This is a genomic window from Bradyrhizobium sp. Ec3.3 (assembly GCF_000472925.1).
In the GTDB taxonomy this organism is placed as follows: Bacteria; Pseudomonadota; Alphaproteobacteria; order Rhizobiales; family Xanthobacteraceae; genus Bradyrhizobium.
The window spans coordinates 56,134-109,028 of record NZ_AXAS01000006.1; the positions used below are offsets into that span (position 1 = coordinate 56,134).

The following is a 52,895-nucleotide window of genomic DNA, read 5'->3' on the forward strand; positions in this document are numbered from 1 at the left end:
CGGTCATTCCGGAAGGCGAGACGGAGCCTGCCGGGTTCATCACGTTTTCCTACGAGCTCGCCTCGCTGATGCTGACCAATGACGACATGTCGCTGTTCTCGGTCGCATTGCGCGATCCGCGCGCGACCGGCGGCGAGCTGATCGCCAACGATCAGGGCGTCGTCAGCGCGCGGACCATCTCGCAGGATGGTCCACAGCCCTCCTCGACGCGCACGGTCAGCTTCGGCGGCCGCGACTGGCAGCTCAGCTACTTCGCCAAGACCAACTCGGCGCGGCGCGCCGAGCAGACCGCTGTCATCGTCGCGGCGATCGGCTTCGCCATCACGGCGATGGTGTGCGGCCTGTTCGGCTATGTCGCCTACAACAACTTGAGGCTCAGCCGCGAAATCCAGGTGCGGATCGGATTCGAGCGCCGGCTGACGGCGGTCATCGACGAGCTGAATCATCGCGTGAAGAACATTCTGGCAGTGATCCAGTCGATCGTGACGCGAACGCTGCGCCACGGCTCCGACATCGACGTCGCACGTGAATTGTTGATCGGGCGTATCCACGCGATGTCCAACGTCGTTTCGCTGCTCAGCGAAAGCCAGTGGCAGGGCGTGAAGCTGAAGGGCCTGTTCGAGGCGCGCGCCATTCCGCATGCTGACCGCATCGCCATCAGCGGGCCCGACATCGCGGTCAGCGCGCGCGCCGCGCAGAGCCTGTCGCTGCTGTTCTTCGAGCTCGCCTCGCATTCCGACGAGGGCCTGTCGCTGGTCGGCAAGCATCCGCACATCACCGCGAACTGGACGGTGACGGGCGAGGAGCCCGACACGGTCTTCCATTTCCGCTGGGAGGAGTTCAACACCAGCGAGGCGACGCGGCGCGCCGATTCCGATTTCGGCCTCATCCTGCTCGACCGCGTCGCGCCCGAAGCGCTCGGCGGCACCGCCAAGCGCTACTTCACCGATGCATCCTACGTCTACGAGCTGACCGCACCGATGGAGACCGTCGTCGACATGACCGAGCGCGACCGCACGGAAAAATTCTCGGCGCCGGTAAGGCCCGCGCGCTGAAGCCGACGCGATCTTCGCTTACCTTCTCCCACAAGGGGAGAAGGGAGAGCACACGCGCATTAAATCACGCATGCGAAGGCGGCCATTGAAATGGCCGCCTTCCCCTCGTTCATCATTCCGACCGAAGCTGTCCGTCAGCCGCCGCTGCCGCCGATCACGGCGCGCACGGTCTCGTCGGGGCCGAAATCTTCGGCGCCGTCGACATACAGCAGTGCTGCGAGCTTCGAGCGCGCGCGGTTGACGCGGCTCTTGATCGTGCCCACCGCGCAGCCGCAGATCGACGCCGCGTCCTCATAGGAGAAGCCGGACGCACCGACGAGGATCAGCGCTTCACGCTGGTCCTGCGGTAGCTTGTCGAGCGCCGCGCGAAACTCTTCGAACTCGAGATGCGCATTCTGCGACGGCTGGGTCTTCAGCGTCTTGGCATAGTTGCCTTCAGCATCCTCCACCTCCCGCCGCCGCTTGCGATAGTCGGAGCGGAACAGGTTGCGCAGGATGGTGAACAGCCAGGCCGGCAGGTTCGAGCCGGGCTGGAACGAGTCGATGTTGGCGAGTGCGCGCAACAACGTCTCCTGGACCAGATCGTCGGCACGGTCGGCATTGCCGCTCAGTGAGATGGCGAACGCGCGCAGGCTCGGGACTGCCGCCAGGATGTCGTCGCGCAGGGATTCCGTGAGAGGCATTAGTCCCTCCCATTGTTGTCGTTGGTTCCCCCATTGGTTTGATCTTGGGGTGTCCCTCCCGGCGCATCAAGCTTCTTGATAAGCTCGGCGAACCGCTCGGGGACCCCCTGCCGCACGACGTCGTCGTACATGGCGCGCAATTGATGGCCGATCCGGGATTGGATCTCCGGTGTCAGCCCTCCCTTGCCGGGGGTCGTGTTTCTGCTGGCTTGAGATTTGAGATCTTTCATGACCTGTTCCACGTTTCCCCGAGTTAAGTCACTGTCAAATCGAGAAATTTTCTCAACCGGGAGCCGTTCCCTAGTTAGGCCTAATGCGAAGTTGCACAAAAAGTTCCAGCCGTTCCGGAACTTTTCTGTGGTTGAAGCGTAGTCACGCCAGCAGGGGAACCAGGGCCGCCCCTGGCCGATATCTGGCCCGAAGACGAATGGAGTGGGGATGTCCCGTTCACAGCTTGTTGCTGAACACTTGCCGTTGTTGCGCCGGTACGCGCGTGCCCTGACGGGCAGCCAGCCGTCCGGCGACGCCTATGTCGCAGCCATGTTGGAAGCCATGCTCGGGGATCCGGCGGTGCTCGACGAGAGCCACGGAGCGCGCGCCGGCCTGTTTCGGCTGTTCACCCAGATCTGGAATTCGGTCTCGCTCAACGATGATGCCGAGGTGACGACGCTGCCGATGCCGCCGGAGCGGCGGCTGTCGAACATCACGCCGCTGCCGCGCCAGGCTTTCCTGCTGCTGTCGCTCGAGGGATTTTCGGAGGAGGAAGTCGCCTTCATCCTCGGCACCGACGTCGGCGAGACGCGCAGGCTCGCGGACGCTGCAGGCCGCGAGATGGCGGCCGAGATTGCGACCGATGTGCTGATCATCGAGGACGAGACCTTCATCGCCATGGACCTCGAGAGCCTCGTGAAGAATCTCGGTCACAACGTTGTCGGCGTCGCCCGCACCCATGCGGATGCGGTCGCGCTCGCCAAGAACAAGCGGCCCGGCCTGATCCTCGCCGACATCCAGCTTGCCGACGGCTCCTCGGGCCTCGATGCGGTCAACGAACTCTTGCGCAGCTTCGAGGTGCCGGTGGTGTTCATCACCGCTTACCCGGAGCGCTTCCTCACCGGCGAGCGGCCGGAGCCGGCGTTCCTGATCTCAAAGCCGTTCCAGCCCGCGATGGTCTCGGCGGTGGCGAGCCAGGCGCTGTTCTTCCAGCGCAACTCGCGCAACCGCACGCCCAAAGCGCCGGCGGCCTGACGAAGGCGCCCGCGGCGTAAGACATAGAAAGTAATGACGAACCGATCCGGCGCGCCGACAAGGGGTGCGCCGGATTTTTGTTGTTCGGCCGGCGCGCTTGACGGCCCGCGGAATTCGTCCTCCATAGGTGATGGAAACGGTCGCGAGGCGGCCGCGTCTGTCCGGAGAATTAGCCCATGCTCGATCAGTCGCTGCTCGATCGTCTCGCCATCCGCGACCTTCTCGAGAACTGGGTGGTCTGGCGCGACGCCGGCGACTGGGAGCGCTTTGCGACCGTCTGGCACGCGGAGGGGTGGATGTCGGCGACCTGGTTTCAGGGGCCGGCTGCGGACTTCATCCGGGTGAGCCGCGAAGGCTTTGCCAAGGGCGTGCGCATCCTGCACTTCCTCGGTGGCACCAGCATCGATCTCGCCGGCGAGCGCGCCATCGCGCAGACCAAGATGACGATCTCGCAGCGGGCGCCGGTCCACGATGTCGTCTGCGACGTGGTCTGCACCGGGCGCTTCTACGACTTCCTGGAGAAGCGGCAGGGCAAATGGGGCATCGTTCGCCGCCAGCCGATCTATGAAAAGGACCGGCTCGATCCGGTCGATCCCGCCGCGGTCCTCCGGCTCGACGCGGCGCGTTTGGCTGCGCTTCCCGAAGGCTACTGCCACCTCGGCTACATGCAGGAGTTGATCGGCTACAAGGTCAAGCGCGACATGCCCGGCCTGACCGGCGCCGAGGTCGAGAAGCTTTATTCGGAAGGGCGCGAGTGGCTGGCAGGTGTAGCGCGGCCCGGCGCAGCTTGATCAGCGAGCCGGTAATTCGCCTGTTCCGCGTATGCGGCAACTTGCCGCGCATCGTTGGTTGTGTCGCGCGCGATTTGAATGGTCCGCTTTAACGCGCGTTAACGTCTTGACGTGTATGTAAATACAAGCGCAACTACAGGGAGTGCGCTTGTCTACCCGCAATGGCCGGCGGATTCACCAGCGCCACCCGAAGAGAACCTGCTTCTCCCTGACCTTGGCAGGAATAGCGGGGCGGCCGTCTTGGCTTCCCAGCGCTAGCCGGATGATTGCATGCGAGTGTGTGCGTTCTCAGGCTTGGCCGCCCTGCTTCACAGCCACGGTCCTCACTGCCACGTCGCTTGGAAATGACCGTCCATTCGACGTCGGCGACGTTGCCCGGCAAGTCACCTGATCAAGTCACCTGATCAAGTCACCTGATCAAGTCACCTGATCGAGCCACGCGATCAAATCGCCCGATCGAGACGAGCTGACTATCCAGGTTTGCCGCAGAAAAAAGTAAGGCGCGACTGGCATCACCCCGGCTGCGGTGCATTTCCGCAGCACTCCGCCGAAGTCCGCGAACTGGCGCCAAGCTCTTGTTGAAATTAACGAATTTCCACGCTACTAACTCCGTCGTACACCACGGCGCGAGGCCCGTCTACGCCCTCAACCGGCGCCAAAGGTGGGGAAAAAGGTGGGGAAGGAAATGGCCCGCAGACAGTTCAACAAGCTCTCCGTGAAGCAAGCGGAATCCCTCTCCACGCCTGGGAAACACGGCGACGGCGGCGGCCTGTACCTAGTCATCGGTGACGGCGGCGCCCGATCGTGGCTGTTCATGTACAAGGAGCGGGGCACCGGGAAGCGTCGGGAGCTTGGCCTAGGCTCCGCCGCCAAGAAGGGCGGCGTGACGCTGGCAGACGCCCGCAAGAAGGCTGAGGGGTATCGCAACGCTATCAGCGAGGGGCGGGACCCGGCGACGGAGAAGAAAGCCGAAGCGTTCGCGGGAACCACCTTCGGCGAGTTCGCGGACGCCTACTTGGAATCGATCAAGGCGGGCTTCAAAGGCAAGAGCACGCTCGCCGATTGGAAGCGGGACTTGGAGGAGCGGTGCAAGCCCATCCGGTCTATGGCGCTCTCGGACATCGCGGCCAACGACGTGTTGGCGATCCTCTCCCCGATGTGGCTGAAGATCAATCGTACGGCGCGAGAGACGCGGAGCCGGATTGAGCGCGTCTTGTCGGCCGCGAAAGCGAAGGGTCTCCGCTCCGGCGACAACCCGGCGCTGTGGCGGGGCAACCTGAAGGACCTTCTGCCGAAGGGCCCGCGCTCGAAGCGGCACCACAAGGCGGCCCCCTACGCGGACGTGCCGGGCATCGTCAAGAAGCTCCACGCCAACCACGACGGAGCAGACACGCACGTGAACCGGGCGGCCGAATTCATCATTCTAACGGCCGTGCGGACCGGCGAAGCCCGCTTCATGCGCGCCCGCGAAATTAATTTCGAGAAGGAGCTTTGGACCATCCCAGCGGAGCGTATGAAGACGGAAGACCACCCGGAGGGCAAGGAGCACGAAGTGCCGCTGTGCGCTCGTGCCATTGCGATCTTGCACGCGGTGATGCCGAAGGGCTTGGCGCCGGACGCGTACGTGTTCGCCGGGCAATGGTCGAAGGACCACAAGAAGCCCTTGGGTATGAATGCCGTGCTCCACGCGCTCAAGGATGTCTACCCGGCGATGACCACGCACGGGTGCCGGTCCAGCTTCCGCGATTGGGCGGGAGACGAAACGCACTTCCCGCGCGAAATCGCGGAGATGGCTCTAGCGCACAAGGTGGGCGACGAAGTGGAGCAAGCCTACCGGCGCGGTACCGCGCTGAAGAAGCGGCGCGAGCTAATGGAAGCATGGGGCCGCTACGTCGAAGGGGAATCGAACGTCGTGGCGCTCCGGGCGTGACCGAATGCCACACGCCGGTCCGGGCGAAATCTTCGTGTTTTAAGCATTCCGATTAACACCTGTTAGGCGCGCGAGTGTATAACATTTGTACAATCTGACGTAGTAATAGGAATGCAAAATGCGTACTTCGATTCTGATTTCAATTGCTCTTCTTTTCACCGGCTCAGCGGCTCACGCGGGCGAGATGGTCACTACATCCCGCACCGATTCTTCGGGGAGCACCACGACCACCACAACTTCATCCGCTGGCGTTTACAGCATGACCACCGGGCGCAACGCTTTTGGCGAGACGGTGACGACTTCGAAGTGGGTGCCGACGGAACGGCGGAGCTATCAGCAACGCGCGTTGGGTGACGGTTCGATGAGCTACCAACAGCGCGCCTTAGGCGGCCGCTAATCCGGTGTCAGGCCGACGCTCTGCCCGGGTGGAAAGACCATAGTCACCTCGCGCGGGTTGGCGATGCGCGAATGGTACTCCTTAGCGTCCACTTCGCGCGTCACGCTCGAAAACGAATCTCCAAAGCTGGCGTGTACCTGCCCCTCTTCGAGCCACGTCTTACCACCGTCCGCGCTGATCCGCTTTCCAGCGCTAAGAACGCGATGCTGGCCGCGTGGACGGTACACCATCATTTCAATCGTCCACTGAGTCATGGTTCTCTCCCACAAGTGCGTCTTCGGTCATCAGTTTTTCTCGGAGTGAGAGTTTTCCAACCTCCCGCCAGAGCATAACCTCAATACACCGACCGCAAATTCTCTCGCCGTGGCCGAGTGGGGGCGAGAGAATTTGTAGCAGTCCCGGTGAGAACTCCTCTTCGCAGTGGTCACACCGGGGGACTTTCGCCAGCGGTGACATTCCGGACCTCACGGCAGCAACACGACTTGATCGGAGCGGCGAAGCCGCGCCTTTTCTATAGCAATTTTGCACGCCGCCGGGAATGTCACGGCGGCGCCCGTTACGAACTCATAGTCCCGCACAGTTATGCGGGTTGACACGATCCGGAATCGCCAGTAGCGGCGGCCGGAGGGCTTCTTGCCGTGCTCGCGCTCCCATCGCTTGGTGTCTATGGAAACAGGGCTCACTTGCCGTGCTTCAGCGCGTCAGCTTCCCACTCCAATGCGGTGCGCCGCAAATCTGTCCAAGAGGCATGGCCGTACTTAGATTGTCGCGCCCGGCCGGTGGGGCTCACCACCGTGTCAATGCTCACTTCGTCCAGCGCGTCGCGAGCGATCTTGCCGCCGTCGCGCGTCACGTCCCAAAGGTACGGCGCGTCCTTCGGCTGGTATTCGTCGGGCTCGCCCTTGATGCGTTGGTTGGGGCCGCTATAGCGCTTCGAGTCCGCATAGAAGCGCAAGGCGCGCTCCAAGTCGGCGAGGCGACGGAGCATCACGCGCGCTTCAATTGAGGTAAAGTCGGCTTTGGTGATGTCTGGATTGTCGAGACATGCGACCGCCGTACGGTGGTCATCAGCAGAAATTCGGCCTTCCGCTTTCCAGCCGTCAATGATCTCTCGCAAGGTCATAGGGTGTTCTCCGGTTTATATGTCAGCAACACAGCCACGCGCTTGGGCTTAGCAGCCACCAAGCCGTCAGCTCTCTTCTTCAGATACTCGTGCCACGACATTCCGGCTAGGTAGGCAGCGAAGCGACGCTCCGCTTCGCTGTTGTCGCGGCCGACCTCGGGCATGAGCAAGTTGCCATACCAAGTCCGTTGTGCGTCGGTGATGGTCATGTCCCCAACTCTAGCGCTTCGTGGTCCCCGTCGGCAACCCACGCCAACTCTTCGTCGCTCATCTCGCGGCCCGTTTGGTCAAGGACGGCGACGAAGATCAACTTGGGCTTGCCCCGGAGCATCGCGGCCTTGAAGATAACTTGGTGCGGGCGCGGCGTCCGTTGGCTGGGGTGCCCTTCGACGCGCACGCGCTCATAGCTAAGCCAACCGTTAGACATCCGAGAGCGCTTCCACGTCTCGCGCCATACGTTGCCGCCTTCCGTCCTGAATCCCATGACAAGCTCGCCGTGCCGCCGGATGGTGGACGCGGCCATGTTGAGCCGCTGCGCCAAGCCGACTTGCGACAGGTTGCCCACGAATTCGTCCTGATCTACGAGCCTCTTATGTACGTGTTTAATGGGCATGGCTAAGGTGCACGAGTTTGAGTTGCCAAATTTCTTGCCAAGCGTTCGGCAAGCTTGGCGAAAGGCCGGTGTAGCGGGCGCCGTCGTCAAACGAAACCCACCATGCCCAACCGTTGGGCGTTCGTGTAACGCTGAGTGTCATATTACGCAGCCTCCTTGCACTTCGCACGGTAGGCGTTGATCGCGCGGCCGGTGATCTTGCGCGAGCGCCCCGACTTATAGGTTTCGATCTCACCCGCCGCGATCAGTTCGAAGTAGAACGACTCTGAAACGGATAGGATGGCAATGGCTTCCTTGACTCCGAAGCTCCGCTCTTCGAACGGCACCCCGGACAAATCAATGTTGGCATCTAGCATTGGCAATACTCACTTCTGGCAATCAATCCACATAGCGACGGACACCCGCGTTAGAACGTAGATCAGCGCGGGGATGGAGACGCCTAGGAGGCAAGCCGCTGCAATGAAGGGCCAGCTAGGCGCATGGATCGCGAAGGCGTAGGCGTTCATTGCCGCTGACACGATCAGCGTGCCCTTCACCGCTGGGTCCGCGAACCGGGACACGTGGCGGCGAAGTTCGGCGGTGGTGACACACAGTTGCGCCAACTCGAGTCCGATGAATCCAAGATCGATGCCGACGGCCATCGCCCATGCGTGCCACGTCGTGCCCTGCGAAAGCATCTGCACGCCCGCCGCGAGGTGGGAGAGCGAAAGGCCGGTGAGCACTAACGCGACCCCGGCGACGGCATATGCCGCGAAGCGCTGGCGGGCGATCTTGCGGCGCCAACCGGCAGAGCGGGCGACGGGAGCGGGCGGAGGGGGCGCTGCGATCTTACGGAGCCGGGTGACGTTCGATACGGTCACGGTCAGTCCCCCTGCTCAATCATTTCGATCAGTTCGCGGATGACATCCATAGGGGCGTCGCAAATCCGGAACTTCTCTTGTTCTGACACGGGCATATCAAGAACGAATTTCTTGCCGAATTCGGCGTAGCAACAAGCCGGATGCCAAAACACATCCGGCTCCTTGCGTGCGCTTGGAATGTGCGAATACCGGAAAGCTTTGTTGTAGCTGATTGATGTACGCTGATCAGCGATCCCGCCGCAGATACCACAGAGGCAGAGGTGACGAACGTCATGAGCCTTCATGCGCTCGCGGCCGTCGGGCAAACGGTGTTTACCGGCCGATGTTTTGTCCGTCATGGCCGGAGCCCCTTTAAGCGATGCTTCTTGCTGGCCCGGACTGCGCGGCGCTCCTCTCGATTCCCATACGGAGCGCCAAGGGCCGGGCTCTTTCCCATGCGCCGCTTCTTCGGCTCCGGGCGCGAGCGCGCGACGATTTCGTGAGCGGGGCCGGTACCAAGCATGGCAGCGATTGCGGCAAGCGCGCCGATAGAAGATAGTCCAATACGCATAGTCCCCTCCTAGATGTTTTGCGCCCAACGCATCGCGTCCACGACCATGCGCTGAAGGGTGATGTCCGATTGGTCCACGCAGCTACCGGCGCGCACCTGCTTTTGGTATTGCTTGAAGCCCGTCACGACGCGAGCGGCGCGAAGCTCCATAGTCTGTTGTTCTTCGCGCTCCGCTTGGGCGAATGCTTCGCGGACTTTGAGTCGGCGCTCACGCGCTTCACGCGCCAACACGTCGGGATCGCGCAAGCGGTCCGTGCCAATCGCATAGCCGACAAGCCCGTGTAAACTTTGCGGGTCGCCGGGTTTGATCGAAAGACCAACTTCGTTTCCGGAGGCATCCTTAAGCCTGTACCTGCCATGACCCGAACGGACCACGCTTCCCCAGCGCTTCGATGCGCGCCCGGCTTCGCCCACGAATATGTCCTTGTCACCCCGGCTGCCCGGAATCCCCAATAGTTCAATCCGCATTGGTGCTTCTTTCCTCGCTGTGGACACTGCCAATGTAGAGGTGTCCCCGCAAAAGACGTGACCGCATAAACGGGCTGCGACGATGCCCCGTGAGGTGCCGCCGAAGAGTCGCCTTCGTCACGGCGATGTAATCCCAGTCGCCGTTGAAGCCGGTTGGCACTGCAACGCATGCGGCCGTTGCTTTCTTCAGCAAAAGGCGGGCGTCTTCCACGGTGTCGCCTTCTTCTATCGGCGAGCCGCAAATTGTGTCGTGGTGCTCCGTGATCACGACACAGTCTCCATCGGTTCGGAGCAATCGAGGGCGGCAACAACGCGCTCATATTCGAGTCGCCAATACCAATCGGCGAGTTCGCAGAGCACTGCGTCACCAAGCTCCTCCCAAAAGGCCCACCAAAAATGGATCACGACACAATCTCCATCGGTTCGTCGCAGTCGCCGCACGTGAGATTCGCGGTGGGTTTGGCCCACGCGTTGCAGTCGCATCCAGAGCAGGTGAACTTGGTCTTGGAGGCGTTCTTTTTCTCGCGCTTCTTGCGCTCCGCTTCGCCTTCGTTCCACGCTTCGACGTAGAGGCTAGCGCCGGTCTTGCCTAAGAATTCGTCGCAGGCGACATCGAACGGGCCGCCCTCAACGATGTAGTGCGAGCACTGCCGCCCCGTCTCCTTGCCGCCCGGTTTGCCGGTGGTGGAGGGGTGGAGTCCAAGCTCCTTCATCTTCGCGGCCCACTCCTTGTTGTGGTAGCCGCCTTTTGGCTTGTTCGTGCCGAAGTGCGCTTGCCACACGTGGGCCTGTTCGTGCACTAACGTGGAAAGCGTGTCTTTGTCGCCGCGCTCCGCGAAATGCGAGGGGTTGAGCGCCACTTCGTCGGCACTGTGCTTACCGTCGCGCGAGGCGAAGCGGCCCGGCGCGAAGTAGCCCAAGGAGCCCTTGTGCCGCTGAAGCGTGAGAAGGCAGAAGGGGAGCTTGCCGCTGAACAATAACTTATTGAAGAAGTGATAGGCCGCTTGCAAATCGCGGTACGTGCTCGCGGTCGGGTCCGGCCGCTGCGGATTGACTCCGGACTTGGCAGTGCGGGCCGGCTTCGCTTTTGCTTCGTACGATACAACGGGCACCGCTCAGCCCTCCACCGCTTGTTCGGCTTCCGATACGGCGTCTTCGATGGTGGTCACGGCTTCGTCCAAGGAGTTGATAGCGGCGTCCAGATTGGACACCGCGTCTTCGGCCCTAGTGCCCTTGTCGCCGCTCTGGAACGACTCCGGCATGTTATCGAGATAGTCCTGTTCTTCGTCCTTGAGCGTGTGCAATTCGGACTGCGCTTCCTCCAAGGCGTTCTTCGCCTCTTCGATCTTGGATATGGCGCCCTTGATCGCCTTACGCCGCGAGTCGTTCATCGTGGTCTTCCTCAATGTCTTTGAAGGCTTGGCCTTCGTTGCGAGCCGCGAGCTTCGCGGCGATCCGCTGGACGCATTCCCGCTCGAAGCGGGCCATCTCCAACATGACTTCTTCAGGGACGTTCACGGGATGAGACGCGCCAAGCGGAGCTTCGCTTCGGGGCAGACTTTCGCCAGCACCAAGAGGCGGGCGTGTTGCACGTTCTTCGCGCGGGGCTTGGAAACCGTGGTCCACACTAGGCCGTTGAGAGCTTGGATGACGAACATTGCTGTACTCCCTGTCTTTGTGAAAAGGAGTATGGCGTTTCTGAAAAGAGGAGTCAATTATTAAAATATGGCTCCCGTTTCCAAAAATGAGGATCGTTAACGGCCGGTTAACGGGCTGCAATAGCGGCGGAGCTTGGACTCGAACTCGCCCACGGCGGCCTTGCGGAGCTTGTGCCGGAGCACTCGGTTTCGTTCGGCGCTTCCCGTGTCGGCCGCTTCGATGATCCGGCGCACGGCGAGCGCGCACGCGGCCATCAGCACGCCCGCTTGGGCTTGCGCATCCAAGCCCGACGATTCCATGGTGCCGTCCACAAGGACCAAGAGGGTGGCGCGCGGGTCCATGTCGGTTGCGGTTGCGGTAGCCTTCAACGCTTCGGCCGTCGTGTTCGCGCCGCTGAGGTCTGCTTCCTCCGCGCGGAGTTCGTTCGCTGTTCGAAATTCCATGTTGTCAGTCCTTTTCGATTGGGGCATTGGGCTTGCGCCCTTTGCGGTGGGGTCGCTTCTGCGGGAGTTGATAGACCTGGTATCCGTCCAGACCGTCGCGGGCGCGGAGGGCAGCGACGCGGAGAGCGCCCAATGTCGTCTTGCATCCCGGGTACTTCTCGCGCACCCGCTCCAAGCATTCGTTGTAGGGAAGGCCGACGGAAAGCAGCGTCTTGCGGTCGCGCTTGAGGCTCGCGGCTTCGCGGAGCGAGACTACCTTGCCGGTGTCACGCTCCACGTAGTGGGTGATCACCATCAACGCTTCCACGATCGCGGAACGAATGGGCGTCCCACGCGGGCGGCGCTGCAAGGGCGCTTTGGATTCTTCGGCCGGAGCCGGAGCGGCGCCGGGGCGCACAGTGCGGAGGAGCGAAACGAGTTCGAAGAGCTTGACGCGGGAATCCTTCCACTCAGTCAGCGGCGGCACGTTGCGGATGCTGGCGAGGCGGTTGTAAGCTTCGATAAGCTCCGCGACGTTCATCTGTGAGAGGGGTTTCGGCGGCATGTCGTGATGGCTTTCAAAATATCTTTGCGTGAAAAGGGGCTTCTAAAAATGCCTGTGAAGACGCACTCCACCGCTAGAGCGGACTCCAGTATTCCGGCCTTCAGGCTCTCGCCTATGTCGCCCGGTGCGAGGTACAGGGTACGGTCCGCGCCCTCACCGACTTGGAGGAAGAAGAACGCGTTGGCTCCAAGCCCCCAACGCTTCTTCAGGTACGCCATTTGGGCTTCGCGGCCCTTGAGGGCGAACCGGACAGGCGTTGTGGGCCGGGCAGGGCGCTTGGTCGATTTCAATTCGAGTTGGAAGGCGCCGTGGGGTGCGAAGTAGCCGTCCACGTCGGGGAATCCGGCGCCTAGCATGTTCTCCACGCGCTCCATGTGCACGTGGTCAGGAAGCTCTAGGCGGGCCTTGGAGAGCCAATTCCATAAGGACGATTCACGGGCCATCACGCCTCTCCGAAGACTGCGGCCACGTCGCACTTGGGCGGAAGGCGCGGGGTGATGATGTTGTTGGTGAGCGTGTAGCCGATGCCGTGCTCACGGTGGATGAAGTACCAATAGGAGAACACGGCGGACCGGGTGAGACTCAAGGCCTGCACGGCTTCTCCGATGCGGACGCCTTCGGGGTGCTGTAGGAACCACCGGAGGACCGCAGCCCGCTTCTTGGAGCGGCACGGCTTCAAGAGCTTGTCCGCTGCGGGCTTGCCGCCGTCGCGTCGATAATCGCGGTTTGTGGCGTCGTCCGGCTCTTGCAATACCTGGACGCTAAAACGCGCCCCAGTGAGCCGGACGGCCGCCCTAAATGGCTTGGTCATGAAAATGTCCGTCTGCGATATGCAAAACGGGTACGACGTTTTTAAAAACAGGTCAAGCGGAATCAGAAATAGAATCTTAGCTCTATTTCCGCCTTTTAGCCTCGCGATCGGAGGGCACCTTCGCGCCTTCGGCCCGGAGCCGATTCCGGTACCAATTGACCGTGGGCAACGACATGGTGGTGTAGGGATGCGCCTTCTTAGCCGCCGCGAGCGCTTCGGCGTTCGTCTTGCCGCGCTTCAGCGCAGCAATCACGATTTCCGCGACGGACTTCATCGATCCGTCAGCCTGCGAAGCTTGTACGCGGTTGCTGCCTTAGACTGCGACTTGCGCAGCGTTTCGACAATGACGCACTGGATCGCAGCCCGCCGCTGGACAGGATTGCTCCAGTTAAGCGCCTCAATCTCACGTGCCGCTTCAAGAGCGATCCTATCGTATTCTGCCCCTTCGATGCCCATGTTAGGCCGCCACGTTGCTGTTGACGCTGAAGCGCTCATAGGACGCGGAGAGGCGATCCCACTTCAACAGATTCACAGTGCCGCCCGTGCGCTTGCCCGCGATCATAACGGCGGCAGCGATGGCCACCGGATCGCCGACGGCGAGCAAGGAATCGGCTTCGGTGTAGTCGGAGAGAACGCGCGCAATCTGGCGTGTGGCTTGGTCCATGCGGTCCTTGAAGATGTTGCCCGGCCCCAGCAAATAGACCAACCGGCCGTGCGCAGCGGCGGGCGTCAAGTCGTACTTCGGCACGAACTTCTTGGAGTTGCGATCGAAGACGGCGGGTTGCTGCACAACAAAAACGCGGCTCATAATTCAATGCTCTTTAAAAAATCGCGCAATCCCGTTCCTGCGATTGCTTCTGCAATGTCGATACGTTCTAAAATCTTCGAGCGAATGTACTTGTCAGGCCCGGGCGCCTCGAAGTCCTGCACTTCGATGTTGTGGCCGCCGATCTTCGTTGCCCGTTCCTCCGCTTGCGCCCGCAGCCGGGCTTTGAACGTGTGCGAATAGTTGATGATCTTGTGGGCCACGGACATATCAAGCCCGCGTCCACCGGATTGAATGTGCCCGATGATGGCCTTAACCCCCTTTTCCTTGCGAAATGCTGTGAGGTTTAGTGGCTTCACATCATCGGGCACGCGGCCATGATAGCCAACGACCTTGTGGCCGTCCTGTAACAATTGCGCCTCAACCAAATCGATGTCCTTCTGATACTGACACCAAATGATCACCTTGCCGGGGCACAGGTAGACTTCGCGCGAGAGCGCTTCCAAGCGCGGATTGCGGCCGGGGATGATGTGCGTCTGCTTCTGCTCATCGATCACGAAGCCGGAACAAATCTGTTGCAGTTTGGTCAAGCGTTGCATGCGCTCGCCTAGCGACACTTCCTCATCGCCGATGCGCACCATGTAGGACTTGTGCACTTCGTCGTAGACGGCGCGTTGCTCTTCCGACAGTTCGATGGGGAGCACGGTAGGCACAAGCGCGGGCATGCCCTTAACGTCGTCGCGCGTGACGACGGAGGAGTAAGCGGCGATCTTCTCGCGTAGCTCTTCTTGATTCCGGAAGCACTTCAGCTTGGGGTACTGGCGCCCGCTGCGCGTGCGCTCAAGCTCGTATTCGGCGTACCGCGAATCGAAGTCGCTAAACTTGGTGTAGCCAAGAGCGCCTTCCTTCAGCAACTCGAATTGGGACCACGCCGCGAGCGGTGACCCGGTTAGTAGAGTGCCGGTCAGGTCCCGCTTGTACAGGGCCCGACGCGAGAGGGCGCGGGCCATCTTCGTCCGGATGGAGCCGGGCGAGCCGAAGTCGTCGGATTCGTCGTAGACCACCAAGCACCAACGCCACTTCAGGAAGCGCTGCACGGCCCGGCGCACGTCGTCGCGGGTCATGCTCTCCGTGTTCACAGACATCCAAAACAGCTTCTTGCTTCGGCGGATGGTCTTGAGCTTGTCCCACCACATTTCTTGATCAAATGCCCACGCTTCCGCGGCGGCCTTGCTCAGTCTGTTGCCGCCCTTGGCCCCAGCAACGCGCGAGCGCCACACGATGGTTTCGCACTCCACGCCCGGCCAACAATGCTTCGGTAGCTCGCGCTCCAACCAATTCGCGTGCACGCCGTTGGGCGCGAACACCAACACGCCGTCAATCTTGCCCATGTCGCCGCCGTTGACGAAGAGTTGGCACGCGGTGTCAATCGTCATCTTGGTCTTACCAGTTCTCATGGTCCAGAGGAGCGCTCTAGCTTCTTTGCCCACGTGCCGTTCGAACTCTTCGATTTGGTGTTGATACGGCGGCTCGCGGAAAGGCGCCGCGATGAAGTCCGCCGCGTAGGGGTAGTCGATCACGGGCGCACCCCATCGATGTGCGGGCGGGCAAAATCCCACCAAACGTAATCAATCGGGGTGCCCACGGCGTTGGCATGCGCAACGCAATTGCCGGTCCCGCCGGGTGAGCCGTCCCATAAAGCGCAAACGCGATCAGCCATGTTGACCATCCACACGTTGCGCCGTTGCATCTTCGCCGGGGCGTAGGCGCCGGAGCTAATCACGCGCACTTCGGCCGCCCGCTTCAGGAGCCAATGGTAGTGGGTGCGCGAATCATCAAGCCACATGCGATCCTGCCCATCGAACGGCACGGCTGCGGTGAAGGGGATTCCAAGGTCATACGACGCTTCCGCGAAGGCTTGATCCCAGCCTAGAGCCATGCCGGAGATGGTGCGCGTTGCGAGCGATAGGCCAAGGTAGTTGCGCGCGATCGTGAAGAGCCTCCTCTGCACGTCTTCGCCGTAGCCACCTAGCTTGTTCGGGCGGTGCCCCGTGGCCGCGATCACAAAGGGCGTTTCATTGGCCTTGCGCAGAATCCAATCACAGTGGCAGGGTTTCGGCTCACAGAAGCAAACAAGGTGCTTGCCCCGCAGCGGCCGCACGTCCAGCTTGGGCAGGACTTCGACGCGGAAGCGATCGATGACTTGGGCACGCGTGCCGTGCTCCCCGATGCGGAATGGATTGCCCCACTTCGAGCCACGGCCGCAGTAAATTGCGCCTTCCGGAGCGGTGTTCGCGCGCATATTGTGGACTCGAGGCTTCATGTGCGCGCCGTCCTTCGATTCATGGAGGATGTGGCCCACGACAGATTCCACCGCTCATTGCAGAGCGAATCCCCGTTGCCGTGGTCGCCGATGGTGTGAAGCTCGGTGGGCGGGATGATTCCCATGCGCTCCGACAAGATGGCCTTGTGAAGCCACACGTGCACCTGCTTCCGGCCGGGCAAGCGTGTGTTGCGCCGCGCGTAGAACTTGCGCCCGTGCTTGTCCTTCACGAAGTGCCAGCGCCACTGCAACGCCCATTGGTAATCTTCCGGGTTCACCGTGCAGAAGAGTTCGGCGCGGTCGTCCAGCCAAATGCGGCATGGCTCTACCGCGATTTGTGCGAAGGTCCCGTGCATGGCTACTTCCGGAACCGCGTGTAGAGTTCGCCTTCCGCAGTGATCGGGCAGCCGTCGTATTCGGGCGGAAGATCGGCCATCACGGCTTCAAAGGCCTTCACGTCGCCCATGCCGTCGTCGCACTCGGAAAGAATTTGGTCGTGAATCGAAATCAACAAATCGTAGATGTGGCCGTAGCCCTCCCGCAGCGCGATCTTGGCGTATGCCATGATGTCCCGCGCGATTGCCTGCGTGATGTTTTCCGTGAGCTTCCCGCCGTAGGTCGCTTGCCGCACCCACTTGTTGGTCTTCTGATCGCGACCCATGAAGCGGATTTGCGGCCGGACTTCGCCCCACGAAGTCTTCGTCGGCTTCAGTTCCGGATCGCAGTAATTGAGCGTGCGGCCCGACGGCAGAAGGCACTTAAGGAAGCGGCCTTCAACGAACCACGTCACGACGCCGCATTTGACGCGGCGGCCCGGGTGCTGAATCGCCTCAACGGCCGCAGCCTCTTGCGCCTTCCACATCTCCGGCACTTCGGAGTAGCGGGAGCGGTAGGTGTCCACGGTGTACTTGCATAGCGCCAATTCGTGGAGCACGGCTTCGGGGTCTTCGCGTTCGTCGCGAAGCGCCCGGCGATTCCTTGCGGCTTCCCGTTCGGCGAGCTTGTGCTTGCGCGCGTCGTCGAAGTCGTCCGGCTTCGGGAAGAGCTTCTTGCGCACAATGCCTTCGTACTTCTCAAGGCGCTTCTTGCCCATCATCGCGAGCACTTCGGCCCGGGTGAGCACGATGTTGTAGGTGCGCAGCGTGATCAGGAATTTGAGGTAGCCCATCCCATAGCCAAGACCCAACACCGCGACCTTTCCGAAGTCGCGTTGCGTGGCGCCCATGGAGTTGATGACGCGCGCAATCTGCGCATCGGGGAAGCGCTTCTTGGCGTCTTCGTCCTTACAAATTTCGTATCCGTAGATACCGGACGCCATGTCGCAGTAGATGTCTTTGCCTTCGCGGAAGACATTCAATGCGGTGTTGGCGCCCGACTCCCACAGCACGCACCGCGCTTCAATGGCGGCATAGTCGGCGGAGACAAGGTTGCGGCCCTTCGGGGCGATGATCGCGCCGCGCAAACAAGACGCGATCAGATTCATGATGTCGCCGTGAACGGCTTCGCACCACTCAAGGTCCCCGGACTTGATGTCTTCCACGGCGAGGTCAAGCGCGGTCTTCTTTGGCAGGTGCTTGGCGAAACGGCCCTTGGGGAGGTTCTGGACTTGGATTCCCTTGCCTGCGTAACGGCCGGTTCGCTCCGCGCCGCAGAACGTCATAAGATCGCGGGCGCGGTCGTCATCGTCCACGCACTCCAACATGCGCTTGAACTTGTTGGTGGAGGTGCGGTTCACTTCTTTAATGATGGTGAGCACGCGGCGGGCGCGCGGACTCAAATCCTTCCGCCGGTCCAGCCACCATTCCAGCGTCTTCGCGGTAGTATCGGCAAGCTCAAGCTGTTCATGCTGCGCAAGCCACTTCTTCAACGCCTCGCGCTGCGATCCGGCCTTGATGCCGGTGATGCCCTCTAGCTCCCCGTTGATCTTGCGCTTGGCTTTGTCGGCCATCCGGAGCGCGGAGCGCGCAAGGTCCGTATCAATGAGAACGCCGCGCCGATTCATTTCCTGCGTGATGCGCCAAAGCTTCTGTTCGTCCGGGATAAGGTCCGGGAGCGCATCGGATACGGCCATTTCCGCGCGCACGTCCTGTTTGCAGTACTCCCACCCCGTGGTGATGCCTTCGATGTCTTCGGCGAACTCCACGTAGTCTTCGCCCAACGCGTCGCGCTCCTTGGCGGAGAGCCGGACGGGCTTGCAGTACTTCTTTACGAAGTTCTCGCCGCGCGGGTCCTTCTTCTGGGAAAGCCCTAGCGCTTCGATCGCGCCTTCCAACGATCGCGGGAGCGCGAGCGCGGCGCACTTCGCGGCGGAGCACATCCATTGGTCGTCCGGCACCTCCGGCCAACCGTATTGCGGCCCCATCACGTTTTGCCAGAAGTTCTGTTCAAAGCCTGCGTTGTGGGCTTCAACCAATCCGCCTTCGGCGATCCACTGAAACAGGTCTTCCGGCGGCGGTGACTCTTCGATGCCAAGCCGCGGGTACGCGCGATGCCACAGCTTGATCTCGTCACTGCCGGGCACATGGTAGGCCAAGCAATGCGGACGCGTCGTCGAGTGGCGCGAGTAGAGCCACGACCCGACTCGCTTCAGGTCCGCAGCGGACAAGCCTTCAAAATCGATTGTGGCGCGCGGCCGAACAATCGTCGGGGTGATCTTCCGGAGGATGACGCGGGGGCTAACGTGGAGCATCGCACTAGCTCCAGGTGAACTTCACGCGTCCGTTCGATCCGGCGCCACCAATCACACTGGCAGTCACCGTTTGGGCCACGCCGCCCGCGCCAACAACCCACGAAATCAAGGAGCCGATGGCCGGAGAGCCCGCCGCTCCGTACGTATAGACATCCTTGTTGTAGCCACCGCTACCGCCGCCGGCGCCTGCCGACGTAGACGCATTCGCGCCGGAGCCGCCGCCACCCGGTGTGCTACCGGCGACGCCGTTACCGGTACTGCTAGGCGCCGCGACATTGCCGCCGCCGTTCGGCGCGCCCGCGCCGTGTCCGTCGGCTGCGTTGCCCCCGGTGTTGCCTGCCGTGTTCGTGGTATTCGCGCCTGCCGCCGTGCCTCCGGCACCACCGCCGCTACCTAGGCTTCCGCCCTTGCCGCCGCCCGCGCTTACACCATTGGTGCTGGTCGCACCACCATCGCCGCCAGTTAGAACGGAAACACCGACGCTGACGCCCGCGCCGCCGCCGCCCCAACGCTCAACGGTAAGCGTGTTGTAAGCGGGAACGGTGAGGGCGCCGGAGCCGGAATCGTAAGTCTGTGTGCCCGGAGTGACCGAAGGCGCGGCGCCCGTGGATTCGGAGTAATACTCAATCAACGCACCCGGCGCGAGATTCTGCGTGAAAGTGCTAAGACTGTTGATTGCGAGCCCGATTTTATCGGCAGTGAACTTGGAAGCGGCGGTCCATGAGCCAATAGTTTGCCAAGTAGACGCTTCGTCCGCAGAGACATCAGCGGTGTACGTCGTGCCATCAAACTTGAAACGGAACCACTCCGGCCGCTGGCCAATTGGCGTGATCTGTTGATTGTAGATGGTCTCGTTATACTGCGTGAAGTTGTTCCACCTCATAAGAACAAGATTCGGCGTGTTGTTATTCAGGTTGACGCCGAAGAGGATGAAGGCTCCGGTGCTCGAATTGTGGAGGGCTAAGCCGACGCGGTGAAACGCGCTGTTAGCCGCCGTAACGTTCTTCACCTTCATCGTGACCGTCCACGGCGTGGACGCAGGCACGTTCTTGCCGAGGAACATTCCACGTTCGGCGCTGGCCACGCCTGTGTCGGTACGCTTCACTGCAAGGCCCACACTGGAACCGTACGCCATCGTGAAGTTCACGCCGTCCGCAGCGGCTTGATAGTTGAAATCGGTAGGACTCGGCGGGCTGACGCCGCTAGAGCCTGACGGTCCTTTGATATTGCCGACGACGGACCATGCGCCAGACGCGCGCTGATACACGTCGCCGTTGGATGTGTTCAAATACAAGTCGCCGTCGGCCTGCCCGGTGATCGTGCCCGGCGCACCCGCGCCTTCGTACCAAAGAGAGCCGCGCGTACCGTTGGTGCCATTGGTGCCATTGGTGCCATTCGTACCGTTGGCTCCGGCCGATCCTTTGATATTGCCGACAACGGACCATGCGCCAGACGCGCGCTGATACACGTCGCCGTTGGACGTGTTCAAATATAAGTCGCCGTCGGCTTGGCCCGTGATGGTGCCCGGCGCGCCGGCGCCCTCATACCAAAGAGAGCCGCGTGCACCGTTGGTGCCATTCGTGCCATTCGTGCCGTTGGCTCCGGCCGGTCCTTTGATGTTGCCGACAACGGACCATGCGCCCGATGCGCGCTGATATACGTCGCCGTTGGACGTGTTCAAATATAAGTCGCCGTCGGCTTGGCCCGTGATGGTGCCCGGCGCGCCCGCGCCCTCATACCAAAGAGAGCCGCGCGCACCGTTGGTGCCGTTGGTGCCGGGCTCGCCCTGAACGCCTTGCTCGCCCTGTGGACCCTGCGCGCCGTCCGCTCCGGGCGGTCCTTGAATGCCCTGTGGACCTTGCGCCCCATCCGCACCGTCGGCGCCCGCGGGCCCGGTGTCGCCCGTATCACCCTTCGGGCCTTGTGCACCGTCGGCGCCAGCGGGTCCTACGTCGCCCGTGTCACCCTTCGGGCCTTGTGCACCGTCGGCGCCAGCGGGTCCTACGTCGCCCGTGTCACCCTTCGGGCCTTGCGCACCGTCAGCGCCAGCGGGTCCCACGTCGCCCGTGTCACCCTTCGGACCCTGTGCACCGTCGGCGCCTGCCGGGCCCTGGTTGCCAGCGTCGCCCTTCGGCCCCTTGATGTTGCCGACAAGGCCCCACGCGCCGAAGTCCAGCACGTACACATCGCCGTTGCCCGAATCCAAATACAGGTCGTTGTCTAGCTGCCCCGCGATCGTGCCCGGCGCTCCGTGGCCCTCATACCAAAGCGAGCCGCGCGCACCGCTTCCACCGCCCTCGCTTCCACCTTCTCCGGGATCACCCTTCGGGCCTTGGGGACCTTGCGGCCCGCGCGGGCCGCTGAAGCCGGGCCTGCCGCGAATGTTCAAAAGCGGAGTGCCCCAACTTCCGCCGCGCTTCTGAAAAACGTCGGCGGACTTGGTGTTAATCCAAAGGTCTCCGTCCTTGCCGTCAGCCTTCTTTGGATCGCGATCACCGGAAAGAATCATAGAGCCGGACGCGCCGTCGGCGCCGCTCGCGCCTTTCGCACCGTCCTTGCCGGGAAGCCCGCGTGCGCCGTGTTCGCCGCGCTCGCCCTTCGGACCTTGGGGACCTTGCAGGCCACGCTTGCCGTTCGCACCGTCTTCGCCGGGAACGCCGCGCGGACCTTGCTCGCCGCGCTCACCCTTCGGCCCTCGCGGACCGTCGCGGCCGGTCTTGCCTTGCGGTCCGGCCGGGCCTTGCGGGCCGCGCTCGCCGTCCTGTCCGGGCTCACCTTGCAGGCCACGCGGACCGCGTTCACCCACGTGGCGCTTCTTCTCTTCGCGCTCGCGCTTCGCCCGGATCGCTTTCGCTTCGGCCGGTGTTGCAGGTCGGGTGTACGAGAATCGTGTTGCCATCGTTGGGGACGCGCTTGAAAAGGGGGTGGGCATGAAAAATCCGCGCGGGCCGTGAAAACCCGCGCGGAAGTGGCGCTCACTCGAAATCGTCTTCGTCGCCGCCGTTGTCGAAGTCGCTGTCGTCTTGGTCCAGCCAAGCGGCATCAATCTCTTCGTCGAAGTCGTCCGCCGCGGAGATGCGGTTATCAAGGCGCGGGCCGTCCTTGATCTTCTGGACGTTGAAGAGCCCGAGGGCGACGCCCTTGCCCTTCGAGCCCTTCTTCAGGCCGTAGGAATAGACGTTGACCGACGCGCGGCAGAAGGCGCCGGGGTAGATCAGATCCGCGTTGCCGTGCTCCGGCCCGATGTCTTCCTTGTTCTTGGTGATGACACCGGGGCGCGAATGCGTCGTGAGGTTTGCAAAGCGCGTGCCCTTGCCGTAGCCTTCCATGCCCGCCTTCGCCGCACCGTCGCGCACACCGCGCTTCACGTTGTCGGGAAGCTCCTTCCACGGCGACTTGAAGTCGCGAAGCGAAACGGCGTTGAGTTCGGCCATGATGGCCCGCCAAAGCTCCTTCTCGCGATCGGTGAAGTTCGCCGGAGTCCAGATTGCCGACAGGCCGAACTTGGCCTTTGCGTCCGGGTCGTCTTCATTCTTGCGAGCGACGAACAGATTGGGGAAGGAGAGCCGGAAGACCGGGGTGAAAAACTTGACGGTCTTTTTGTCACTATCAGCCATATCGGAATATCCTCAATATCAATTTGGTTTTGCAAACTGCATAAGCAGAAACGGCACCTTCTTTTTAAAAAGGCGCCGCTTCAAGTAACGAATGAGGATGTGCAGATAGTCAGAGCCAACCGAAGCGGCGCCGATACTCCGAAATCAAGAAGTAGAGTTGGCAGAATTCGTCCATCACGTCCTTTACGTTGTTGTAATGGACGCTGCCCATCGTTGGCCGGGCGCCGAAACGTTGATGCTTCATTGCCGCCTTCGTAACTTCAGAGCACTCTTCGGCAATGCAGCCCAAGAGCCGTTCGTCTGACAACGCCCGGATTTCCGAGACAGAGAGCGCCATTAGCCGAAGTCCATTTGTTCGTACTGCTTCGGCGCCCACTTCGTCACGGTGTCGTACCCGCCGCGCTCACGCGTCTCGCGATCGGGCCAGCAATACCAAGCGTGGTTGAAGTACTGCGACTTAATCGGCTTGCCCTTCGGCCCTTCGAAGAAATAGATTCGATAGGGCAGGACAATGATAAGCTCGGGCGGCGTCACCATGTGGAGAGCATCGCAGCGCTTGGAGCCCCAAAGGAAACCGGACTGCAACAACATCGCCACTTTGCCGTCGGCAAGCTCAAGGGCGCGTTGGGTGAAGAAGTCCGCCAAGCCGTCGCGGTACGGCGGGTTGGTGATGATGTCGCCTTTCCACGGCTTCGTGCGCTTGGTGAAGTCGTGTCCGGTTTTGATGTCGTAGCCATCAACCCGGACACCCGGGAAAGCTTCCTTGAGTGCTTGCATCAAACGGCCACTCCCACAAGCGGGCTCCAAGATGCGACCCGACGGTGTGAAGTAGAGCGCGAGTTGCGCGCCTTCTTCGGGCGGCGTCTCGTAATCGTCCAGCTTGCGGCGCGTGCCCTGCTCCGGCGGCTTCTCCGCGCGAGCGGTGGACATGAGCTTCCAACGGTTGCGGGTCCCAGTCATGGATACGCACTCCGCTCCAACACTTCCGCGGTGCGGTCGTGCTCAATGGCCTTGCCGGGCTCAACGGATCGCCAATCGGGCCACTTGCGGTTCTCATTCTTGGTTTGCTTCGCCTCTAATGCAGCGGCGATAGCCTCCGGCGAATAGCCCTGTGACAGCGCGCCTTCGAACGAGAGAATCGCCAAATCGATCCACTCTTCCAAGTCGGCGGGGTTGGCCTCGATTTCGCGGACCTCCTTCTTGATGTGGTCAATGGCACCTTCGGTACGCAGGGGGCGCGAGTACGGGCCGAACGTCCGCTCGCTGAAATCCCGCTGCCGGTGCAAATGGTGGTGAAGAATCAACTCCGTCACTTTTCAGTCCTCTCAATGCCGTACGTGCTTGCAATTTTCGCCGGGGAAATGGTCTTGCCGCGCGCCTTGAAATTCGCGCCCACACTGTTGGTGAGCGCGTGGCCGATGCGGCGTCGGAGGCTCGCCGCGGCATCTAGCGGCTTGTCTCCGTCTTCCAACTCCGCGTTCATCGAAACGAAGAAGTCGGTTGCTTGGTAATCGCCTAGGTTCACGCGAACCGATTGCGACACCGTGATTTCGCGAATCTTCACCGGCCCGGCTCCGTCGGGTCCACGTCACAGATGCAAGTGACGTGTTGGCAAGCGCGGGCCTCTTTGCACGCGCCCAAGAGCAGCGGCTCACGCTCCGCCACGCGTGCGGTCAACTCCGACTGAGCCTTCAAATAGGCAGGCGAGTTAACAGCCGGGGCCTTAGCCGCAGCCCGCATGTCCTGAAGGACCGCGTGGTGGGTGTCGCTCAACGTCCATTCGGGGTGGTAGCGCTCATCAGCCGCGCGGCGCTTGAACACGAACGACATCACGTCTTCGCGCCCTAGGCGGCTCTCCTTGTCGTTCTCTTCTACGCAATCAAAGCCCAACGTGTCGAAGACGGCCTTAAGCCCATATGATGTGAAGTACCAACAATGTTCGTCGGGCCGGAAATGCTTCGAGGTGAGCGCGTGCGAAGCGTCGCGGAAGATGGGGATGGAGACGAACACGAAGTGCTTGACGCGGTTGACCAACGTCTCGAAGTCCGGGATGTGCTCCAACACGTCCCAACATGTGATCGCGTCCACGCTCTCGCATTCGTACGGGTTCAGATAGACCCCGTACTTTTTCAGCCACGCGATGCCGGCCGGATTCACGTCATAGCCGTAGGTGGGAAGCAGACTAAATCCCATGCGCCGCCGGATGAAGGTGCCCGCGCCGATTCCGATGTCCACCACCGCGCCCTTAGTATAGCGCCGAACAAGATCGCAACGCGCCCAATTGAGCGCGCGTCCCATCGCCGTGTCGGCCATCGCTTCGTAGCGCTCGAAATACTTTGCGTCGTACGGTGCAACGCCTGCGTTCACGGGGTAGTAGCCGACTCCGTGCGTAGGCCACCAAGTCAGGAAGCGGGAGGCGTGGTGCCGGAAGAGGGCCGGAAGCGTCGGCGGTTGCGGAACATTTCCCACTGCGACATCAGGTCGGGAATCTCTTTGTTGCAATTGTGAGTCATGGCTGTACATCGGCAATACTCCGTGGGGTGGGCAAAATAGATTTGGGACAAATCCATGCGCGGGTCGGTGATAAGCTCCGGGGCGTTGTGGCCACCGTGCCCGCCTAAAATGATGAATGCTGAGCGACCAAGCGCGAGCGCCGCGGGCACAATCCACCCCACGCCGCCCACGATCACATCCGCCGACGCAATGAGCGCGAGAAGCGGACGGATGCTCAGTTCGCCGTGTAAGAACGCGTAGTGGTGGGGCGGCAATTCGCCCACTAGCCACTCCACTCCGGGTTCAGTGTCGGCCACCAAGACGACGTGGTGGGTGTGCATCAAGCTCGCCGCAATCGCGGAGACGTACTCGGGCTTGGGATTGCGGGCGGAGTTGAACCACTCCCGGCGCACCGTCACCGGACGAATGACCGCGACGGGCTTGCCGCTTGTAATACCAACCGGAGAGCGGCCCCAATTGGGGAGATCAAACACGAAGTCCGCGCCCCGCAGCGGCAAGATGGTTTCGATAGCGCGTGGGACGGAGATACGCTTCGCGAACGTCTCGCCGTTGTAGGCGATGCGCACTTGGTGCGCAGAGGTGGGCGGCTTCGTCCACCGCTCCGGCTGTTGCAGAGCAACGTTCTTGGCCTGCGTGCGAAGGCGGGTCCAGGGCTGGACGAACTGCACGGGCAAGTCTTCGAACAGTTCGGGCCACGGTGTCGCCATATAGACGGGACCGCGAGCGCTCGCCGCACGGATGAACGGGCGCGAGTAGATGTTATCGCCTAACCCGTGCTGGCATGTGACGACAAGCGGAGACACTAGTGCGCCCTCCGCGTCGCAAGGAAGGTGCCGACGAAGGCGCCTACACATCCCGGGATAATCAATGACGGGTGTTCGGTGTATCCGATGATGCCCAACGCGCCGACGGCATAGATGGCTGCGGCGTACCCGCTGGCGGCCCAAGCCCGCCTTGCGACGGTGGCTTGGCTGTACTTGGACCACGCGAAATCTAGTGTGGTCATCAGCACGAACATTGCGAGCCAAAGAAGCCACATCGGGCTATTCCCCGTCATCTTCAGCGCGCCACGCATCAACCTCTTCGAGGGTCATCGGGCGCAAACCCTCAACGGGCGCGTCCGCAATTGACGCGTCCGTGGCTGCCGCGAGCTTGGGCAGGTTGATCTTCGCAAAGTCGTTCGATGAAACAACGAACGTCGCGGCCAACACCAAGTCGGCGTCTTCGGACGTGTTCATTGACCTGATGGTGATGACGTAGAATCGCTCTTGCATGGTGCTCACCCGAAATCCATTTCATCGTCTTCGAAGTCGAAATCGTCGAAGTCATCGGCCGCACTGCGTTTCACGGCCGGGCGCGGATCATCCGTCGGAGCGATGGTGAGCGCGCCTTCGGGCTTGTGCAGGAATTTGGAGTCGAACTCCTTGCGCCGCTTCGCTGTCACAAGCTTTTCAATCTGCGGGCCGCTCTTCAGCGAAGGCTTGTCGTACAGCTTCGACTTGTCGGCGACGAACTTGCCCTTGACGATGCCGGACACAATCTCCGCTTCGGACATGCCGGGCTTGAACGTGCGGTTGGTCTTCGACTTGACAAGCTTTTGGCCTTCGATGTCGAAGCCCGCTTCCATCTCGCGTTGGGCGTAGGCCGCGGCGGCCTTGAACCAACTGGCGAACATCGGCGCCCATTTGAGAAGGTGGCTAATCTCGCGACGACGGCGCGAGTCGAAGACAAGCTCCCGCGGTTCGTCGCTGAAATCGATCTTGGCTTGTGCCTGATGGAGCAAGCGCTTCGCGGGGCAAATCGGCTCCGCTTCGCAGAACGTGCAGTGGTCACCCGGCTTCAAATACTTGGCGGCCCAATCGTCGTAGGCCTGCTCTTGATCGGGCTCCTCTAACTTCTCGACTTCGGCGAAGGCTGCGTCCGCTTCGCCGCAGCGCTCCACGGAGGTGCGGTACATCGCTTGCCACGCCAAGAGTTCTTCACGCGTGTATTCGATGGAGCGCGGCGCCCGTAGCTCCGGGTCACTGGCGTTCGGTTGGATGACCGTGACCATGTAGCGTTCGTGGGAGAAGTCGTCTTCAAGCGCCTTGCCGAGAAGGTACGCGACAAGCTGATCGCTCTTCGTCTCGACAAGAATCCAGCCGTTCTTGAAGTCGGCCACTTCGAGCACTTCAGGCCACGCATCAATGGTCACGTCGGCCGTGCCGGACGTGTCGTCGCGATCGGGAAGGGGGTTGGTTCGCGTTTCCAGTTGGAGCGCGCTTTCCGGAATGCCAAGCTCCTTGCAGCGCCCACGCACGTAGTCGGTAGCGACGGTGGCGCCTTCGATCATCTCGGCATTGACGACATAGAAGATGCGGCCGGGGCCGGGCGTCTTGGCGTTGGGCTTCAACATCGTGAAGCCCTCTTCCTCGCCCACAAGCTCCACGATGCGGTCCAGGAAGTCGGAAGGCTCCTTGCCCTCCTTCAAGCACTTCTCAATGATGCCGTGCACGCATGTGCCGATGCGCGCGGCTTCGCCGGCGATGTTGACTTGGTGAGGGGGCAGGGTGCCGACAAGCGCAAGGTTGCCGCTGCAATTGATCGTACGTTTAGCTTTAGAGGGGGATCGCTTCGTGTGGGACGACATTGCAGCGGCAGCCTTGCGTTTGCGGGAAGGTGCGGCGGGTGCGGGCACGCGACCCGCCGCGAGTTAGCGCCTTGGAGTCGCGCTTACTTCTTCTTGACATTCTTGGCCTTCGCGATTGCTGCGGTTGCGGCCTTGATGACGGCGGCGAAGTTCTTCTCTTCGAGCGCCGACAGGCCCTTGGCCTTGCCCGCCGTTTCGAGAAGCTTCATCGCTTCGGCCTTGGACGACACGGCGGCGTAGTCGCGGAGCGCGGCCTGCACGTCGTTCTTGGTGACGGTGGGCTCTTCCTCGCCGTCGGCGTCGAAGTCGTCGTCGCCTTCGCTTTCGCCCTCTTCGGCGTCTGCGTCGGCGTCGCCGTCGGTGTCTTCGAAATCTTCATCGCCGGATTCGTCGGCGGAGGCGTTCTTGCCCTTGGTAGTGGTGGTGGCGTTCTTGCCGCCCTTGCCCGCGTTCTTCACCGCGGCTTCAGCAACGCCTTTGAGGCGGGCTTCGACTTCCGACACGATCGCATTGCGATCTTCGTCGGAGAGCTTCAGTTCAATTGCAATCTTCGTCACTTGGAAAAGCTCCTAAATGGATGGGTACGTTCAGTGCCGTGGAGTCGTACCCATCCGTTTTTAGGATTCCAAGTAACGAATTCAGAAACGCAGTCAGCCCTTTTTCGGAAGAGCGTTGTGATAGCTCAGCGGAGCCTTGCTCACAAAAGCGCCACGGACGCGCACAGAGAAGCGGCGGGCTTCGAGCCGCTGCTCTTTCGTCCGAAATGGCTTGTCGTTAACGATGCTCCGAGTGTCTTGGACTTGGGCTGTGGTGCGCGGATCGAAGTTGCGCGGACGGTTGGTAGTATGCACGATTGTTAACCCCTTGAAGTAGAAAGCACTATTCACCAATTAACGCTTTGCCGCTGGACCAATTCGAAAAACAGCGGTACATTCTGAGAACTGCAACACTGAAAAGAGGAATGCAAGGAACGATTTGGAAAACGTGGGGTTGCTGGGACAAAGCGGCACACCCTATGGATTAAATTCCTTGTGAGTTACGGCTGGACCAGCTTTTCCGCACAAGATTTTTGAATTCCAATAGTTTACGGAGATCATGACAGTGAAAAGGATCATTACGATGGATGAGGCGCAAAAAGCCGCAGCGGCTTGGGCGGCCATCTATGAGCGCATTGCCAAAAAGAAGAGCCTTAAGGGTTTGGAGAAGGAGCTAGCAACCGCGATGAAGTTCGTGGAGGCGCGCGGCCCTTCCTCGGCAATTGAGATTTTCGAAGTATCGCAGATGTTCAAGGGGCAAGGCTTCTCGCCTCCACCGACGGCGGTTGCGCCAAAGCGCTACGCCCCGGCCGAATGGGCGATCCACAAGAACAAGGCGGGCAAGAAGGTCCGGTGGACTGCCACGTGGGAGAACTTCAAGCTCCGCGTGGATCACACCACGGACGCTGCCGGGCTAGTGGTCTTCACCGGCTTTATCGATGACGACCAAGTGGCCGCCGAAAAGCATCTGAAGGCTGCGCAGACAGAAGTCTATTCGGCGGCACTGGACCGTGCGCGAGCACGCGACGCCTAGAGTGGGTCGTCGCCTTCTAGCAGCTCCGGCTTGCGCTTCGGCTTCATAATGATTCCCGACGCTTCCAAGGCTTCGAGAGTGTCAATTGCTTTGGCCATTTGCGCCGCTTGCGTGCGGAACGCCGCGGCCTCTTGCAGCTGCTCTAGCCGTCGCTCAGAGTGGTAGCCAACCTGCGCATCGGCGTCGACCGCTTGAGTCTCAAGGCTTGTCTTAAGTTCACGAAGTACGTTGATAGTTTGCACGGCGCTCATTTGTCTTCATCCTCCTGTGGGCCTGAGTAGAGCACGCCCGATAGAGCAGCGACGGCCACGAGGGCGAACACGACGTAACCGATAATGAAAAGCATGGCCTATTCTCCGTTTTCGAGAATGCGGCCGGGACCACGCTTGCCGTCCGCGAGGTAGCGCGCCACGGGCTCCGGAAACTTCTTGGCCAGGTCCAGCATCATGGCGCTGATGCTCTGTAGCCATCTCTTCGGCGACGGCGGCGGCCGGTCATCAATCCAGTTGCCCCGAATCATGGAATCTCGGAGCACCGTAAGCGACGCAATGGCCTTCGTGACGTGGGAGAGCTTCGCCCCCGATTCGGCGTCGATGTCTTCGCCCTCCCAAAACTGAAAGACGTGACGGATTGTCGCGTCCACATAGACCGACGCGCGCACGCCGCGGGCCCGGTAGTTGTGGGCGCCGTATTTGAATCCGCCTTCGGCCATCCCGATTGCCGTTTCCATGAGCACGGGAAACGACACGTAGGTTAGCGACGCCTTCAGGATGCCGAACGCGTCCTTGGGGTTAGTCGGCTCGGTCTTCGTGGTCGCGTCGTGCTCCGGTGCCGCTGCGGGCTCCGCGAACGTCTGCGACGCGCCGCCGTGGATGCGCGCCCTGACTTGCGGCCACGGTTTGAGTCGGACTTCGCCAGTAGCGCGGCCCTCGGCGTCGGTGACGGCAACATGGCCGGACGGGATCGTGAAGGTGTGGCGGGTGGTTAGCGCATCGTGCTCCGGCACGCCCTTGACGAAGCCGCCGCTCGCGTAGTCTCCCGGCGGGTGCTCCGGCATTACGCGGGTGTGCGAACGCGCTGCGATTTGCTCCGGTGTCTCGCCGGGCCGGGGAGTGTTGGTGGGGACAACACGGCCCTTTTTCTTTCCGCGAAGCTCGCTGCACTGCCCCGGCTCGCAATCGCAGGCCTCGCCGGTGTGCGCACATGTGGCCAACGCGTCGCGCTCACGGGATGCCTGATCGTGGGCGTGATAGCGCTCCGCCTGTTCGTCGCCGGAGTCGCGCTGAAGCTCAAACGGAGCATCGGACGGAGCCGGGCGGAGCGGGTATCCCGCCGCGAGTTCTTCGCGGTCGCGATCGGCGAGCGGGTGAGGGAAATCGTAGCGCTTGGGAGCCTTAGACATTCTTGCCCCCTGCATAGCCGCCGTAGATGCCGACGATGAGCCGCAGCGCGTCGTCAAGCGTAGAGAGGATGGGCCAAGACGGTTGGATGGCTGTGAAGGGGTGGCTCTTCACCAACGGGTCGTCGGTGACGACGACACAGGGCTTTTGCAGCGCGTAGGCCCAAGACAATTCGCCGATGGTGCCGATGGAGCGCTGCGGGGCCTTCTTCGAGATTCGCTTCAGCGTCGCGATGTGGTCCCGGTTCACGTCCGAAGTCCACTTCTCCATGTCGGCGATGAGCGCTTCAAGCTCCGCGTGTTCGGGCGGCGCTGGGAAATAGGCCAACGTCATGTCGCAGCGGCGAAGGTCCAAAAAGTTCTTCGCGAGAATCGACTTTGGATCGCCGAAGCACGGATCGGCGTAGGCTACGTCGTAGCGCTCACCGACGATTGGCTCACAGCGCAGCGGAGAGATTCCGGTGATGCAGTGTTGCGCAAGCTTGGCCGCAAAGTCGGCGCGCCAGTTCTTCGCCTCGCCTTCGGTGCATCCGTAGATGGGACCGGCGAGGTAGATAAAGGGACGGGACATAAAATCACCTAAGCAAAGGGTGGGGTTTGCAATGCGCTTAGGTAGTCAAATCGTTCGCGTGGATTCTAGTAACGAATGGAATCGCTGTTGCGTCGTACGATGCGACGGCGCTTCGCGTCGCGTACACGAATGCAACTCTTACAGGTTACGCGCCCGCTGCTCTCCCGCACCGTCGTAATGACGCTAGACATCCACTGCGCGCCCGCGCCGCAAAGCGGCTTAAGCGCGCCCTCCTGATGCGGCCCTCGAATGTGAATTCGGCTCACCGATTCCGCTCCACATACAAATGCGAGGCGATGCCAATCGCCCACCCAACGCCGCAAATCAGCAATGGCAATCCGAGAACGATGAGCGCGTCTCTCATGAGCCTTGCCGCCGATCTTCCGCCGCGAGTGCGCGAGATGCTTCAAGAGCGCTCCGAATCTCTTCGCGCATTTCCACGCGCAGTTCGGAGTTTTCGGGCGCGAAGTAGTACAGCGCCCGCATGATCACGATTTGGTTTTCGAGAATACGACGCGTGCGCGCGGCTCCGGCTTCACGGCGCGACTGCCCGGCGGCCTTCACGCCGCTTCCGGTCTTCGGCGGGATGAACTTGTCGTTGATGATACGCATTAGCGGTACACCTTCGTCGGCATTTTGGGGAACGTCAGACGCTCGCGACGGAGCGTCCAATTTAGATCAGCCTTCCACGTGACAATGGCCAGCGGTTCATGGCCGCGGTCGCGGGCCGCGCGGATGTACTCCCCCATTCCACAATTCGGCCGGACGGCGTGCCACATTGTAGCTGCGACAGCCCCCGTATGGGGATTGCGGCAGACAAGGCACTTACGGACGAAGCCGTTGATACGCTCCCGCGCGTTAAGGGGATAGGGCGGTGCTTCGATCATGACGCGCACTTCCTCAATCGTTCGATGGTGGCTTCGCTGACACCGTGCGCGCGGGCCATCGATTCCAGCGTCGCGGCGTCGTACTTCTTCAGTGCCCAACGCACCATGCGGCAGGTGATGGACTTTTCATCGTCTGGCCACGACATGGCGTAGGCGGCGAGCACCGGGCGCATGCAGTCCCGGCCTTCGCGCATCGCCTCATAGCGAGCGGCCGTCCCGCATCGGGCGTCCGGTGGGTAGACAGCATCGCGTGTGTAGTCGGTGGCGGCGGTCGTGTGCGGCGCGAGCAAGAGCGCGCACGCGCCGAAGATCGGAATCAGTCTGGCCATTTGCGGCCCTCCTAAAAGAATGTGTAGAGCAAGGAGACGAAGAAGCTTCGGCGGAGTCCGTGGCGGCAGAACCACCAACGGTCCGACCACCTATCCCATAGCTTCCGCCAAAACGGCCTGAAGCAGATGAAGCCCCGTCGCCGAAGCTCTTCTTGCATGTCGCGGCTGAGATGCGCGCTCACGCCATAGCGGCACGTGTGCGCAAGCGCCCAATCGAATCTATTGCGGGCCATTAGTCCGCCTTCCACGTGATAAGGGCCATGGGCTCCCACCCGTGGTTTCGCGCAACGTAGAAGTAGTCGCGCATATCGTCGGTGCGCTTCGCGAGCCGCCAACGGGTGAAGCGCAAAGGGCCGCCTACCAGGATGCTACGATATGCGATGCATTTATAGACGTAACCTCGCTTGGTATCGCTGACGCGGGCTGGCTGAATGGGCGGCCTCAATGCCGTGTTGAGGGAGCTATATCGACTCACAGCGACACCAAGGCCGGGTCGTCTTCGTGGGTGCCGGGCACGATCCAATAGGAGTGCGACGGCCAATCGGGACGGCCGTACAGCACATCGAAGCAATCGTCGGTGAATCCAAATGAGCACATGGGCAATTCTCCTAGGCGTTTGAACGCCAAACAAACTTCGTAATATTTCTGCTCCGCGCGCTCATAGGCCAACAGCAAGTCTGCGGTGCGCGCGAAGTCGGCGGGCACTAGGAAATCTCCTTGTTGGCGGCCTCAGCGTTCGCGCGGCCGACCCGCGCGAGTTCGAGAGCGGCGAGACGCTGGCGGCAAAACTTGCACGTCACTTCACTCTCGACTCCGGTTGAGTTGATGTCGTCGCCGGCAGCCATGCGGTTGCAAAGCGTGCCCGTGACCGTCGCCGGCACGCCAAATCGCAACACCTTTTGGATGCGCTGCATGTGAATTTTAAGCATCGAAAAATCTCCTAACCAAAATCCATATCGTCAACATCGATGAACACCGGGTCCGGCTCCGGTGTGGGCTTCATGGAAGGGCCGCGCGGGGCGCGGACCATCTTCGCGCTTGTGAGCGCGGCACGGAGAGCTTCAACGGGGTCTTTGTCGGTGGCGCTGGAATGGCCCGTGCCGCTCGCGACGCGGAAGACGGCATGGAAGCCGCGTTCGGTCGCGATGACGGAGAGGTGATTAAGCTCACCTCGCCGTGCGGCGTCGGCAATGAGTTCTTCGAGCGTCATCGGATGGTCAACTCTCTATCGATGACGCAGATGGGGACGCAGGAAAGGAGGTTGTTGGTGGACGCGTGACCGAATTCCGTGTGCCACGCGGCTTCCGCGAGCGCTTGCGACGTGGCTACGACGTGCCAGCGGCGTTTCGTCCGTTTCGTGTATGAATAGCGGCTATCCATCGGGCCGTCCGGCACGTACACGTGAACGTCAGAAGCCATCGCGCATTCGTAGACGATGGGGTAATCACCAACACAGCGGTAGAGCGATTCAAGATCAGACATTAAGGTGGCCTCTTAGTTGGCCCACGCGGCGCGGAAGGCCGTCATGTCAAGGCGGGTGAAAAGGGATTGCACTTCGTCGGCGCCGAACTGATCGGGCACCACTGCGAGGTAGAGGAGCAATTCGGCGTAGCGTGAGCCGCTGTTGATAAAGGCGTGTTCGTCATCGAAGCGCTTTGCGGCTTCGGGGTGTGAGCTAACGAAGCGCATCACGAATTCTAAGGCGCGGGCCTGATCAACGATGGATTCGACAAGGCCCGGCTTGTTGTGCACGGACTGATGCGCGCGAAGGAAGATGTAGAAGCCGTGGAGCTTGACGGCGGCGAGTGCGTATTGACCGTCCAGCAAGGACTCTTGGACCGACGGCAACCAAAGCGATGCAATATAGGAGAAACGTTCGTAGGTGGTCGGTTCTGCCTTCTTCAAGATTTCGTCGGTGGTGCGGCTTCGCTGATCGATGGTGGCTTCAAATTCCCGCCAAAAAGGCAACGCGATACTGAAATTCATAGTGGGCAATCCCTGCGTTTGTTTTTATTGGGTGGTGGTGCGAAAATGCGGTGGGGGCTAATCGGAGGCGTTGTCGCGGTAGAAGCAATGTGCGTGACGCTTGCAGACTTCGGGCGCTCCGCAGCTAATAACTGCGCAGGCGCGAAGGTGCCCTCCGATCGCGGGCGCGAAGGCTTGGTAATCCTGTACGACCTTGCGCAAGGCAATGGTGCGCTCCTCCAACTCCGTGAGAGTCTGGGGCTTGGCATTGGCGAAATCGATAGCCGCAGCCAACACAGCGTCGCGCCGTGCGTCGCTGATCCTGTCGGCGTGGGCCATCTTTAGTTTGTCGGACACGTCAGTTACTCCTTTCCTGTTAATCGAAATCGAAGTCGTCTTCGTGGGCCTCATTCCAATCCGTCGGCGAGCGCAAGATTTGGTCGAAGCGTTCGCGGCACTCTTGGAGCTTGGGAATCTCAATGGCTTGCGCGCGACCGTCACTTGGTGAGGCTGCCACCGTGGAGTCGTCGGGCACCTTCAGCCGTAAGCGCGTGCGGGCCGCCTTGATGACCTTTACGAACTCTTGGAGGAAGAACACGCTGTTGTTGCGGTTCATGTTGCCCGCGGGGATGCCGCTCTCCTTGCAGAACTGCGCAAAGGCGGTGCGGAGATCTTCGTAGAAGAAGCGGATTGGCGCGTGCTCCCACTTCGCCTCTTCCAATACGGGTGTGGGCCAGATACCGGAATAGCAGGCGTTGAACACGAAGGTTTGCACGGCCGACAGATTGCGTAGCTTCTGACCCGCAAGCCCGGCGGTGTTCACAACATGGCGCGGGTGCCAGCCCTCCGGAAGTTTATGGCTCAGAAGATCGTGCAGCATGCGGCCGTAACCACCGTTGCGAAGCTCATCGTGTAGGGCTGTCCACTTCTTGGTGCTGCCCATCCACTTGTCGTTGGCCTCGCTGACAACGTAGCGGCGTTCGTCATCGCTGGCGCTGATGGCCCAATCTTCATTGGTGGCCATCATGACGTGAATCTGATTTTTTGCCGGATGAGAGTTGAAGCCCTTCGGCTCAATCTGAATGATGGGCTCGCTGATGATGTGCTTGATTTTGGACTCGGCGGCTTTGTCGTAGGGGCGCACCGCTTCGTCCGCGAACAGGAAGAGACAATCTTCGAGATGCGCATTGAAGCGGCCGGTGAGCAAATCGGGTGAGCCGATTGCGATCGCGTGGCGCCCAATGAGCTTCACCAACGCATTGCCCAACGTGCCTTTGCCGATGCCCTTGCGCCCCTTGAACACGACGGCGGCTTCCGCGTGTTGACTCGGATGCTGAAACAGAAAAGCCATCCAATTCATCACGTAGTTGAAAACAGCGTCGTCAGCGTTGCAGAGACATTCGTGCGTCATCTCCTTGAGACGGGACCAAGACCCCTTCGTGCTCGCTTCCGTCGCAAAGCCCGTCCACAGGTTCAGCCAACCTTCGTGCTCATGCTCAGGATCGAACGTCACGCCGTTGACGGTGTTGCGGCCTTCCCACTCAGTCCACGCCTTGCCTAGCTGCACGGTGGGCGATGCGCCCTTCGCGAGATTGGATGTGTCGCGCTCAATGCGCCGGTTGGCGAAGAACTTCTCGAAGTCGGCCGTGGAGTAGCGTTCCCATGACGGGCGATTCATCACAGGGTCAGGCTTGCATTCGAGCACGCGGAGCTTGCCGCCCTCGAAGGCCATCGTGAAGCGAGCGTTGAGCGCTTCGAGCACGCCAAGCGACTCTTCGTCGTACTCACCTTCGGGCTTCACGCCGTCGTCTTCATCATCACCACCGGCAGACTTGCCGGTTGGCTTCGACTTGCTCTTCGGCTTGGGGGCGGCCGGTTCGCTGACATCGATACTATCGACATCGTCTTCGTCGTCGAAGCCCGCGAACTCTGCGGCTGCTGCTTCCTGGTCAGGCGGCAATACATCAAGCGCGCCTTCCTCTGACAAGAAGTGCCGCAACGTGCCGATGGTCACGACGCCTTCGGCGCGTTGCCGGTGGAGGCTGTCCCAACGGCGGCCGACGACTTCGGCTTGATCGGCGTAGCTCGGATCGCTGATGGACCAATCGACGAACTCTTGCCGGGCGTCGCCGCTGCTAGCGTGATGGATTGCCATCATCAGCTTGAGCCAACGCTCATGGTCGCGGAATTTCGTCGGATCGATGCGGGCTAGAATCTTTTCGGCTTGCTCCTGGTCAATCTGTCCACCGGCCGCTGATGACGGCGGGCGCTGCGGACGGCGGATGTGCACTAGCAGCGCATCGGGGATCATGGGGAGCACGGCCGGGTCCGGGCCGTCTTCCTTCCACACGTAGAATTCTTTGGTGTCCGGGTGGATCGAACCGGCGGCGACAACCTGTCGGCCTTTTGATTTGAACTCGACGCCCGGGAAGTCCTTGAGCGTATCCACCAACGGAACGTCGGAGGGCTTGGCGAGGTAGTAGTGCCGGCCGCCGCTGCCGGTGATCACGCAAGGCCATGCGGCATCGTCAATGCCGTACTCCATGCACAGATTGTCCCAGCCCTCATTGCCACCGTTGCGCGGATCGATGTCCACCACGACGACGGAAGCGGGGAGGCGAACGCCCACATTGTGGTTGTTGGTCAGACACCACGCCAACACCTTCGTTGAGGAGTAGGGGCGCTTGGTCCAATCGGTGTGGAGCGGGCGCTTGCCGTCCTTGCGGATGGAGCCGTGCCGGGCGCTCTCGGCATCATGCCGGTGGAGCGGAATCAATGTGCCGTGCGTAGCGCTGTAGCGGCGTAGCGAGGGGGCTTGGAGCGTTTTCATGATCCGACTCCTATTCCTCGAAAGAGGTGGAGTCAATCCTAAAAACGCAAAATCTGTTTCTCAAAATAGGAGCAGCGTAGCGGGAGTAGTTGCCCGCAGCGAATTCAAATTATTTTTGAAGACGCGGTGCGCGGGGGTAGAAAATAATTTGAATTGGTCGGGGGTCAGCTACTCAGCTACGACCGCGACCTGAAAACGTAATAAAATCAATGGAGCGAGACGCAAAGTAGCGGAGTTTCGCTCTAATTCCTTTACTACATCATCACTCCTTCGGAAAAGAAGAAGAATAGGTAGGGGGTATATATAGGGAATTGGGACGGTCTACTTGCTACACCTCATCGGGCGCTGAGATTGGAATTAATTTGAAATGCACGATGTGGTTGAACCGCACACGTGGGCACATCGTCGCACTGGACTGATTGCCGAATTAATTTGATCACGTCCTCCGCAATGGTTTCGGAGTCATGAACCAAATTAATTTGAAACATGTAGCGCCACTCCGGGTTGCATTAGCGCTGATCTCACATTTGAAATTAATTTGAAACACTGCCGGGCCGTCGTCGCGTATTAGTTCAAAATTGAAATTAATTTGAAATGTCGGGTCCCTCTGGCCCAAAACGCAATGCGGGCAGAACGGAGGCGCGGACCCTCCCCAGCTATAAATTAATTTGAAACGGCTTAGGGTACGCATCGGCCGCGCGGCCTATGCGCGCTGGCGCATAACGGCGGTTTATGCGCGACAGCCCATAGGGTGAATTCGTTACTGGAAATCACGCCGCGTCGTCGGCTAGGAGTCGCGAAGGTCGCGGCACTGGATAAAGCCGACGCGGATAAACGTGAGTCGCTCTCCCGAGTCTTTCGGCAACGGCTCACCCCGCGCGGATATCCTAGAAGACCTTCACTTCGGCCGGGGTAAGGACCGCACCCGGCCACCAATCCGGAGTAGTGCACGTGGAGACCATTGCAGCCTTGACGACGAACCAACCGGGCTTCCCGTACGTCAACGCCTCGCGTCTGCCAGACGGTCGCGTGCGGCTGATCGTGCGAGAGCAGGTTGGCAAGCTCGCGACCATCGAACTGTCGGACGTTGAGTGGCGCGCGTTCCTTTCGCAGGGCCTTGCGTCCGAACAGGGCGACGGAGCGGTGATCCGCTAACAACCGGGAGTCGAACCGTGGCGATGTCCAGTGACGTGAAGGCCGGGCTGATTTTCAGTTTGTGCTTCTGGGGCGCAATCGCCCTTGCAGGATTGGGTTTGGTTGCGGGCGTCGTCTACGCCCTCACATGAATCGGGCGCGCGGAGCGCTGTAGGGGCCTTGACCCGCCGATGGAGTCGCGGGGTATCACTGCCACTCCGGGCAGAGAGGTATACAGCACCGCGCGCCCGCCGAAATCTCGCGCGAGAGAGTCGCTAGCCGCCTCAGGCGGGGAAGCGCAAACGAACGGCCCGCCCCGGATGAACGGGCGGGCCGTTCTGCTTCGTACGACGTAATTCCTTTCGTTACTGGAATCGACTCCGAGTCGCCGCGTATGAGTCGCGGCCATGAGCGAGTCCGCAGACGATTTCGAGTTTGAGCCCGACGACGCCGCGCAGCCGTCGCGCGGCATGCTTGTGAACAAGTCCGAGCTTTCAAAGTTCTGCGGGCTGTCGCAACCGACGCTGGACAAGCTCTTCGCCGACGGCGCGCCGTACGTGTCGAAGGGCACGCGCAAGCAAGGTTGGAAGATCAACACCGCCGACTTCTTCGGGTGGTACGTCGCCCGCAAGGTTTCCGAAGTGACCGATGACCCGGACGCGGGCTCCTTCGACAGTGCGAAGACGCGGGACAAGGAAGCGCAAGCGCGGCTCCGCGAGCTTCAAATCGCGGAGAAGGAAAGCACCTTGATCCCGGTGGACGAAGTGGTGGCCTACGTTGGCAACATGCTTGGCGTTGTGCGCTCGCGCTTCCTCGCCGTGGAGTCCCAAGTGATTGGGCTCACTCCGGAGCAGAAGGACGCGCTGAAGGAAGCCGTTGCCGACGCGTTCGCCGATGTGTCCGGCGATAAGCGGGAAGATTGGACCGATGACGAATCCAGCGATGATGACGATTCCGAAGCCGAAGCCCTTGATGACTTCGAACCTGCTTCCGAGAGTGGCAGTCAAGAGGGCGCTTCGGAGGATTGACGCAGCGGCGCGGCAAACACTGAAGCCGCCGCCCATCCTCTCCATCCCGCAGTGGGCCGATAAGTACCGGCGGCTCTCCACGTCGTCCGGCGCGATCGGTGGCCCGTGGCGCACATCGCGCGTGGAAGTGGCGCGCGGTCCCATGATGGCTGTGAAGGAGCACGGCGTACGCACCATCACCGTCATGTCGTGCACGCAGTTGATGAAGACCTCACTTCTGGAAAACGTAATCGGCTACTTCTCGCATTTGGACCCGTGCCCGATGCTGTTGACGCAGCCGAAGGAAGGCGCGGTGAAGGCGTTCTCCAAGGAGCGCCTGGTGCCGATGTCCAAAGCGACTCCGGTGCTCCAACCGATTCTTGGCGACCTGAAGTCGCGATCTTCCGACGACACGTTGCAGTACAAGGAATTTTCTGGCGGCTTCTTGGCGCTAGAGTCTGCGGGCTCGCCTACCAACCTCGCGATGCGCGCAATCCGAATCACGTTGCTGGACGAAATCGACAAGTACGAAACGACCAAAGAAGGCGATCCGGTGTTGCTCGCCGAAGAGCGCACCTCCACCTTCAATCTCACCAACAACAGCTTGCACATCCGCACGTGCTCGCCGACGATGGTTGAAACGTCGCGCATCTATAAATCCTATCTCGAGTCCGATCAGCGGCGGCCGTTCGTTGAGTGCCCGCATTGCCGCTACTCGCAGGTGCTGAACTTCTTCCGACATGTGCAATGGAACAAATCGGAGGAGGGTGAGCACTACCCGTTCACGGCTGCGGTGTACTGCGAAAACTGCGGTACCGAATGGACCGAAGCGGACCGCATGCGCATCATCACGACCGAAGGGGCGATCCGCTGGCGGCAGACGCGCGCCTTTGAGTGTTGCGGCGAGAAGCAAGAACCGCTGAAGACCCGGAAGTGGAAGTGGCACTCCCGCTTCAAGGTGGGATACGCGTGCTGTCAGCATTGCGGCAAGAAGGGCGTGCCGAACGCGCATGCGGGTTTCAACGCGGGCAAGCTCCATTCGCCCTTCATCACAGTTCCGGAGCTTGCGGAAAAGTGGGTGCTGAGCAAGGACGACCCGGAGACCAAGCAAACCTTCTACAATACGCAGTTGGGACTCCCGTTCGAAACCACTGCGTTGAAGAAGCTTGAAGCGAACTCGCTCCTTGCGCGTCGCGAAGTCTTCGGCGCGCAAGTGCCGACGGGCGGCGTCGTGCTCACCGCGGGAATCGACGTGCAAACCGGCGGCTCCGTAAACGAAGGCCGCTTGGAAATCGAAGTCGTCGCATGGGGTCGGGGCGAAGAGTCGTGGTCGGTGGACTACAAAGTCTTGTACGGCGATCCGGCGCGGCCCGAACTATGGGAAGAGCTTGACTCGTATTTGCTCGCGCCGTTTCAGCACGAGAGCGGCGGGCAAATGGTCATTCGCGCGGCGTGCATCGACTCCGGCGGCAACAACCCGGAGGAAGTCTATAAGTTCGCTCGCGCTCGCATCGGCCGCAACGTGTGGGCCATCAAGGGTGCGGCTGATCGCTCCGGGCAGTGGTCGCCCGTGTGGCCTATCCCGAAGCTGGACCCGAAGAAGACGCGGCAAACCGGATACAAGCCGGTGATTCTTGGCGTCAACGCGGCGAAAGAATCCGTCCGACAAAAGCTCCTTGTCGAAGATCACGGCCCCGGCTTCTGCCACTTTCCGGCGGGCAGGCCGGAAGGCTACTTCGATCAGCTCATGTCGGAAAACTTGGTCCTGGAGAAGAAGGCCGGTGTGACCATCCGCAAGTGGGTCGCGAAGAAGGGCCACGCCAACGAAGCCTTGGACACTCGCGTGTACGCTTACGGCGCACTCGCCGGGCTCCGCGCCGTGCGCAAGTTCAACTTGGAGCGCGCGGCTGGGATGGTCGAAGCCTATCGGCATGATGCGCAGCCGGTGGAGCAAGTGGACGACCCCACAGCGCGCACGGCCATGAAGCTTAACGAGACATTGGCACCACCGCCGCGCCGCCCGGCGCCACCGCAACGTGTTCGGGCGCCGCGCCGGTCTTCATTTGTAGGCTAGGGAGTTTTGTCGTGTTTTATTATTCCGAATTTATTGTCGCGCCCATTCTCGCGTCGATTCTGTTCCTGACTTCGGGGCTCGCACTGCCCGCCTTCGTGACGCTGTTCGTAGCGGGCGCGCTCTTATGGACGTTGGCGGAATACGGCGTGCACCGCTATGTGCACGTGAGCCACGTGCTAGCGCCGTCGCACCGCCGGCACCACGCGGTGCCGGATGAGGTTATCGAACAAAGCTTCTGGCAAATTTGGGTGGGCTTCACGGTCGTGTATTGCGTGGCGGGCGACGCCGTGCTTGCGGGCGTGCTCACCGCCTACACGTGGTACCTCTTCGTGCACGAATGCGCCCACCACCGCCGCGGCTGGATTCCCTCCACGCTGTTGAAGCACCACGACGGGCATCACAGGTACGCCACCCGAAACTTCGGGGTGAGCACGACGCTGTGGGATCGCGTGTTCGGAACCGTGCTCCGCTAAGCGGGGCCATTCGTTACTGGAATCGGGTTTTCCGGCTGCGGTACGTTCCCGGCATCAAGGGGCGTACCGATGGCCGACACAACGGAACAGATTCAGGCGAAGCTTACGGCCATCCGCACGGCCCGCGACACGGGCGCGCTTGACGTCCGTCACGGCGACACACGAACCATCTTCCGCAGCCTTACGGAAATGAACGCGATTATCAAGGACCTAGAGTCCCAGCTTTCGACAGTCCAAGGCACCGCGCCCAAGAAGCGCATTGGCTACATCGTGCAGAAGTGCAAGGGACTGTGATTCATGGCGCGAGCGACTGCGAAGAAGCGCGCAGCTAAGGGCGCGGCGAAGCCGAAGGTCGCGACGGCGCGGCGTGCGGTATCGCGCCTTCAGCGTTCGAAAGCTCCGGCCCGCAAAGGCAAGTCGGCGACGAAGCCTCTAGTGGGCGCACCGCGCCGGACCGTCGGGCGCGGTATGGACGCAGGCAAGACCGGGCGCCGCCTTGCCGCGATCCCGACGAATGCCACCGCGATCAACACGCAGATTCGGAAGTACGGAAAGAACATCGTTGCGCGCTCGCGCTATCTCGCGCTCAACAACCCTTACGCCGCGATGGCTAAGGAAGAGTACGTGTCGGCCCTTGTCGGGTCCGGCATCAAGCCGTCGCCGCTGATCAAGGATTCTGCGGTCAAGGAGGAAATCTCCCGCGTTTGGCGATTGTCCACTGACGAGATGGACTCCGACGGCCTGTCCGACTTCTACGGCATGCAGGCCACTATCGCTTCGGAGATGTTCGAAGCGGGCGAATGCTTTGTGCGTTTCCGTCCGCGCCTCGCCGCCGATGGACTCATTGTCCCGATGCAACTGCAACTGTTGCCGTCGGAGATGCTGGACACCGGGCACAACGAAGTGCTGCCCAACGGCGGGCGCATTGAGTGCGGAATCGAGTTCTCGCCGATTGGCACGCGTGTCGCCTATTGGTTCTATCGCCAGCACCCTGGAGAGCTTGACACAAGCGCGGCCCTTTCGGCCGTCGGGCAGAAGACGCGCGTTCCGGCGGAACAGGTCATGCACCTCTTCCGGCCGGTGCGTGCCGGGCAGATTCGCGGCATCCCGCACACGCTCGCGGGCATGGTCACGCTTGCGATGCTGGACCTGTATGACGACGCGGAGTTGGAGCGAAAGCGCGTCGCCGCACTCTTCGGTGCGTTCGTCACTCGCCCGGCGGGCGAGAGCGACGAAGCGAATCCGTTCGCGGGCACAGTGGATGGGGGCGCCGACGACAGCACCGACTTCAGCTTGGAGCCGGGCGCGGTCGTGGATCTCGCGTACGGGCAGGACATCAAGTTCGCGGAGCCCGCCGACGTGGGCGCCACCTATGAGCCGTTCCAGTACCGCGCGCTTCTCCGCGCTGCGGCGGGCTTCGGCACGACCTACGCGGGCATGACGGGCGACTTGCGCATGACTTCCTATGGTTCGATCCGCGCGGGCCTTGTCGGCTTCCGGCGCCGTATCGAAGCGCAGCAACATCACGTCATGATTTTCCAGTTCTGCCGGATCGTGTGGAAGCTGTGGTTTGAGGCGGCCGTGCTTAGCGCGGCCTTCAAGACGTTCTCTGCCCGGCTCTACGTCGCGGACCCGCTGAAGTATCGGGACGTGAAGTGGATCACGCCGAAGTGGGAGTGGATTGACCCTCTCAAGGACCGGCAAGCCGAAAAGCTCGCCGTGGACTCGGGATTCAAGGCCCGCAGCGATGTCATCGAAGCGGAAGGCTACGACCCGGAGGAAGTGGACGCGCGGATTAAGGCCGATCAAGACCGCGCGGCGGGTTTGGGCATCACGTTCATTCAACTGTCTTCGTCAATCGTCGTGGCGCCCGACGACGGAGAGTCCTTCGGCACCGATCAAACCGACGTTTCCCCGGCGGCGCCGGGCGTCACCGTAGACGGATAGGGAGGCCATCATGGCTAAGAAATCTTGGTTCAGCGCGAAGGCCAACGGCAAGTCGTCGGGCGAAGTCGTGATCTACAACGACATTGGATTTTGGGGCGTCACCGCGCAAGACTTTTATGACGCGCTGAAGGCGCTTGGCCCGGTGGATGATTTGTCGGTTCGCATCTCCTCCGACGGCGGCGAAGTGCCCGTCGGCTTCGCGATTGCGAACATGCTTGCTCGCCACAAGGCATACAAGGTCGTGACGGTGGACGGGCTCGCGGCGTCAATGGCCTCCGTGATCGCGATGACCGGGGACGAAGTGGTCATGCCGGAGAATTCGTTCCTGATGATTCACAACCCGTGGAGTGGCGTGATGGGCGATGCCGCCTACATGCGCAGCACGGCCGATGTTCTCGACAAGATGACTGTGAACATTCGGGACGCCTACATTAAACGCACCGGGCTCAAGGCGGCGAAAGTCACAGAGATGATGGACGCCGAAACGTGGCTTACCGCTGACGAAGCGGTGGAGCTTGGCTTTGCGGACCGCGTGGACGATCCGGTGGATGTAGCCGCGCAAAAGTTCAATCTCGCCAAGTTTGGAAAGGTCCCGGAATTGTTCGGGGCTCATTCGAAAGGGAAGAAGACGATGACGACCAAGAAGAACGCTGCCGCGAACAGCGGTGACGACAACAACGCCAACGAAGACGTTGCGGCGAAGACCCGTGAAGAGATTGTCGCAGAGGCGAAGGAGATTCGCGCTCTGTGCAAGCTCGCGGGCAAGGCGGAGCTTGCCGACAAGTTCATCGAAGACGGCAAGTCTGTCTCCGATGTGGTCGCAGAGCTCTCCAAGCTCAGCGACGAAAAGTCGGAGAAGGAAGAGAAGGAGACCACGACCAACGCCCGTCACACCACGACCAACGACGGTCAGAAGACGCAGGCGAAGGCTGTGGACACCACGGACATTTACGCCCGCTTCAACAAGAAGCCGACGCGCTAAGGCGCCCGGCACCGCACTGCAACCCGGTTCATTAGAAGGATATTTGAGCCATGACTACCAAGGTTTTGACGGAGCCGCAGCATCGCGGCGAATTTCTTGTTTCGGAGGCGAACGGGCATCTCTCGCGCGAAGTCGGCACGCTCGCGTCCGGCAACATCGCGAAGGACGGCCGCGCGCTGAAGTTGGTCGGGGGCAAGCTTGTCCCGGCCGCGGGCACCACGCACACCGACGGCACGTCCGATGAGAATATCGTCGGTATCGCGTTGGGCGATCACGACGCGAGCGCGACGGGCGCCAACGCTGACGTCCCGGGCGTCGTCTACATCGCTCGACTCTCAGAGGTGAAGGGTGCGCTTGTCACCCTGCACGCCGTCGTTGGTGGCGGTGCCGCCGCTGCGACCGCCGCGGTGAAGGCCGCGCTCGCCAAGCTCAACATCATTGAGCGTTAAGCGGCGGGGAAACGTTACTTGATCCGGGGCCGCGGCCCCGGATAGGCTTCGGGCCATCATGACAGTGAAATCAGCACAAAGATTTTTCGCGCTAGGAGGCGCACACTGTCATGAACTGGACGGATATTTTCAACGACGATGCGTTTTCGCTGACCTCCATGGTCGCGGCGATCAACGAAATCGATCACGTTCCTTCGCGCGCTGGTACGCTTGCGTTCGCGGGCACCGCTCAGGGCGTCAACACTGACACCATCGTGATTGAGCGCAAGGGTGTGACCCTCACGCTTGTCCCGACGGCTCCGCGCGGCTCTTCGGCTCAGAAGGAGCTTCCGACCAAGGCCAACCTGCGCTCCACCGTTATCCCGCACGTGCCCGTTGAGGACACGATCCGCGCCGATGAGGTGAAGGGCGTTCGCGAGTTCGGCACCACCGATCAGCTTCGCACCGTTCAGTCCGTCGTGAACGCGCGTTTGGCCAAGATGGCTTCCCGTCTGGACCTGACCCTGGAGAATCACCGCCTTGGTGCGCTCAAGGGCCAGATCATTGACGCGGACGGCGTGACCGTGCTCACCGACCTGTTCGAACTGTTCGGCGTCAAGAACAGCGCCAACGCCGTGGGTCCCGAAGTCTTTGATCTGGACTTCGACGGCCTTGCGTCGGAGGACACCGACCTTCGCGTGAAGTGTCAGGTCATCAAGCGCTTCCTGACTCAGAACGCGAAGACCGTTCTCCCGAACGGTTGGACCCCGTGGGTGTTCTGCGGTGACAACCTGTTCGATGCGCTCCTTTCGCAGCCGGACGTGAAGGAAGTCTTCAAGACGCAGTCGGATCAGGAACGGCGCCTTGGTGACAACTACGCTTACGGCGTCTTCGAGTTCGGCGGCATCGTGTGGGAGAACTACCGCGGCACCGACGACAACACCACCGTGACCATCGGCAAGGACGAAGGCCGGGGCTTCATCGTCGGCGCGCCGGGGCTCTATTCGGAGTTCTACGCACCGGCTGACTACATCGAAACGGTGAACACCATCGGTCTTCCTCGTTACGCGAAGCTCGCGCCGGACACGCGCTTCAACAAGTTCGTGGACGTGGAAGCGCAGATGAATCCGTTGCCGCTGTGCATGCGGCCGAAGACCCTGTTCAAGGTCACGAAGTAACGGGCTGACGCAGAGCGAGGGCTGCGTTGGGTGGGGAAGGGCCGGGCTGCGGGTAACGCGCCCGGCCCTTTTGTTTTCAGGGCTACATCATGTCAGATTTTTACAGGTGCAAGCCGGAGTGGCTTGGCGCCACCGCGTACGTCATCGCGGGCGGCCCCAGCGTCCGGCATCAGAACTTGGCTATGCTCAAGGATCGCCACGTCATCGTGGTCAACTCATCGTACGAAGCATATCCCGACGCGGACATTTGCTTCTTCGCCGATCACCGATGGTGGGAAGATCACAAGACGCGGCCGGGCATGGTCAGCTTCAAGGGCAGGCTGTTCACTGCGTCGCACGCGGCGGCCGGTGAGAGGCTGCACAGGATGCGCCGGGTCTATCCGCCGCCCGGGCTCGCGGACGCACCGGACGCGCTCGCTACGCAGCGAACAAGCCTTCAAGGGGCGATGAATCTAGCAGTGCACCTTGGCGTGCGCCGGATCGTGCTCCTTGGGGCCGATATGGCGCGCTCGCCCGACGGCGCGTCGCATCACCATACCCCGCACAAGTGGCCCAACAAGCCGGGCAACGAAACGTGGGATGTTCAGATGGCACAGTTCCGCACGATCGTGGAGCCGCTGATGGCTCGAAACGTGGAGGTGATTAACACGTCCCCACTGAGCCGGTTGCCGTGGTGGCCGAAGCGGCTCTTGAGCGAAGTGGTGTGAGTCCATTCGTTACTGGACGCGATGGGCTGTCTCGTCCGAAGAATCCACACAAATTTCGGACAAGGGCCAATGGATTATCAAGCCGCACTTCTTGACCCCATCTACATCACCGTGGGCGTGCCTTCCACGCTCACGATTGGAAGCGTGGACCACGGCGTGACCGCTCTCGACAAGACGGCGGGCGTTGCCTTGAGCGTTAACGGCGGCGAGGTGGACACGGTTGTGCCCGCCGCCTTCGTGCGCATGCGCGAGCTTGCAGCGCTCGGGATCGCCGCAGACGACGTGGACGACGCCATCTTGAGCATCAACGGTGGAACGTGGGTGGTTGAAAGCCATCGGATGAAGCCGTCGCCCAAGGGCGAGGCGGACGGCGAAGTGTATCTCTTGCTCAAGAAGAAGCGTGCGTGATGGACCGTCGTGAACAGATTCTTGCGCGTCTTCTCGAAGTGATGAAGGCGCTTGCGGAGGCGGAGGGCGGCCATGCCTTCCGTAACGTCGCGAAGGTGCCCGAAAGCAAGTTGCCCGCTATCCGCATTTTCGACGGCGACGAAACGCCCGATGAATCGGCCTACGGCCGGGGGCGCCCGGCTAACAGCCCGGTCATTGTGGCGGCGGCGCCCGAAATCTACATCACCCTTGCGACGGACACGGAAGAGCTTGGTACGGCGCTCAACGGCTGGCGCGCGAAGGTCATTAAGGCGGCGTTGACCGACGAAGCGTTACTGGCACTGTGCCACAACGGTGATGTACGCTACCTAGGATGCTCTACCGCATTCGGTGAGGGGCGCGAGATGACCGGCGATCTAGGACTCGCCTTCGCGTTCAACTACCCGCTGCGGCCTGCGCAACTGCCATGACAGTGAAAATTCAATTCTGATTTTCAGCGCTAAGGAGGCGCAACTGTCATGGAGCCGGCTTCACCGGATATTCGCAATTACACCGTCGGCAAGGGCATCGCTGCTCTGAAGCTGATCGATTTGGCCGAAAGCACCTTCAGCGATATGGGCAACTGCCCGGCTTTCGAGTTCACCCCGGAGCTTGAGACGCTGGACCACTTTTCGTCCCGTGCAGGCGTGAAGTCGAAAGACCGCACCGTGGTCATCTCGAAGTCTGGAACGCTGAAGATCACCGCTGAAGAGTGGACCACGCGTAACATGTCGATTGTTCTCCTTGGTGAGGCATCGGTGGACTCCTCCGGCCGGACCGTTATCGACATCTTCAGCAAGAACAGCATTGCGGCTGAAGTCAAATTCACCGGCACGAACGAAATTGGCCAGAAGTTCGAATGGCACTTCCTTCGTGTTGAGTTCGTCCCGTCGTCGGCCATCTCGCCGATTTCGGATGAGTGGGGCCAGCTTGAAATCACCGGCAATGTCGTCGCCGTGAACGGCAAGTTCGGCACCGTGACGCACATTGGCGGCGAGGGCGACGACGTATCTGCCTAACGACAACGCCGCGTCCGAATTAGCGGGCGCGGCTTCTACCCACCCGAACGAACTTTGACATAAGGAATTTTGACAATGCCCGGCCTTCTTGATGTTGCTCCCTCCTTCGTTACCCACCCCATCAATGGCACCGCTGTGACCGTGACCGGAGTCTCGGCCGCGGGCTTCGCCGTGTTGCTGGACCGCTTCCCGGAAATCCGCAAGCTCCTCACCGGCAACGCGGTAGACATCGCTCCCGAAGAGCTTATCGCGAAGGTCCCGACGGCCATTGATGCGATCTTGGCGGCTGGCACTGGCAACCCCGGAGACCTGGCGGCCGAAGCCGTCGCGCACAACCTGCCCGCGGGCGATCAGTTGGAGCTTCTCAAGAAGATCGTGGAAGTCACGATGCCCAAGGGTGCTGGCCCTTTCGTGGAAGCCCTGGAGGCCATCATGGGCGGCCTAGGCGTCGAATCCATGAGCATTCCGGGTATGAAATTGCCGCAGCCGTCGAACGCCTGATCGCGTTCGGGCACCGCCCTGACGACGCTTGGAGCTACACGCCCCGACAGTTGACCGCGTGGCTATTCATCGCGGAGCAGCGCCGAAAGGTGGAGCGCGCGGAGTACATCAATAGCACGATGCTGGCTTCACGCGGCAACGCAAAGGACGTGTCGAAGCACCTGAAGGAGTTGACGCAGTGAGCATGCGGTTCCGCTTGAATGACGTGGCTGAAGAAGTCCGCACGGCGTTCATCGCGGCCCGTGTGGCCAACGACCCGGCCATGTTCTCCCAAATCGTGCGCGCCGCTACCGGGGCCGTCCAAGACGCGGCCGTGGAGTTGAAGACCATCGCTCGCGGCAACATCGCGGCGGCGGGCTTCTCCAAGAAGTGGCAGAACGCTTGGCGCGTCAATGTCTACCCCAAGAGTGGGTACTCGCTTGATGCGGCGGCGTACGGCTTCCATAAGATTCCGTACGCGTCGATTTTTGAGACGGGCGGCACGATTAGCGCGAAGGGCGGCTTGCTGTGGATCGCGCTTCCGACTGTGCCGAAGCTGGGGCGTGAGCGCGCGACGCCGCGTAAGCTCGCGCAAAGCGGTGTCAAGCTATTCAGCATGAAGCGGGCGGGGAAGTCGCCGCTTTTGGCGACGCGGCTTCGCATGGCTGGGACCGTCGGGAAGCTTTCGCTCGCGAAGCTTCGCCGGGGCGTGTCCGGCAAGCGTGGCTCCGTCCGGGCCGTGCCGCTGTTCTTCGGCGTCCGCACGGTCACGTTGGGCAAGCGGTTTAATATTTCCGGAGTGGCCGACACCGTGCGGTCGCGGCTCCCCGATCTCTACTTGGCTAAACTTGAGGCGTAGCACATGGCCGGGAAAACGATCACCCAACGCATTCAGCTTGTCGGTGGCGATGAGATCAAGGTCCAGCTTACTGGCATTGGCCGGGCCGGTGAGCTGGCCTTTACGCGCCTGAAGGCCGCGGCGGAAGGCGCGAATCTCGCAAATGTCGCGAAGGGTTCGGAGCAACTTGGCACCGCGGGCCAACGCGCTAACGAGCTTTCGGGGCGCATCAAGGACTTGCAGGACGCGGTTGGCGGGCTCACGTCGAAGTTTCCGCAACTGCTTCAGGCTGTGGGCCGCTTTGCGCAACGCATGACCGTCGCAACGTCGGCGGCTGCGGCTGCGGGCATTGGGCTTGCGGCCCTTGCACGTAACGTCGCTAAGGAGGCGGCGGGGCAATCTGATGCGCTCGAAAAGCAGACGCAAGCGCAGATTGATGCGAACAACGAAACGTTGAACGCTGAGACTGCGCAAATCAACTATCAGGCGAGTATCCGTCAACTCGACAAACAGTTGGCCACGGGAAAGATCACGTACACGCAGTACACCGCGGCTCTTAAGCAAGCGAGCGACGACTTTGAAGAGCAACGGCGCGTGGCCAACCAAGTGGCGGCTGCGCAAGATCGCGTGAAGGACGCCAACGAACGGTTGCAAAAGCAACTGAAGGACCGGCAAACATACCTACAGTTGGCCGATACGTTCGGCGGGCCGCTGTTGTCGTCGCTTATTCAGTTCGGGAATCAAGTCGAGCAAATCCGGCAACAGTTCATCGGCAACTTCGGTCCGGCTGCGGCACAGGTTGTGGACCTGATTTCGGCCGTCGTGTCGAAGAACAGCGCCGCAATCAACACGTTTTTCGCGCAAGCGTCGGCGAAGGTTCAAGCGCTGTTGTCGCAGAACGGCCCGCAGATTCAAAAGTTCTTGGAGAACATTGGCACCGCCGCCGCTGCGGTTTTCAACGGCCTCATTCAAGCGGCACCGGCTGTAATCGACTTCTTCAACAACCAGATTGTGCCCGCGGTCACAAGGGTAGTTGGCTTCTTCAATGGGCTCGCGGATGCGATCAACGCCGTTTTTGGTACCCGCCTAACGGGCGGCTCCGTCGTCATCGTTGCAATCCTTGCTCAGATGACGGGATCAATCCGCTTGCTGCTCACGTTGCTGAAAGTGTTCGGAGCCTCTTGGAAAGCTGTCGGCGGAATCATCGCAGCCGTCGGCCAAGTCCTCAGCGCGGCCCTTGGCGGGGGTGCCGTCGCGAGCAATATCATTAAGTTGGGCGCGGCGGTGGCGACATCGGGCGGCCTCTTCAAGACGCTGTTCGCGGTCCTCCGCTCCGGAATCCCGCTATTTACTGCGCTCGCAACGGCCGTCTCCGCAGTGCTCGGAGTTTCCTTCGGTTCTGCCATCGTCATCGTCGGCGCGCTTGCGGCTGCGCTCGCCTTGCTGATTACGAAGGTTGATTGGGGCGCGTTCCTCGCCGCCGCCCAAGCGGCGATCCAAGGCGTTATCAGCTTTCTAGGGACGTTGTTGCAGGGCGCAACAAACATCGCCAACGGCTTGATTGCCGCGCTGACGGCCGCTTGGAACGGGATCGTTCAAGGAGCTACCGCCGCTGCGTCGGGCATCGCCGCCGCGTGGGGTGCGGTGGTGACGTTTTTTGCCAACGCGTGGGCGACTATCTCTCAAGGCGCGGCCGATACGATGAGCGCGGTTGTGTCGGCGGTTACGGATGGATTCACCGCCGCCACCGGCATTGTCAAGAGTTGGTTCGACTCTGTGGTTGGCTTCTTCGCCGCGATTATTGCGAAGGCCAAGGACGTTGGTAGCGCTATTGCTGGCGCCTTCAGCGGCGGAGGCGGCGACAACGCCGACATCCAAACGAACGCAGGCGGCGGCCCCATCCGCGGGCCGGGCACCGGCACAAGCGATTCTATCCTGTCTTGGCTTTCGAATGGCGAATTCGTCATTCGGGCTGCGGCCGTCAAGAAATGGGGCGTTGGGTTCTTTGCAGCGCTCAACAACCTTCGCGAGCCTGGCGGCTTCGCGGGCGGCGGTGTTGTGCGGGCCGCGGCAAGCGCGATGCTCCCGCCCGTCCCGCGCTTCGCCGGGGGCGGCCCCGTGATCGTGGGCGCGGGCGCTGGCGGCGGAAATCCGTTCACGCTGCAAATCGGGAACGATGTCTTCACCGGGCTAACCGCGACGGACGACGCGGTGGAGCGGTTGGGGCGCTATGCAGTGCGCAAGCAAGTGTCAAGCGCCGGGCGCAAGCCGAACTGGTATCGGGGGTAAGCGATGAGCAATGAAACGGTTCTGACCATCAGCGGGCCGGGTGTGAACCCCTACTCCGCGCGTGGGCTCACGCAGACTCTTGACCACATCGGCGCGGCGGCGTCTTTGCGTCGTACGATCAATGGCAAGCTGAAGGATACTTCTCAGCCGCAGTTCCGCAAGTACACGTCCACCATCTCATGCCGCGATCAGGTCGCGCCGCCGCTTGACGGCGTGTGGCCCGGCGACGTGCTGACAATCGGATGCGCGGCGGAGCTTTCGTACCTCACCGCCGGGGGCGCGCCGCAGCGCACGCCCGTTGCGGGCTCTTCGCGCACCGACGGCGCTTACACGTTCTACCGACCGCAATTGGTCGTGAAGGTCATGTCCTACACGACGCAGGAAGACGAATACGGCCGCGTGGTGTCGTGGTCGTTGGTGGTCGAAGAGGATTAAGCGATGTTGGAAGGCCCGTTTTATCTCGCTTGGGTTGGCGCCGACGCCGTGACCTTCGGCGCGGAGCACATGCGCGTGGACGAAGACATTTACGAGTTCACGCTTGACCACACTGAAGGCAACTTCGCGACGCTGACAATCACGATTGACAATCCCAAGATTGGCTTCCTTGCGCCCGGGCGGGAGCTGTGGGCGTGGTTCTCATACAACAAGGCGTT

General features: G+C 61.3%; 74 protein-coding genes (2 of these 74 only partly in view). 24 read left to right on the plus strand and 50 right to left on the minus strand.

What is annotated here, in order from left to right:
- Nucleotides 1–1,055, plus strand: partial view of an HWE histidine kinase domain-containing protein gene (locus tag YUU_RS0106685; protein ID WP_027521709.1) — the 3' portion only. Its footprint begins 604 nt before the window's first position; the window shows 1,055 of its 1,659 coding nt (coding positions 605–1,659); its start codon lies off the left edge, out of view; the stop codon is at nt 1,053–1,055.
- 134 nt (nt 1,056–1,189) lie between these two features.
- On the opposite strand, the gene YUU_RS0106690 is transcribed toward YUU_RS0106685, so the two are convergent.
- A complete protein-coding gene (locus tag YUU_RS0106690; RefSeq protein ID WP_027521710.1) occupies nt 1,190–1,738 on the minus strand; it encodes a sigma-70 family RNA polymerase sigma factor in 549 nt (182 codons plus the stop codon).
- A complete protein-coding gene (locus YUU_RS0106695; protein WP_027521711.1) occupies nt 1,738–1,968 on the minus strand; it encodes a NepR family anti-sigma factor in 231 nt (76 codons plus the stop codon). The genes YUU_RS0106690 and YUU_RS0106695 overlap by 1 nt, the downstream gene beginning before the upstream one ends.
- 208 nt (nt 1,969–2,176) lie before the next feature.
- On the opposite strand from YUU_RS0106695, the gene YUU_RS0106700 reads away from it, so the two are divergent.
- The 4 genes from YUU_RS0106700 to YUU_RS0106715 all read left to right on the plus strand — a co-directional run bounded on the left by YUU_RS0106700 (nt 2,177) and on the right by YUU_RS0106715 (nt 6,101).
- Complete coding sequence (locus YUU_RS0106700) at nt 2,177–2,983, plus strand: response regulator (RefSeq protein WP_027521712.1); 807 nt, start codon at nt 2,177–2,179, stop codon at nt 2,981–2,983.
- 176 nt (nt 2,984–3,159) lie between these two features.
- Entirely contained in the window at nt 3,160–3,774 is a 615-nt protein-coding gene (locus YUU_RS0106705) for a nuclear transport factor 2 family protein (protein WP_027521713.1), read from the plus strand.
- Nucleotides 3,775–4,459: 685 nt separating this feature from the next.
- Nucleotides 4,460–5,704: a site-specific integrase gene (locus YUU_RS50095; RefSeq protein WP_035661428.1), complete on the plus strand. Its 1,245-nt coding sequence runs from the start codon at nt 4,460–4,462 to the stop codon at nt 5,702–5,704.
- A gap of 118 nt (nt 5,705–5,822) precedes the next feature.
- The gene (locus YUU_RS0106715; RefSeq protein WP_027521714.1) at nt 5,823–6,101 is read left to right on the plus strand and encodes a hypothetical protein; all 279 of its coding nucleotides are present in this window, start codon (nt 5,823–5,825) and stop codon (nt 6,099–6,101) included.
- On the opposite strand, the gene YUU_RS0106720 is transcribed toward YUU_RS0106715, so the two are convergent.
- The 36 genes from YUU_RS0106720 to YUU_RS0106905 form a co-directional block, all read right to left on the minus strand.
- The gene (locus tag YUU_RS0106720) at nt 6,098–6,355 is read right to left on the minus strand and encodes a hypothetical protein (protein ID WP_156944134.1); all 258 of its coding nucleotides are present in this window, start codon (nt 6,353–6,355) and stop codon (nt 6,098–6,100) included. The two genes, YUU_RS0106715 and YUU_RS0106720, sit on opposite strands and share 4 nt — an antisense overlap.
- Before the next feature lie 425 nt (nt 6,356–6,780).
- On the minus strand, nt 6,781–7,224 hold the full coding sequence (locus YUU_RS0106730; protein ID WP_027521717.1) for a hypothetical protein: 444 nt from the start codon (nt 7,222–7,224) through the stop codon (nt 6,781–6,783).
- On the minus strand, nt 7,221–7,433 hold the full coding sequence (locus tag YUU_RS0106735) for a hypothetical protein (protein ID WP_027521718.1): 213 nt from the start codon (nt 7,431–7,433) through the stop codon (nt 7,221–7,223). Before YUU_RS0106735 ends, YUU_RS0106730 begins: the two co-directional genes overlap by 4 nt.
- Nucleotides 7,430–7,789 (minus strand): hypothetical protein, encoded by a 360-nt coding sequence (locus YUU_RS0106740; protein ID WP_156944135.1) that lies wholly within the window; start codon nt 7,787–7,789, stop codon nt 7,430–7,432. Before YUU_RS0106740 ends, YUU_RS0106735 begins: the two co-directional genes overlap by 4 nt.
- Before the next feature lie 191 nt (nt 7,790–7,980).
- Nucleotides 7,981–8,193, minus strand: a complete 213-nt coding sequence (locus YUU_RS0106745; protein WP_035661431.1) for a helix-turn-helix domain-containing protein — start codon at nt 8,191–8,193, stop codon at nt 7,981–7,983.
- Between the two features lie 9 nt (nt 8,194–8,202).
- Nucleotides 8,203–8,697 (minus strand): hypothetical protein, encoded by a 495-nt coding sequence (locus YUU_RS0106750; RefSeq protein ID WP_027521721.1) that lies wholly within the window; start codon nt 8,695–8,697, stop codon nt 8,203–8,205.
- 2 nt (nt 8,698–8,699) lie between these two features.
- Nucleotides 8,700–9,035: a hypothetical protein gene (locus tag YUU_RS0106755; protein WP_027521722.1), complete on the minus strand. Its 336-nt coding sequence runs from the start codon at nt 9,033–9,035 to the stop codon at nt 8,700–8,702.
- A 221-nt stretch (nt 9,036–9,256) separates the two neighbouring features.
- Complete coding sequence (locus tag YUU_RS0106760; RefSeq protein ID WP_027521723.1) at nt 9,257–9,715, minus strand: hypothetical protein; 459 nt, start codon at nt 9,713–9,715, stop codon at nt 9,257–9,259.
- Nucleotides 9,705–9,983: a hypothetical protein gene (locus tag YUU_RS0106765; RefSeq protein WP_027521724.1), complete on the minus strand. Its 279-nt coding sequence runs from the start codon at nt 9,981–9,983 to the stop codon at nt 9,705–9,707. The genes YUU_RS0106760 and YUU_RS0106765 overlap by 11 nt, the downstream gene beginning before the upstream one ends.
- 133 nt (nt 9,984–10,116) lie before the next feature.
- Nucleotides 10,117–10,827 carry a SprT-like domain-containing protein gene (locus YUU_RS0106775; RefSeq protein ID WP_051389626.1) on the minus strand — a complete coding sequence of 237 codons (711 nt, stop codon included), beginning with the start codon at nt 10,825–10,827 and terminating at the stop codon, nt 10,117–10,119.
- 3 nt (nt 10,828–10,830) lie between these two features.
- Complete coding sequence (locus YUU_RS0106780; protein WP_027521726.1) at nt 10,831–11,106, minus strand: hypothetical protein; 276 nt, start codon at nt 11,104–11,106, stop codon at nt 10,831–10,833.
- Nucleotides 11,087–11,212, minus strand: coding sequence for a hypothetical protein (locus YUU_RS62300; RefSeq protein WP_256375269.1), 126 nt, complete (start codon nt 11,210–11,212; stop codon nt 11,087–11,089). The genes YUU_RS0106780 and YUU_RS62300 overlap by 20 nt, the downstream gene beginning before the upstream one ends.
- A gap of 17 nt (nt 11,213–11,229) precedes the next feature.
- A complete protein-coding gene (locus YUU_RS58395) occupies nt 11,230–11,373 on the minus strand; it encodes a hypothetical protein (RefSeq protein WP_156944136.1) in 144 nt (47 codons plus the stop codon).
- A gap of 96 nt (nt 11,374–11,469) precedes the next feature.
- Complete coding sequence (locus tag YUU_RS0106790) at nt 11,470–11,817, minus strand: hypothetical protein (protein ID WP_027521728.1); 348 nt, start codon at nt 11,815–11,817, stop codon at nt 11,470–11,472.
- 4 nt (nt 11,818–11,821) lie between these two features.
- A complete protein-coding gene (locus tag YUU_RS0106795) occupies nt 11,822–12,337 on the minus strand; it encodes a hypothetical protein (protein WP_027521729.1) in 516 nt (171 codons plus the stop codon).
- Nucleotides 12,334–12,804 (minus strand): hypothetical protein, encoded by a 471-nt coding sequence (locus tag YUU_RS0106800; protein ID WP_027521730.1) that lies wholly within the window; start codon nt 12,802–12,804, stop codon nt 12,334–12,336. Before YUU_RS0106800 ends, YUU_RS0106795 begins: the two co-directional genes overlap by 4 nt.
- Complete coding sequence (locus YUU_RS50100; protein WP_027521731.1) at nt 12,804–13,172, minus strand: hypothetical protein; 369 nt, start codon at nt 13,170–13,172, stop codon at nt 12,804–12,806. Before YUU_RS50100 ends, YUU_RS0106800 begins: the two co-directional genes overlap by 1 nt.
- 82 nt (nt 13,173–13,254) lie before the next feature.
- Nucleotides 13,255–13,446 carry a hypothetical protein gene (locus tag YUU_RS0106810; protein WP_027521732.1) on the minus strand — a complete coding sequence of 64 codons (192 nt, stop codon included), beginning with the start codon at nt 13,444–13,446 and terminating at the stop codon, nt 13,255–13,257.
- Complete coding sequence (locus YUU_RS0106815; protein ID WP_027521733.1) at nt 13,443–13,628, minus strand: hypothetical protein; 186 nt, start codon at nt 13,626–13,628, stop codon at nt 13,443–13,445. The genes YUU_RS0106810 and YUU_RS0106815 overlap by 4 nt, the downstream gene beginning before the upstream one ends.
- 1 nt (nt 13,629) lies before the next feature.
- Nucleotides 13,630–13,980, minus strand: coding sequence for a hypothetical protein (locus YUU_RS50105; protein WP_051389627.1), 351 nt, complete (start codon nt 13,978–13,980; stop codon nt 13,630–13,632).
- Nucleotides 13,977–15,518 (minus strand): helicase-related protein, encoded by a 1,542-nt coding sequence (locus YUU_RS0106825; protein WP_027521734.1) that lies wholly within the window; start codon nt 15,516–15,518, stop codon nt 13,977–13,979. Before YUU_RS0106825 ends, YUU_RS50105 begins: the two co-directional genes overlap by 4 nt.
- Nucleotides 15,515–16,300, minus strand: a complete 786-nt coding sequence (locus tag YUU_RS55760) for a DUF4326 domain-containing protein (protein ID WP_198031706.1) — start codon at nt 16,298–16,300, stop codon at nt 15,515–15,517. The genes YUU_RS0106825 and YUU_RS55760 overlap by 4 nt, the downstream gene beginning before the upstream one ends.
- Nucleotides 16,258–16,617 carry a hypothetical protein gene (locus tag YUU_RS0106840; protein WP_027521735.1) on the minus strand — a complete coding sequence of 120 codons (360 nt, stop codon included), beginning with the start codon at nt 16,615–16,617 and terminating at the stop codon, nt 16,258–16,260. Before YUU_RS0106840 ends, YUU_RS55760 begins: the two co-directional genes overlap by 43 nt.
- 2 nt (nt 16,618–16,619) lie before the next feature.
- On the minus strand, nt 16,620–18,950 hold the full coding sequence (locus YUU_RS50120; RefSeq protein ID WP_051389628.1) for a DNA polymerase: 2,331 nt from the start codon (nt 18,948–18,950) through the stop codon (nt 16,620–16,622).
- Between the two features lie 4 nt (nt 18,951–18,954).
- Entirely contained in the window at nt 18,955–21,993 is a 3,039-nt protein-coding gene (locus YUU_RS54935) for a hypothetical protein (RefSeq protein WP_084801332.1), read from the minus strand.
- Nucleotides 21,926–22,567: an ssDNA-binding protein gene (locus tag YUU_RS50135; protein WP_051389630.1), complete on the minus strand. Its 642-nt coding sequence runs from the start codon at nt 22,565–22,567 to the stop codon at nt 21,926–21,928. The genes YUU_RS54935 and YUU_RS50135 overlap by 68 nt, the downstream gene beginning before the upstream one ends.
- A gap of 109 nt (nt 22,568–22,676) precedes the next feature.
- Nucleotides 22,677–22,904 carry a hypothetical protein gene (locus YUU_RS0106860; protein ID WP_027521736.1) on the minus strand — a complete coding sequence of 76 codons (228 nt, stop codon included), beginning with the start codon at nt 22,902–22,904 and terminating at the stop codon, nt 22,677–22,679.
- Nucleotides 22,904–23,527 carry a class I SAM-dependent methyltransferase gene (locus YUU_RS54940; RefSeq protein WP_051389631.1) on the minus strand — a complete coding sequence of 208 codons (624 nt, stop codon included), beginning with the start codon at nt 23,525–23,527 and terminating at the stop codon, nt 22,904–22,906. Before YUU_RS54940 ends, YUU_RS0106860 begins: the two co-directional genes overlap by 1 nt.
- Complete coding sequence (locus tag YUU_RS0106870; RefSeq protein ID WP_027521737.1) at nt 23,524–23,880, minus strand: dATP/dGTP pyrophosphohydrolase domain-containing protein; 357 nt, start codon at nt 23,878–23,880, stop codon at nt 23,524–23,526. Before YUU_RS0106870 ends, YUU_RS54940 begins: the two co-directional genes overlap by 4 nt.
- Complete coding sequence (locus YUU_RS0106875; protein WP_027521738.1) at nt 23,877–24,131, minus strand: hypothetical protein; 255 nt, start codon at nt 24,129–24,131, stop codon at nt 23,877–23,879. The genes YUU_RS0106870 and YUU_RS0106875 overlap by 4 nt, the downstream gene beginning before the upstream one ends.
- Nucleotides 24,128–24,934: a bifunctional 2-polyprenyl-6-hydroxyphenol methylase/3-demethylubiquinol 3-O-methyltransferase UbiG gene (locus tag YUU_RS50145; RefSeq protein WP_051389632.1), complete on the minus strand. Its 807-nt coding sequence runs from the start codon at nt 24,932–24,934 to the stop codon at nt 24,128–24,130. The genes YUU_RS0106875 and YUU_RS50145 overlap by 4 nt, the downstream gene beginning before the upstream one ends.
- A 35-nt stretch (nt 24,935–24,969) precedes the next feature.
- Nucleotides 24,970–25,749 (minus strand): hypothetical protein, encoded by a 780-nt coding sequence (locus YUU_RS58400; protein ID WP_156944137.1) that lies wholly within the window; start codon nt 25,747–25,749, stop codon nt 24,970–24,972.
- Between the two features lie 134 nt (nt 25,750–25,883).
- Nucleotides 25,884–26,156, minus strand: a complete 273-nt coding sequence (locus YUU_RS60100; RefSeq protein WP_027521739.1) for a hypothetical protein — start codon at nt 26,154–26,156, stop codon at nt 25,884–25,886.
- Complete coding sequence (locus tag YUU_RS0106895) at nt 26,125–26,355, minus strand: hypothetical protein (protein WP_156944138.1); 231 nt, start codon at nt 26,353–26,355, stop codon at nt 26,125–26,127. The genes YUU_RS60100 and YUU_RS0106895 overlap by 32 nt, the downstream gene beginning before the upstream one ends.
- A gap of 5 nt (nt 26,356–26,360) precedes the next feature.
- Nucleotides 26,361–27,758 carry a DUF2800 domain-containing protein gene (locus tag YUU_RS0106900; RefSeq protein WP_156944139.1) on the minus strand — a complete coding sequence of 466 codons (1,398 nt, stop codon included), beginning with the start codon at nt 27,756–27,758 and terminating at the stop codon, nt 26,361–26,363.
- Nucleotides 27,759–27,793: 35 nt separating this feature from the next.
- Nucleotides 27,794–28,267: a hypothetical protein gene (locus tag YUU_RS0106905; protein WP_027521742.1), complete on the minus strand. Its 474-nt coding sequence runs from the start codon at nt 28,265–28,267 to the stop codon at nt 27,794–27,796.
- A 562-nt stretch (nt 28,268–28,829) separates the two neighbouring features.
- Between YUU_RS0106905 and YUU_RS0106910 the strand changes: the two genes are divergently transcribed.
- Nucleotides 28,830–29,279, plus strand: coding sequence for a hypothetical protein (locus tag YUU_RS0106910; RefSeq protein WP_156944140.1), 450 nt, complete (start codon nt 28,830–28,832; stop codon nt 29,277–29,279).
- Here the strand turns inward: YUU_RS0106910 and YUU_RS0106915 are convergent.
- The 12 genes from YUU_RS0106915 to YUU_RS54950 form a co-directional block, all read right to left on the minus strand.
- Nucleotides 29,276–29,530 (minus strand): hypothetical protein, encoded by a 255-nt coding sequence (locus tag YUU_RS0106915; protein ID WP_027521744.1) that lies wholly within the window; start codon nt 29,528–29,530, stop codon nt 29,276–29,278. The two genes, YUU_RS0106910 and YUU_RS0106915, sit on opposite strands and share 4 nt — an antisense overlap.
- Before the next feature lie 98 nt (nt 29,531–29,628).
- Nucleotides 29,629–30,681 (minus strand): dATP/dGTP diphosphohydrolase domain-containing protein, encoded by a 1,053-nt coding sequence (locus tag YUU_RS54945; protein WP_051389634.1) that lies wholly within the window; start codon nt 30,679–30,681, stop codon nt 29,629–29,631.
- On the minus strand, nt 30,674–31,249 hold the full coding sequence (locus YUU_RS0106930; RefSeq protein WP_027521745.1) for a hypothetical protein: 576 nt from the start codon (nt 31,247–31,249) through the stop codon (nt 30,674–30,676). The genes YUU_RS54945 and YUU_RS0106930 overlap by 8 nt, the downstream gene beginning before the upstream one ends.
- A 360-nt stretch (nt 31,250–31,609) precedes the next feature.
- Nucleotides 31,610–31,861 carry a hypothetical protein gene (locus YUU_RS0106935; RefSeq protein WP_027521746.1) on the minus strand — a complete coding sequence of 84 codons (252 nt, stop codon included), beginning with the start codon at nt 31,859–31,861 and terminating at the stop codon, nt 31,610–31,612.
- Between the two features lie 271 nt (nt 31,862–32,132).
- A complete protein-coding gene (locus tag YUU_RS50160; RefSeq protein ID WP_035661437.1) occupies nt 32,133–32,465 on the minus strand; it encodes a hypothetical protein in 333 nt (110 codons plus the stop codon).
- A 471-nt stretch (nt 32,466–32,936) separates the two neighbouring features.
- The gene (locus YUU_RS0106955) at nt 32,937–33,170 is read right to left on the minus strand and encodes a hypothetical protein (protein WP_027521747.1); all 234 of its coding nucleotides are present in this window, start codon (nt 33,168–33,170) and stop codon (nt 32,937–32,939) included.
- Nucleotides 33,170–33,394, minus strand: a complete 225-nt coding sequence (locus tag YUU_RS0106960; RefSeq protein ID WP_156944141.1) for a hypothetical protein — start codon at nt 33,392–33,394, stop codon at nt 33,170–33,172. The genes YUU_RS0106955 and YUU_RS0106960 overlap by 1 nt, the downstream gene beginning before the upstream one ends.
- Nucleotides 33,395–33,405: 11 nt before the next feature.
- Nucleotides 33,406–33,675: a hypothetical protein gene (locus tag YUU_RS0106965; protein ID WP_027521749.1), complete on the minus strand. Its 270-nt coding sequence runs from the start codon at nt 33,673–33,675 to the stop codon at nt 33,406–33,408.
- Nucleotides 33,672–33,947, minus strand: a complete 276-nt coding sequence (locus YUU_RS0106970; RefSeq protein ID WP_156944142.1) for a hypothetical protein — start codon at nt 33,945–33,947, stop codon at nt 33,672–33,674. The genes YUU_RS0106965 and YUU_RS0106970 overlap by 4 nt, the downstream gene beginning before the upstream one ends.
- 12 nt (nt 33,948–33,959) lie before the next feature.
- Nucleotides 33,960–34,451 carry a hypothetical protein gene (locus YUU_RS0106975; RefSeq protein WP_027521751.1) on the minus strand — a complete coding sequence of 164 codons (492 nt, stop codon included), beginning with the start codon at nt 34,449–34,451 and terminating at the stop codon, nt 33,960–33,962.
- Nucleotides 34,452–34,508: 57 nt separating this feature from the next.
- Complete coding sequence (locus YUU_RS0106980; protein ID WP_027521752.1) at nt 34,509–34,787, minus strand: hypothetical protein; 279 nt, start codon at nt 34,785–34,787, stop codon at nt 34,509–34,511.
- A 19-nt stretch (nt 34,788–34,806) separates the two neighbouring features.
- Complete coding sequence (locus tag YUU_RS54950) at nt 34,807–37,260, minus strand: bifunctional DNA primase/polymerase (protein ID WP_051389635.1); 2,454 nt, start codon at nt 37,258–37,260, stop codon at nt 34,807–34,809.
- 951 nt (nt 37,261–38,211) lie between these two features.
- Between YUU_RS54950 and YUU_RS0106990 the strand changes: the two genes are divergently transcribed.
- From YUU_RS0106990 to YUU_RS0107080, 18 genes are all read left to right on the plus strand, one after another.
- Nucleotides 38,212–38,415: a hypothetical protein gene (locus tag YUU_RS0106990; protein ID WP_156944143.1), complete on the plus strand. Its 204-nt coding sequence runs from the start codon at nt 38,212–38,214 to the stop codon at nt 38,413–38,415.
- Between the two features lie 386 nt (nt 38,416–38,801).
- Entirely contained in the window at nt 38,802–39,422 is a 621-nt protein-coding gene (locus YUU_RS0106995) for a terminase small subunit (protein WP_027521754.1), read from the plus strand.
- Entirely contained in the window at nt 39,337–41,475 is a 2,139-nt protein-coding gene (locus tag YUU_RS50175) for a phage terminase large subunit family protein (protein ID WP_198031707.1), read from the plus strand. The genes YUU_RS0106995 and YUU_RS50175 overlap by 86 nt, the downstream gene beginning before the upstream one ends.
- An 11-nt stretch (nt 41,476–41,486) precedes the next feature.
- The gene (locus YUU_RS54955; RefSeq protein ID WP_027521755.1) at nt 41,487–41,948 is read left to right on the plus strand and encodes a sterol desaturase family protein; all 462 of its coding nucleotides are present in this window, start codon (nt 41,487–41,489) and stop codon (nt 41,946–41,948) included.
- A gap of 69 nt (nt 41,949–42,017) precedes the next feature.
- Nucleotides 42,018–42,242, plus strand: a complete 225-nt coding sequence (locus tag YUU_RS0107010) for a phage head-tail joining protein (RefSeq protein ID WP_027521756.1) — start codon at nt 42,018–42,020, stop codon at nt 42,240–42,242.
- 3 nt (nt 42,243–42,245) lie between these two features.
- Nucleotides 42,246–43,895, plus strand: a complete 1,650-nt coding sequence (locus YUU_RS50185) for a phage portal protein (protein WP_051389636.1) — start codon at nt 42,246–42,248, stop codon at nt 43,893–43,895.
- Nucleotides 43,896–43,905: 10 nt separating this feature from the next.
- Nucleotides 43,906–44,877 carry a head maturation protease, ClpP-related gene (locus tag YUU_RS54960; RefSeq protein ID WP_051389637.1) on the plus strand — a complete coding sequence of 324 codons (972 nt, stop codon included), beginning with the start codon at nt 43,906–43,908 and terminating at the stop codon, nt 44,875–44,877.
- A 50-nt stretch (nt 44,878–44,927) separates the two neighbouring features.
- Nucleotides 44,928–45,326: a head decoration protein gene (locus YUU_RS50195; RefSeq protein WP_035661443.1), complete on the plus strand. Its 399-nt coding sequence runs from the start codon at nt 44,928–44,930 to the stop codon at nt 45,324–45,326.
- A 110-nt stretch (nt 45,327–45,436) separates the two neighbouring features.
- Nucleotides 45,437–46,483, plus strand: coding sequence for a major capsid protein (locus tag YUU_RS0107030; RefSeq protein WP_027521757.1), 1,047 nt, complete (start codon nt 45,437–45,439; stop codon nt 46,481–46,483).
- Between the two features lie 89 nt (nt 46,484–46,572).
- A complete protein-coding gene (locus YUU_RS54965) occupies nt 46,573–47,190 on the plus strand; it encodes a hypothetical protein (protein ID WP_051389638.1) in 618 nt (205 codons plus the stop codon).
- Nucleotides 47,191–47,259: 69 nt separating this feature from the next.
- The gene (locus tag YUU_RS0107040) at nt 47,260–47,598 is read left to right on the plus strand and encodes a hypothetical protein (protein ID WP_027521758.1); all 339 of its coding nucleotides are present in this window, start codon (nt 47,260–47,262) and stop codon (nt 47,596–47,598) included.
- Nucleotides 47,598–48,047 carry a hypothetical protein gene (locus YUU_RS0107045; protein WP_027521759.1) on the plus strand — a complete coding sequence of 150 codons (450 nt, stop codon included), beginning with the start codon at nt 47,598–47,600 and terminating at the stop codon, nt 48,045–48,047. Before YUU_RS0107040 ends, YUU_RS0107045 begins: the two co-directional genes overlap by 1 nt.
- Before the next feature lie 48 nt (nt 48,048–48,095).
- Nucleotides 48,096–48,635: a hypothetical protein gene (locus YUU_RS0107050; protein ID WP_027521760.1), complete on the plus strand. Its 540-nt coding sequence runs from the start codon at nt 48,096–48,098 to the stop codon at nt 48,633–48,635.
- Nucleotides 48,636–48,710: 75 nt separating this feature from the next.
- The gene (locus YUU_RS0107055; RefSeq protein ID WP_027521761.1) at nt 48,711–49,136 is read left to right on the plus strand and encodes a hypothetical protein; all 426 of its coding nucleotides are present in this window, start codon (nt 48,711–48,713) and stop codon (nt 49,134–49,136) included.
- Between the two features lie 184 nt (nt 49,137–49,320).
- Entirely contained in the window at nt 49,321–49,974 is a 654-nt protein-coding gene (locus YUU_RS0107065; RefSeq protein ID WP_035661447.1) for a DUF6441 family protein, read from the plus strand.
- Between the two features lie 3 nt (nt 49,975–49,977).
- The gene (locus tag YUU_RS0107070) at nt 49,978–52,242 is read left to right on the plus strand and encodes a hypothetical protein (protein WP_027521763.1); all 2,265 of its coding nucleotides are present in this window, start codon (nt 49,978–49,980) and stop codon (nt 52,240–52,242) included.
- Between the two features lie 3 nt (nt 52,243–52,245).
- Nucleotides 52,246–52,677, plus strand: a complete 432-nt coding sequence (locus tag YUU_RS0107075) for a hypothetical protein (RefSeq protein ID WP_027521764.1) — start codon at nt 52,246–52,248, stop codon at nt 52,675–52,677.
- A gap of 3 nt (nt 52,678–52,680) precedes the next feature.
- Nucleotides 52,681–52,895, plus strand: the beginning of a protein-coding gene (locus YUU_RS0107080) for a hypothetical protein (protein ID WP_027521765.1). It continues 1,645 nt past the right edge of the window; the window shows 215 of its 1,860 coding nt (coding positions 1–215); its start codon is at nt 52,681–52,683; its stop codon lies beyond the right edge, outside the window.

Bases quoted from the DNA above. Each gene is read 5' to 3' on its own strand.
- YUU_RS50195 (WP_035661443.1), top strand. From the start codon at position 44,928: ATGACTACCAAGGTTTTGACGGAGCCGCAGCATCGCGGCGAATTTCTT.
- YUU_RS50135 (WP_051389630.1), bottom strand. From the start codon at position 22,567: ATGGCTGATAGTGACAAAAAGACCGTCAAGTTTTTCACCCCGGTCTTC.
- YUU_RS0106780 (WP_027521726.1), bottom strand. From the start codon at position 11,106: ATGAACGACTCGCGGCGTAAGGCGATCAAGGGCGCCATATCCAAGATC.
- YUU_RS0106860 (WP_027521736.1), bottom strand. From the start codon at position 22,904: ATGGCGCTCTCTGTCTCGGAAATCCGGGCGTTGTCAGACGAACGGCTC.
- YUU_RS50185 (WP_051389636.1), top strand. From the start codon at position 42,246: ATGGCGCGAGCGACTGCGAAGAAGCGCGCAGCTAAGGGCGCGGCGAAG.
- YUU_RS54935 (WP_084801332.1), bottom strand. From the start codon at position 21,993: ATGCCGCTTGGCTGGACCAAGACGACAGCGACTTCGACAACGGCGGCG.
- YUU_RS0107030 (WP_027521757.1), top strand. From the start codon at position 45,437: ATGAACTGGACGGATATTTTCAACGACGATGCGTTTTCGCTGACCTCC.
- YUU_RS50175 (WP_198031707.1), top strand. From the start codon at position 39,337: ATGATGACGATTCCGAAGCCGAAGCCCTTGATGACTTCGAACCTGCTT.
- YUU_RS0106760 (WP_027521723.1), bottom strand. From the start codon at position 9,715: ATGCGGATTGAACTATTGGGGATTCCGGGCAGCCGGGGTGACAAGGAC.
- YUU_RS0107070 (WP_027521763.1), top strand. From the start codon at position 49,978: ATGGCCGGGAAAACGATCACCCAACGCATTCAGCTTGTCGGTGGCGAT.
- YUU_RS0106800 (WP_027521730.1), bottom strand. From the start codon at position 12,804: ATGGCCCGTGAATCGTCCTTATGGAATTGGCTCTCCAAGGCCCGCCTA.
- YUU_RS62300 (WP_256375269.1), bottom strand. From the start codon at position 11,212: ATGTTGGAGATGGCCCGCTTCGAGCGGGAATGCGTCCAGCGGATCGCC.
- YUU_RS0106810 (WP_027521732.1), bottom strand. From the start codon at position 13,446: ATGAAGTCCGTCGCGGAAATCGTGATTGCTGCGCTGAAGCGCGGCAAG.
- YUU_RS0106960 (WP_156944141.1), bottom strand. From the start codon at position 33,394: ATGCTTAAAATTCACATGCAGCGCATCCAAAAGGTGTTGCGATTTGGC.
- YUU_RS0106715 (WP_027521714.1), top strand. From the start codon at position 5,823: ATGCGTACTTCGATTCTGATTTCAATTGCTCTTCTTTTCACCGGCTCA.
- YUU_RS54950 (WP_051389635.1), bottom strand. From the start codon at position 37,260: ATGAAAACGCTCCAAGCCCCCTCGCTACGCCGCTACAGCGCTACGCAC.
- YUU_RS0106930 (WP_027521745.1), bottom strand. From the start codon at position 31,249: ATGTCCCGTCCCTTTATCTACCTCGCCGGTCCCATCTACGGATGCACC.
- YUU_RS0106745 (WP_035661431.1), bottom strand. From the start codon at position 8,193: ATGCTAGATGCCAACATTGATTTGTCCGGGGTGCCGTTCGAAGAGCGG.
- YUU_RS0107075 (WP_027521764.1), top strand. From the start codon at position 52,246: ATGAGCAATGAAACGGTTCTGACCATCAGCGGGCCGGGTGTGAACCCC.
- YUU_RS0107040 (WP_027521758.1), top strand. From the start codon at position 47,260: ATGGATTATCAAGCCGCACTTCTTGACCCCATCTACATCACCGTGGGC.
- YUU_RS0107065 (WP_035661447.1), top strand. From the start codon at position 49,321: ATGCGGTTCCGCTTGAATGACGTGGCTGAAGAAGTCCGCACGGCGTTC.
- YUU_RS0106720 (WP_156944134.1), bottom strand. From the start codon at position 6,355: ATGACTCAGTGGACGATTGAAATGATGGTGTACCGTCCACGCGGCCAG.
- YUU_RS0106970 (WP_156944142.1), bottom strand. From the start codon at position 33,947: ATGTCTGATCTTGAATCGCTCTACCGCTGTGTTGGTGATTACCCCATC.
- YUU_RS0106975 (WP_027521751.1), bottom strand. From the start codon at position 34,451: ATGAATTTCAGTATCGCGTTGCCTTTTTGGCGGGAATTTGAAGCCACC.
- YUU_RS0106690 (WP_027521710.1), bottom strand. From the start codon at position 1,738: ATGCCTCTCACGGAATCCCTGCGCGACGACATCCTGGCGGCAGTCCCG.
- YUU_RS0106910 (WP_156944140.1), top strand. From the start codon at position 28,830: ATGGATGAGGCGCAAAAAGCCGCAGCGGCTTGGGCGGCCATCTATGAG.
- YUU_RS50105 (WP_051389627.1), bottom strand. From the start codon at position 13,980: ATGAGCCGCGTTTTTGTTGTGCAGCAACCCGCCGTCTTCGATCGCAAC.
- YUU_RS0106795 (WP_027521729.1), bottom strand. From the start codon at position 12,337: ATGAACGTCGCGGAGCTTATCGAAGCTTACAACCGCCTCGCCAGCATC.
- YUU_RS0107055 (WP_027521761.1), top strand. From the start codon at position 48,711: ATGCCCGGCCTTCTTGATGTTGCTCCCTCCTTCGTTACCCACCCCATC.
- YUU_RS0106840 (WP_027521735.1), bottom strand. From the start codon at position 16,617: ATGCACGGGACCTTCGCACAAATCGCGGTAGAGCCATGCCGCATTTGG.
- YUU_RS54940 (WP_051389631.1), bottom strand. From the start codon at position 23,527: ATGACTGGGACCCGCAACCGTTGGAAGCTCATGTCCACCGCTCGCGCG.
- YUU_RS0107045 (WP_027521759.1), top strand. From the start codon at position 47,598: ATGGACCGTCGTGAACAGATTCTTGCGCGTCTTCTCGAAGTGATGAAG.
- YUU_RS0106790 (WP_027521728.1), bottom strand. From the start codon at position 11,817: ATGGAATTTCGAACAGCGAACGAACTCCGCGCGGAGGAAGCAGACCTC.
- YUU_RS0106915 (WP_027521744.1), bottom strand. From the start codon at position 29,530: ATGAGCGCCGTGCAAACTATCAACGTACTTCGTGAACTTAAGACAAGC.
- YUU_RS0107010 (WP_027521756.1), top strand. From the start codon at position 42,018: ATGGCCGACACAACGGAACAGATTCAGGCGAAGCTTACGGCCATCCGC.
- YUU_RS50160 (WP_035661437.1), bottom strand. From the start codon at position 32,465: ATGGCCAGACTGATTCCGATCTTCGGCGCGTGCGCGCTCTTGCTCGCG.
- YUU_RS50120 (WP_051389628.1), bottom strand. From the start codon at position 18,950: ATGCTCCACGTTAGCCCCCGCGTCATCCTCCGGAAGATCACCCCGACG.
- YUU_RS0106965 (WP_027521749.1), bottom strand. From the start codon at position 33,675: ATGACGCTCGAAGAACTCATTGCCGACGCCGCACGGCGAGGTGAGCTT.
- YUU_RS50095 (WP_035661428.1), top strand. From the start codon at position 4,460: ATGGCCCGCAGACAGTTCAACAAGCTCTCCGTGAAGCAAGCGGAATCC.
- YUU_RS0106695 (WP_027521711.1), bottom strand. From the start codon at position 1,968: ATGAAAGATCTCAAATCTCAAGCCAGCAGAAACACGACCCCCGGCAAG.
- YUU_RS54945 (WP_051389634.1), bottom strand. From the start codon at position 30,681: ATGTCTAAGGCTCCCAAGCGCTACGATTTCCCTCACCCGCTCGCCGAT.
- YUU_RS0106735 (WP_027521718.1), bottom strand. From the start codon at position 7,433: ATGACCATCACCGACGCACAACGGACTTGGTATGGCAACTTGCTCATG.
- YUU_RS58395 (WP_156944136.1), bottom strand. From the start codon at position 11,373: ATGTTCGTCATCCAAGCTCTCAACGGCCTAGTGTGGACCACGGTTTCC.
- YUU_RS0106730 (WP_027521717.1), bottom strand. From the start codon at position 7,224: ATGACCTTGCGAGAGATCATTGACGGCTGGAAAGCGGAAGGCCGAATT.
- YUU_RS0106995 (WP_027521754.1), top strand. From the start codon at position 38,802: ATGAGCGAGTCCGCAGACGATTTCGAGTTTGAGCCCGACGACGCCGCG.
- YUU_RS0106895 (WP_156944138.1), bottom strand. From the start codon at position 26,355: ATGCAAGAGCGATTCTACGTCATCACCATCAGGTCAATGAACACGTCC.
- YUU_RS0106755 (WP_027521722.1), bottom strand. From the start codon at position 9,035: ATGACGGACAAAACATCGGCCGGTAAACACCGTTTGCCCGACGGCCGC.
- YUU_RS0106815 (WP_027521733.1), bottom strand. From the start codon at position 13,628: ATGGGCATCGAAGGGGCAGAATACGATAGGATCGCTCTTGAAGCGGCA.
- YUU_RS54965 (WP_051389638.1), top strand. From the start codon at position 46,573: ATGTCAGATTTTTACAGGTGCAAGCCGGAGTGGCTTGGCGCCACCGCG.
- YUU_RS0106935 (WP_027521746.1), bottom strand. From the start codon at position 31,861: ATGCGTATCATCAACGACAAGTTCATCCCGCCGAAGACCGGAAGCGGC.
- YUU_RS0106700 (WP_027521712.1), top strand. From the start codon at position 2,177: ATGTCCCGTTCACAGCTTGTTGCTGAACACTTGCCGTTGTTGCGCCGG.
- YUU_RS0106705 (WP_027521713.1), top strand. From the start codon at position 3,160: ATGCTCGATCAGTCGCTGCTCGATCGTCTCGCCATCCGCGACCTTCTC.
- YUU_RS0107050 (WP_027521760.1), top strand. From the start codon at position 48,096: ATGGAGCCGGCTTCACCGGATATTCGCAATTACACCGTCGGCAAGGGC.
- YUU_RS50100 (WP_027521731.1), bottom strand. From the start codon at position 13,172: ATGACCAAGCCATTTAGGGCGGCCGTCCGGCTCACTGGGGCGCGTTTT.
- YUU_RS54960 (WP_051389637.1), top strand. From the start codon at position 43,906: ATGGCTAAGAAATCTTGGTTCAGCGCGAAGGCCAACGGCAAGTCGTCG.
- YUU_RS60100 (WP_027521739.1), bottom strand. From the start codon at position 26,156: ATGCGTGGCGCGCTGAAGATGACGGGGAATAGCCCGATGTGGCTTCTT.